Consider the following 55,215-nt stretch of genomic DNA (forward strand, 5'->3'; position numbering starts at 1 on the left):
CTATCCGATACCCGTCCGACCGCTACCCGATCATCAGATCCGCGCTTTCCGAAAGGCGTCCCAAACACGTCGGTCCAGGGGTCGCCGCCGAGCAGTCGGACGGTGCCGGCGTCGGCCCGGAGCAGGCCCAGCAGGACGCGCATGGTGGTGGACTTGCCGGCGCCGTTGGGGCCGAGGAAGCCATGCACCTCCCCCCGGGCCACCTCGAGGTCGAGACCGTCGAGGGCGCGCGTGGTGCCGAAGGTCTTGACCAGTCCTCTCGCCGAGATCACGAGGTCGTCCATGGTGGTCACTGCTCCTTCCGGGGGCCGTCAGGGGTGTCGAAGGCGTCCGCGAACCGGTCGAGTGTGCCGGGCTCGAACAGCCCCTGGGCGAACAGCTCCACGATCGGGAGCATGTACGGAGCGAGGTTCTCCGGCGGGGCATCGGTGTCGAGGAAGTCCACGCCGAGCAGTCGGTTCATGTGTTCGTGGAGCACCAGCGATCCCAGCGACCAGAGCGTCAGTACGATGACTCGTTCGCGCGAATGGGCGCTGGGCTTGATGAGACCGGCCTCGACGGCGGCCCCGGTGTAGGCCTCGGCGTCGGCGACCATCTCGTCGATGAGATGCGCGATGTGATCGCCTCCCTCAGAGAGGGTGCGGGCCAGGTAGCGCAGCAGCGGGCGACTGTCCTCGATCTGCCGCAGCGACTGGAGCGGGTCCAACTGTGCGCCCTGGCCCATCGAGGACTCCTTGCCCTGCCGCACCAGCCGCACCACGTGCTCGTCGCAGGCCTGGTGCAGTCGGTCCTTGCTCCCGAAATGGTGGAGGATCAGCGCCTGCGACACCCCCGCCTCGGCGGCGATGGCCTTGAGGCTCGTTCCCGTGACTCCGTCCGCGCCGAACCTGGAGATCGCGGCGTCCAGGATGCGGTCGGCCCCGCTGCGGTCGACTCCGCTTCGATCGCCCCTGCTTCCGGCCGGGTCGTCGTGGGGCATTAGGGCCGCCTCTCGTGGCTGACTGACTGTTCAGTCAGCATAGATTTGACTGAAGAGTCGGTCAATAGTCGCCACCCCATGTGTCGATCCAGATGCTGCGAGCGAGAGCCCCCGCACACGAATATGGTTGGCACGTGACCATGCGACTCTGCGTTCTCCTGTGGCCGTACCCCGGCAAGGAGGGCTCCCTGATCCGATACGAGGACCAGGTCCTCTCACTGGTAGCCGAGCACGGCGGAACCGTCTGTTCGCGCGATCAGGTCCTACGTGAGTCAGACACCGATCCGCTTGAAGTCCAGCGCATCAATTTCCCGGACGCCCAAGCTCTCGACGCGTTCATGACGGACCCTCGCCGTGTCCGGCTCGAGAATGAACGTGCGGACTCGATCGCACGGACTGACGTTCTGCGGCTTGAATAGCCCCGTGCACACAGCTGCGCCCGCCTAGGCGATCCATACGCCCATGCGACCCCGCAGGATCACGACTCCGACCCCGTTCTCACCCAGGTTCTCCTCGAGATTCAGGACCCACCCGATGGACCCGCTACACCCCTCGGCCGGATTCGTAGTCGCGGCGCTATCAGCCTCTCGATGTCCTCCCTAGATCGCGTGGGCCTTCTTCGGCTCACACGCTGATGGTCATTCTGACGACGGGGCAGGCCTCTACGCCCCGGTTCGTCCGGACTCCTGGGGAAGGAGATGCTTGAGGATGTCGGAGATGGTGATCACCCCGATGAACTGGCCCTGGTCCGTCACTGCGGCCAGCTGTTCGCTGCGCTCGCGCGCCTCTGCGAGCGCCTCGTACACCGGAGTGCGAGAGTCGAACACCATCACCGGGCGCGCAAAGGCACGTGCGTGCGCATCCGCGGGCTCCATCAACGTGTCACGCACATGGACCACCTCCGGAGTGGGCGAATTGCCGTCCTGGAGGAGCACCCGCGTATAGCCGGTGCGCGTCGCGGCCTGTTGGACCTGGGCCACCGTGGCTCCGGCCGGGACCGCGGTGGGTGCCGTCGAGGTGTCGACGAGCGCTCCGATATGCAACTGGTCCAAGCCGAGCGCACCCGACAACGGGGATCGGAACGAGTTGTCGAGGGAACCCGCCGTCGCCGAGTGTTCGACGAGCTGGCGGATCGTAGCCGCGTCCTGTCCACCCACGGCGGCACGCTCAACCGGCGTGACGCCACTGGCGGAGACAAGACGGTTGGCCACTGCGTTAACCCACCGCAGCAGCGGACGGAACACCCAGATGAACCCCCTCGAGGGCAGGCCCACGAACTTGGCGGCGAATTCCGGGTGCGCAATCGCCCACGACTTGGGCGCCATCTCCCCCACCACCAGATGCAGGAAGGTCACCAGGAGCAACGACAGCCCGAACGCCACGCCACCAGCGAGCTGGGCCGGTGCGCCCCACGAAGTGAAGACCGGGCCGAGCCACGAGTCCACGGCGGGCTTGGTGACCGCACCGAGTGCGAACGTGCAGACCGTGATGCCCAGCTGGGCACCGGCGAGCATGAGGGTCAGCTCGTTCATCCCGCGAAGCGCCGCGCGGGCCGAGGCACTGGTTGCCGCTTCCTTCTCGAGCCGGTGCTGTCGCGCGCCGAGGAGTGCGAACTCGATCACGACGAAGAACGCACTCAACACAATGAGCCCCGCAGTAATGGCCGTGACAACCATCGGGTTTCCCATCACCGAACCTCGCTCTTTCCAGACGCATCGTCATCGCCGGCGTCGAGGGGAACGGTGCCACCACGCTCCACGAGACGAATCCTCAGCTCACTGGGCACCAACCGCGCCACCTCGAGAACCTCGATGTCCAGCGCCACTTCTCGTGGATGGTCGGCGATCAGCTCGCGGGGATCGATTGGCAGATCGACACGCACCGTCTGCCCCACCTCGGGTAGTCGCCCGTGAGCGGCGATCACCAGACCTGCCACGGTCTCGTAGTCACCCTCGGACAGTGTGTGGCCGAGTGCCCGCTCGGCCTCGTCGATGTGGACGTCGCCATCCATCCGCCAGCACTCCTCACCCTCAAGGGAGATCACCGAATCCGCCTCGACGTCGTGCTCGTCGGTCAGTTCGCCGATCAGCTCCTCGGCGAGGTCCTCGATGGTGATCACGCCGGCGAAACCCCCGTACTCATCCACCACCGCAGCGAGCTGGGCCTCGGAGTCCGTCAGGCTGAACAGCGCATCCGGTAGGGACATCAACGAGGGGACCACCACCGCCGGGCGCATGAGCTCGGTGACCGGCGCGTCGGGCTCCAACGACCACGCGAGCACGTCCACCAACTGCACCACCCCGACCGGCTCCTGCTCAACGGTGACGACCGGATAGCGGGTGTGTCCGGTGGCCATCAGAACCCTCACCTCCCCGACCGTCGCATCGGGTGAGACGACACTGGTGTGAGACCTCGGAACCATCGCATGCTCGACCGTCCGGTCCGGAAAGTCCAGAATTCTGTCGATGAGAACAGAGAGATTCTCGGGCAGATCCCCACTTCCCCTGGCATCGGCGACGATGCGCTCGAGATCCTCCGCCGTGGCGGTGGTGTCCAGATCGTGAACAGGATTGACCCCGACTGCCCGGAGCAACAAGTTGGCAGACTTGTCGAAGACCACGATGAGCCAGCCGAACACCGTGAGGTACACAGTGGTCGAACGGGCCAGGCCACGCGCCAGGGGCTCCGGGCTGGCCAGCGCAAGGTTCTTGGGATACAACTCGCCGAAGATCATCTGCACCACCGTCGCGGCGATCAACGCCAGCACGGTACCCACCGTCACACCGACAGCCGCGGGGACGCCGACCCCACCCAACAGGGTCCCGAGCGATTGGCCGACCAGCGGTTCGGCCACGAACCCCACCAGCAGTCCGGTGACCGTGATCCCCAACTGGGCGCCCGAGAGCATGAACGAGGTCCGTTGGGTGACCTTCAGCGCACGCGCTGCCGAGACGTCCCCCGCATCCGCCCGCGCCTTGAGCCTGTTCCTGTCCACCGACATGTATGCGAACTCTTGGGCCACGAAGTAGCCGTTCGCCGCGATGATCGCGAGGATCGCGAGGATCCCCAGCAGCAGCATCAGGAGCGTCACGCCCATCAGAACGCTCGCTCACGTGATCGCGGTTCACGGTTCAGCGACCACGGGTTTCGCGGTGAAACTGGCCAGAGACAACTCGGACCCGGGTCGTCAGCCGACCCGGGCCTCTCGCAGGGGGTACCCATCAGGGGATTTCACTCGCTCCAAGTCTGAGATAGACGAACTCGTCGACGCCAAGTATTGCGCATGACCGTCTCGGCAACCACCCGGCGCACCCACCCCGCGGGAAGGCGGACCCGACCACGCCTCCCCCACCAGCGACTGACCCGGCGACACCTCGCCCGCCTGTGATTAACTGAACTGCACCAGAAGGGGAGTATCCCTCACGCGTTTCGTCGTCACTACGGTCCTCGGACCCGGCGGAGCGGGCCCGACAGGGCCGGGAGAGACCTTCGATCACCTACTGATCGAAAGGTCCCTGACTATGCACACCCCCCTCTGGCTCTGGCTTGCCGTCCTGGCGTTCATCATCGTGATGCTGGCGATCGACCTCGTCGCCCACCGCAAGGCTCACGTCATCGGCGTCCGAGAAGCCGCCACCTGGTCGGCCGTCTGGGTCACGCTCGGTGTGGGCTTCGGCGCGATCATCTGGGCCGTCTGGGGCGCCGAGTTCGGCCAGCAGTACTTCGCCGGCTACCTCATCGAGAAGTCCCTCGCGGTGGACAACGTCTTCGTGTGGGCAATCATCTTTGCCCACTTCGCCGTCCCGGCCCAGTTCCAGCACCGCGTGCTGTTCCTCGGGGTGCTGGGCGCTCTGATTTTCCGCGGGATCTTCATCGCCGGTGGCGCCGTGCTGATCGCCAACTTCTCGTGGGTGCTCTACATCTTCGCGGCGTTCCTGCTGTACACGGGTTTCCGGATGATCCGCCAGCGCGACGAGCACCTCAATCCCGACCAGTCGAAGGTGCTCCGGGCTTTCCGCCGGTTCGTGCCCATGACCGACACCTTCCACGGCCAGCGTCTGCTCGTGCGCAAGGGTGGGCTGATCATGGCCACTCCCCTGCTGGCCGTGTTGGTGCTCATCGAGACCACCGACATCGTCTTTGCCGTCGACTCCATCCCCGCCATCTTCGCCGTCACCGACGAGGTGTTCCTGGTCTTCACCGCCAACGCCTTTGCCATCCTGGGCCTGCGAGCGATGTACTTCCTGCTGGCCGACCTCATCCACCGCTTCGTCTACCTCAAGATCGGGCTGGCGCTGATCCTGATCTGGGTGGGCATCAAGATGATGCTCAAGATCGACGTGTTCTACATCCCCACCGCCATCTCCCTCGCGGTCATCACGGCAGTCCTCGCCGTCTCGGTGGTCGCCAGCCTGCGCGCCACCAGGGGCCAGGAACGTCAGGGGCTGCCCACGCCGGCCGACCCCCCCTTCAGGGTTGCCACCGCCGAGGAGGACGCCGCCCTCGACCCCCTCTGGCGGGCCCGGAGTGAAGCCTCCGCCGATGAATTCGAGAAGTCGTGACCGGCCGAGTTGTGCGGACTCGTGCTGCAGCTCGAGGCCAGCTGGCGATAGCATTCGAGACGGTCTCGGCGTGTCTGTTGCGAGAACCAGTCAGTCACCTCGAAAGTGCATGGGAGACCACATGCCCGAAGACCGTTCCACCGGAACTTCCTACCGCAACGGTGCCGGGACCACCTCGCTGGTCGCCGGCATCATTGCCGCGCTGGCCTCCCTGGTGCCCTTCATCGGCGGTGCGATCACCATCGCCGCCGCAGTGGTCGCCCTCGCCAGTGGATGGGTCGGTCTGAAACGAGTGGACCAAAGCGAGGCGTCGAACCACCGTGAGGCCGTCATAGGCATCGGTCTGGGACTGGCAGCACTGTTCGTGGCGTTCCTCGTCTTTGCCGCGACCAACAGCGCATAAGGGTCCACCTGACCAGGTCGATCACGCGCTATCCGGGAGATCCGCGTGGGGAAGTGCCACACGGGGAACGCCCTCCGGGGTGCGGTCTCGCGCCGATCGGCAGAGGTGCGTCGGAGACACGGCCGCACGTGCGGTGCACTCCCCCATCCCGCCTAGTCGTTGCCGGACCGGGCTAGACCCGGACCCGGCTCCAGCCCGCCGTCTCCTCCGCCGCGCGATGGGTTTGTTCGAGGAACCTCAGCACCACGGCGTCGGGATCCGCCGCCTGTCGCACGAGGTGGTACGGCAGCACGTACTCACCCAGCTCGGCGCTCCAGTACGCGGGGGCCTCGACCGCCGGATGGGTGTCGTACCCCTCGGGGTGGGGATAGGCGTACGCGTAGAAGATGCCCTCCTCCGCACCACCCGGCCAGTACCCCGCGCTCGACACCTCGTCGCTGTAGGCCTCGTGCATGACCCGGTCCGGGCAGTTCGGGACGCCACCGGGATGCTCGGGGGCGGAGCGTCCGGAGAACCGGGTGACGGCCAGATCGAACGCACCCCAGAAAAAGTGGACGGGCGAGGACTTCCCACGGAACCCACTGCGGAACGTCGACAGGACGCCGTGCGCGCTGACCAGCGACCTCCGGAAACGGGCCACGGCGTCAGCGTCGTACGACGCGTGCGTGGTGTCCTCGGCGAACGGGATCACCTCCGGCAGCTCGACCGGGGTCCCGACGATCGGCACGTCGAACCCGAGATCACCCAGGTGGCCGGTGTACTCGGCGTAGAAGTCGGCGACGGTCCGCGGCTCGAGCGCCATCCGGCGGGTGCTGCCGTCAGTGACGAGGAACAGCAGGTCGTGGCTGACGAAGTCGAAGCAGATCTCCAGACCGCGGTGTCCGGCGACCATCAGGGACGTGGTGAGCCCCCGCGCGTCCACGTACAGCGGGACGCCCCACCAGTGGTTGATCTCCGGCCCGAGGGCCATCCGCGTCTTGCCGACGATCTGGGTCCACAGGTGAAGTGTGTCCCTGGTGTCGATCCACGATTCCAGGGGCAGGGCCGGCCAGGGCTCGTCTCGGGTCTCCATCGACACATGATCCCCGATCTCGGGACCGGACGGCACCCCTCTGCATCATCCGAAACCCTGCGTCACCCGAAACCCTGCGTCACCCGGGTCGACGGCCGGGGGCCCGGTGCCGTTGGACGGCGTCGTGGTTGCCGCACCGGGCACTGCAGTAGCGCCGCTTACCGTTCCGGCTGGTGTCGACGAACACCTCGGGACACCCCGATCGGAGACAGGCCCCCAGACGGCCGCCCTCCGACTCGACCGCGAAGATCGCCAGACCGCCTGCGGTGATGGCCCGGACGCGCTCCACCACGTCGTCACCGTCGGCCGCGAAGTGCAGGTGGGGCTTGTGCCCGTCGTGCGTGCTCAGGGACGGCCTCGACGCGGCCGAGTCCAGCAGCTCGTTGATCGCGTCGCACGTGGAGTCCACGTCCGGCGCCGAGAAGGGTGCCCTCAACCACAATGCCCACTCCTGTAGGCGGGTCGACCTCGCGTCGTCGAGATCGGGCCTGCGGACGCCGTGGGCGCGAAGCACGCCGACGGCCATATCGGTGTCCCACTCCCGGGCGCCGAGTGAGGCAAGTTCCGCCGCGAGAGTCGGGCCGACCATATTGCCATGGTTGAACTGCACTGACCCATTGCACCACAGTCAGCGCATGACCACAGCAGCCTGTTCGCCCACCGACGTCGATCACGACCGCGACCACGACGCCCCCGTTCCGCAGCCTGCGGATCCGGACGCGCACCAGCACGAATGGCTGACCCGCTCCTCCCACCGCACCAGCGAGGGCACTGTGACTTACGAGTCCTGCCACTGCGGCGCGCATCGCGTCCTGCGCGCCGGCGTGCCCGTCGCCCGGGTGTAGGGAGAGGCGACGCTCAGGGCGAGGTCGAGATCGAGCGCTCCTTGACCTTGAACCAGATCGAGAAGTCCTCGGCGGCCCGACGTACGACGTCGTAGTTCGAGCCGCCGGTGAGATCGTTGAAACTGTCCCGCACGCCGTCGACTCCGGTCGACCGGGTCTCCTTGGGGATGCCGAAGCCCATCTTCCAGTCGGCGAAGCTGCGCTCGGCTGCAGGTTCCGTCAACAGGACCCGGACACGACTGTGCCTGTCATCGGCAGCGATGCGCGTCATCAACTCGTCGATCGCGGCCGGAGGGCCTTCGAGGAACTGAATGAAGCAGTTGTTCCTGAAGAGGAGGACACCGGTGATCCCGGCGGCACGATTGCGCTCCCGGGAGGTGAACAGAATGGACTCCAGATCACCCGGCAGCATCTTCCGCACCGGCACGCTCGTGTACACCAAATACTTCAGTTGTCCGCTCCCGGGCGACGTGGGGAACTCAGCGTCCAGCGACATTCAACTCTCCCTCGCTCGCATCGGAAAAGTACAGATCATTCAGGCTGGAGATCGCCTCGTCCAGGGATCCGGACTCGCCCTGCGGTCTCGACATCCTGTCGTAGCAGGTGAAACTGCCGTCAGAATTCTGATCGATGTACCCCACGAAGTTCCCGCGGAAACTACCGACGAAGAAGCTGTCTTCCACCTGGGACCATCGTATTTCTTCGTATCCTTCGATTGCCGAAGTCACTCCCACCCCTTTTCTTCCTTGACAAGGTGTTTCACCCACTGCCGTACACGTCGAGAAGAACGTGGCCCGAGCCACGTCACCGGGAGACGCTGCCGCCGCGCGCGGCCGAAACAGGGATGGGCACGCATCGACGTGTCACCCGATCCCACAGTGCTCTTCTTGCCTAAGAACTCACATCCTGCCGAAGCTATCCGTCATAGCGGCACACCGGGCCATCATGATGCGCGTCGGAAGACTGCGCCACCGATGGCATCGGTCGCGTCCGGAACACGGGCGAGTGCGATCCCGATGACGAGCGTGGTCAGACCTCTCCCGGCCGCGATACCGTCCGGCCCAGTCGGCGTGACACCGCGGCGCCCCACGGGGTGGTGAGCCGGGCCGCGGTGAGGAGGCCCTCGTCCTGCAGCACTCGGTGGACCGGGCCGCGGGTGAGCGCTCCGCCGGAGAGCACCACCGCGTCGTCCGCCCAGGCCCAGGCGAGGTCGACATCGTGCGTGGCCATGAGGATCGCGGCCCCCGCGGCGCGAAGCGACTCCAGCGCCGCGAGCAGGTCCTCACAGGAGAGCGGGTCGAGCCCGGCCGTCGGTTCGTCGAGAAGCAGGACGCGAGGCCGCATCGCCAGCGCACCCGCCAGGGCCACCCTCTTGCGCTGCCCGAAGGACAAGTGGTGGGGGACGCGGTCGGCGAGGTCGGTGATCGCCAGCGCCGCCAGGGCCTCGTCGACCCGGTGGGCCACCTCGGCGCGATCCAATCCGAGGTTCACGGGGCCGAAGGAGACGTCGGCCCGCACGGTCGTGGCGAAGATCTGGTCGTCGGGTTCCTGGAGCACCATCTGCACCGACTGCCGCAGGCGGGTGCGGTCGGCGCGGCGGTCCCGGACCCGCTCCCCGTCCAGCTCCAACTCCCCGGCCTCGAGGCGGTTCAGGCCCACGAGCAGCCGCATCAGGGTGGTCTTGCCGCTGCCGTTTCCACCGAGAAGCGCCATCTTCGCCCCGGCGGGGATCGTCAGGTCGGCGCCGTCGAGCACGGTGTGGGTGTGACCGCCGAGGGCATCGAGACGCCGGTAGGAGAACCGGGCACCGCGCAGCGCGAGGACGGTCACGTCATGACCCCCAGTATCGAGACGGACACGAGAACCAGACAGATGACGAGCACGCGGGTGGCCGAGACCGGGTCCGCCTCGGCGAGCACTGCGGTCTGGCCGCGCTCGGCGCGCATGGACATGGCGTCGTCGATCGCCCGTGCCCGCCTGACGGACAGGACGAATACCGAGGCGAACTGCGTCCCGACCGAGCTGATCGCGGCCCGGGCGGTGCGGTGTCCGAGCCTGAGGTCGTGGGAATGCCGCAGCGTGCGCGCGGAGTCGATGAGCAGGCCGATGAGCCGGTAGGTGGTGTCCACGACGTGAGCCAGCGGGGCGGGCAGTCCGGCCCGCCGGCCGGCGGCCAGGAGGTCGGCGACGGGCGTGGTGCACGCCAAGGTGATGGTGGCGGCCGTCGCGGCGATCGCCCTGCTCACCGTCCGCCAGGCGGTGTCGACCCCGGCCGGATCCACCACGAGGCGCCAGTCCACCAGGTCCAGCACGAGGGGACCGATTCCCAGGGCCAGGAACGCGACGGGGGCGAGCAACGCCGCGAGGTAGATCCTGGCGGGGACGCGGGCCAGCGCCAGGGCGCACACACAACAGACAGTCAGGATCGCCACGTGGCCCACCGGTGGCGGCACGAGCAGTGCCGCCACCAGCAGACCGCCGAAGAGCAGCAGCTTCTCGACTACCGGGAGGTCCGACCAACGGTTGTGGGACGCCGCGAGTTCGAGTGGGTTCACCTAGGGCTCGGCCGGTCAGTGCCCGGCCGGACCCGTGGCCGCCGCCGACGGGGTCGCCGCACCCGTCACGCTCTCCCGACGCTGCCTACTACGTGTCCGCAGGACGCCGAGTCCGTAACCCACGATCCCGCCGCCGATCCCGGCCTGGAGGGCGAACACCCCCGATTCGACCTCCCCCGGCAACTCGGGCAGAAGCGGCTCGAACCATGGCTCGTAGTCGGGAGAGACCTGGCTGATCGTCCCCTCCGCCTGCCCGTCCGCACCCTCGAACTCGCCGCCCGCACCAGCGCCATAGACCAGGGAGAACACCGCGATCGCGAACGCCACGGCGACCAGCCCCACGAGCACCCACACGCTGACGTGCTTCTTCCCGCTCATCGCACCGACTCCGTGGCCTCGACCTGATCGGTACGGTCCTCGAGATGCGCGAAGGTGCCCGCGCCGGCGAGTCGCGCCCTCCGGAAGAAGCCCACCAGGTCGAGCTCACGGGAGGCGATTCGCAGGAGCACGCTGACGATCACCACGACGATCAGAGCCTCGACGACCGCCAGCGGGATCTGGGTGATAGCGAACACGGCGAGGAACTCGGCCATCGAGAACCACAGGCCGTGCTCGGCGCTCGGGAACGCCAGCGCGAGCTGGGCGCTGGTGACGAGATACGTCACCAGGTCGGCGAGGAACGCGGCGACGAAGACCGCGCCGAGCAGCGGCACCGCGACCCGTCGACACAGGACGAACGCCCCGTAGGCGACCCACGGCCCGGCGACCCCCATGGAGAACACGTTCGCGCCGAGCGTGGTGATGCCCCCGTGCGCGAGCAGCAACGCCTGGAAGATCAGCACCACGGTGGCGACGAAGGCCATGACGGGTGGCCGGAAGATGATCGTCCCCAGCCCGGTCCCGGTGGGGTGCGAGCTGGAGCCCGTCACCGACGGGAGCTTGACGGCCGACATGACGAACGTGAACGCCCCGGCCACGCCGAGCAACACGCCCGCCTCCGGTGTCCGACGGACCGTCCTGATCACCTCGCGCGCGCCGTGGATGACGAACGGTGCCGCGACGGCCGTCCATGCCACGGCGTGCACCGAGGGGAGGAAACCCTCTGCGATATGCATATGCCTGAGACCTTTCTGCCCGTCACCTCGCGGGCACTCGTGGTGGCAGCCACGGCCGGTCTCCTGGCTCACGGGTTCCCCCGGCCCACCCCCGGAAGGGATGGACCGGATCGCCGCCGGTCCGCCTTCCCACCCACACAACGCGTGCGAGCAGTGGCACAGAGGACTGGCGACATCATCCGTTCACAGTGGCGAGGGCCGCCCCGGTCTCACACCGGGTTCCCGAGCACCGCAGCTGAGCAGATCCTAGCCCCCTCCCGGGGGCCGACTCAGTACCGCACCGATTGGGCGTCCGAGACCAGGCACATGCCCCCGACGGACTGCAGGAGGGGCCGCAGCGACCGGAGGACCTCGTCGATCCGGTCGGGGTCGACCGCCACGAGCACGAAGGTGTTGTCGAAGGTGGAGAAAGGGTCCCCACCGCGCTCACCGTGCTGTCCCCGCCCGTAGATTCCCGGGATCACGGTGCGATGGGTCAGGCCCAGCGAATCCAACGCGCCGAGGAACCTCCCGGCGACCCCGGACTCCACTACCAGTTCGATCCTTTTGACGTCTTTCATGGGATCTCCTCGCCTCAGGCGCCCAGGTACTGGGCGACGGTGTAGTAGAGCGGAATGCCGAGGACGATGTTGAACGGGAATGTCACGGCAAGGGCCATTGTGAAGTACCGGGACGGCCGCGCTTCGGGGATCGCGTAGCGCACGACGGCCGGCACCACGATGTAGGACCCGCTCGCCGCGAGCACGGCGAGCATGGTCAGGTCGCCGACCGGCAACCCGGCCAGACTGCCCAGGGCCAGCGCCATCGATGCTCCGACCAGGGGCATCACGATGCCGAACCCGATCAGGAACGGGCCCACGTCCCGGACCTCGCGGAGCTGACGGGCGACGAGCAAGCCCATCTCGAGCAGGAAGAAGGCCAGCAGCCCCTTGAACATGTCGTCGACGAACGGGGACATGGCCTCGCCGGCGTCGGCCCCCACCACGGTGCCGATCACGAGCGACCCGATCAGCAGCAGGTGCGCACCGTCGGTGAACGCCTCGTGCAGGATCGCCCGCAACGACAGGGGTGCGCCCGACACGGGAGAGGAAGCGCCGGCCCCCGCGTCACCCGCCATCTGGGCGGAACGCTGACGGGACCGTGCCCAGGTGGCCAGAAGCACCGCCATGATGATCGCGGGCGATTCCATCAGAACCAGGGCGACCGTCATGTACCCGCCGGGTTCCTCCCCACGGGCGGTCACGAACTGCGTCGCGGCGATGAAGGTCACCGCGCTGACCGACCCGTAGGTCGCGGCGATGGCGGCCGCATCGAACTCGTTCACCCTGCGCCGCAGGACCAGGAAGCCCAGCGCAGGGATCACCAGGGCCAGGAGGAGGGCGATGCCGATCACCGCCGCGGCGCGGCCGGTCAGACCGGTCTCTCGCAGAGCCTGGCCACCCTTGAACCCGATCGCCATGAGCAGGTAGAGCGACAGGAACTTGGTGACGGGGGCCGGGATCTCCAGGTTGGAGCGCACAGCGGCGACGAACAGCCCCAGGAAGAAGAACAGGATCGGCGGGTCCGTGAGGCTGCCGAGAATGCTGAGGTCCATCGAGTCTCCCCTGATCTGTCCGGAGTCCGTGCGCCGCCGAGCGGGACGAGCTGATCTCCGTCGTGGCGCGCTAGCCGCCTGTTCCGAGCGAGTAACGGGAACGACAATACATGACTTTCACGACATGTTTTGCAACAGCCTAAATCGGTGTCGCGTGTTGTGGCGCGGCGCGCGGACCGGGCCCGCGGTGGGACGGGCTCCGTGCACGCCCACATGCGTACCGTGATTCACGTAAGGCAAAATGGCACTCGGAAGTCGTCGGTGATGGGGTGGCGTAGTGGCAGAGTGGACGTTTCTCACCAATCACGCGCACGTCCTGTTGTGCATCGCGCAGGACTCCGAGACGCGACTGCGCGACATCGCCGATGCGGTCGGGATCACCGAGCGCGCCACCCAGCGGATCGTGGCCGAACTGGAAGAGGCCGGGTACCTGCAGCGCATCCGCGACGGGCGCCGTAACCGCTACAGCCTGAACCGAGACCTGCCGCTGCGCCATCCACTCGAACGGGACCACATGGTCGGGGAGATACTCAGCGTGCTGGGGGCCCCGCGAAAGGGTGCTGGCGACGGCAACGAGTGACCCGTCGGCACTGATCGTGGCGCCCCGACAGCGTGGTCGACCACTACTAGAGGCCCCCAGGGGACGATCTGTTCGGCTTCTCTCTGCAGTTGATCGAGTTCGGAGATGTCATAGGGGCTGAGCACATCCACCGTCACCACGTCCGGACGAACGGTCGCTTTCTGCACCACCGCGGATTCGGTGTTGCTCAGCCAGCGTCCCGGACCTGCGCGGCCCACACCCTCGTAAGCGAGCTCGTCGACATGGGGACCAACACCACGACGAAGAGCAACGTCACTACGGGGTACGCCCTACGCGACGTACTGTGTTGCGAAGCGGTCCGACCTTGCACTGGTCGCAATTCCGGTCACGCCAGAGTGTTCACCACACCCAGCGCGGCTCAACCCGCCAAGGAGGCATGGCATGAGCACTACCCGCGAGCTTCGCGCCGAGGTCGAGGTCGACGCCCCCGTCGAGCGCGTGTGGGAGGTCGTCACGGATACCTCCGTGCTCGTTCGGTCGTCGCCCGAACTCGTCGCGATGACACCGCTGCTGCCGGGAGGCTTCCGGAAGGGCCAGCAGTACATCGGCTGGAACCGCCGCAAACTGGTCGTCTGGCCAACCCGAAACGTTGTGATCGAGTTCGAGCCACACAAGCGTGTCGCCTGGGACACGAAGACCAGCGGCGCCCGCTGGGCCTTCGAGCTCCAGCCGACGCAGACCGGTACCAAGCTGGCCCAGCGTCGGTCCGTGCCGGGCAAGCTCAATCCGATCGGCCGGTTCTTCGCCGCGACGCTCCTCGGCGGGGGCCCGAACCACGCTGACGAGCTCGAGACTGCCCTTGGCACCACGCTGGAGAGCATCAAAGCTATCGCCGAGGCCTGACCAACCGACTCGTCCCCACGGGTGGACTTCGCCAGGGATAACTCTCTTGCGACTGGGCAGTAGCAAGAGGAGCAATGCGCGGGAACGGCTACTTCGACGACAGCCCGCCGGCAGAGTTCGGAGAGACGTCTTCCGCTACCTCACGGACCGACCACACCCTGATCTGAAGTGGACAGCCGGTATGGTGAGTCCGGGTCTACCCGCCCAGTAATCGACCGGATGAGCGTCCCGCAGGGAGACTCGAGTGTAGATGCCGCCCTCGGAAACCACGAGCACAGCCTGGCACCTCGGCCTCCGTGACTGTGGTCGAACTTTCAACTCTGAGTTCCACCTACCCCGCCCCGCCCCGCCGCTTCGCCGCCCTCTCCGGATCCGAGGCGTACAACCACGATTCGGCCTCCCCCGGCCGGACCAGCGCCCGGCCCACCAGGATCACCGCCGCCTGCCGCAGACCGGCGGACTCGACCGCGTCCGCGATGTCGGCAAGTGTGCCCCGCAGCTCGACGCGGTGCGGGCGGCTCGCATTGGCCACCACCGCCACCGGGCAGTCCGCGCCGTGCGTGGGAACCAGCCGTTCGGCGAGCTCGCGGATCCGGGTGATCGCCAGGTGCAGCACCAGCGTCGCGCCGGTGGCGGCGAAGTTCTCCAGCGATTCGGAGGACGGCATCACCGTCGATCGGGCCTGGACGCGGGTCAACACGACGGACTGCACCACCTCGGGCACGGTCAGCTCCACCCCCAGCTCGGCGGCGGCGGCAGCGTAGGCCGGGACGCCGGGCACCACGTCCCAGGGCACGCCCGCTGCATCGAGCCGGCGGGTCTGCTCGGCGAGCGCGGAGTACAGCGACGGGTCACCCGAGCAGAGCCGCACCACCTCGAGCCCCTCGGCGTGGGCGGCGACGATCTCCGCGATGATCCCGTCCAGGTCCAGGTGCTGGGTGTCCACCACCCGCGCATCGGGCCGGCAGTGGTCGAGCACGCCGTCGTCCAGATAGGTGCCCGCGTACAGGCAGACGTCCGCCGCGGCCAGGGCCGCAGCCGCGCGCAGCGTGAGCAGGTCGGCGGCGCCGGGGCCGGCCCCGACGAAGTGAACTGTCACGAGGTCTCCCCTGTCTCCCCGGAGTCCGCCGCAGCGGCGGAATCTGCCATAACAGCGAAGGGCTTAATCGCGCACCACTGCACCACGGCCCGCGCCGGGGCCCAGCCGGTGAACGAGCCGATCGAGTCGGCGTGTTCCACGTGGAACCGTACGAGCTCACCGCCGAACTCCGCGCGGGCATCGATCAGCACCCGCTCCGTCTCGATCGTCACCGCGTGAGCGACCAGCCTGCCGCCGGGACGCAGCGCCTCCCAACACTGCCGCAGCAGGCCGGGCGCGGTGCCTCCGCCACCCACGAACACCGCATCGGGCTGCGGCAGCCCCTCGAGAGCCTGCGGCGCGCGCCCGTGGACGACCTCCAGCGACGGCACCCCCAGCCGCGCGGCGTTCCGCTCCACGCGCGCGGCCCGCTCGGGATCGGCCTCTACAGACACAGTGCGGCAGGACGGGTGTGCCCGCATCCACTCGATGCCCACCGATCCGGCGCCGGCGCCTACGTCCCACAACAGTTCGCCGGCCGACGGAGCAAGCCGCGAGAGAGCCGAGGCGCGTAGGTCGCGGCGGGTGAGCTGGCCGTCGTTCTCGAAGGCGTCGTCGGGCAGTCCTGGGGCCACACCGAGCGGGCGCGAGGTGGGCCCGGCCAGGCACTCCACGGCAAGGACGTGCAGCTGGGGCACCGCGCGGCCCGGATCCCAGTCGCGCGCCACACAACTCTGACGTGCCTCGGCCGGGCTCCCCAGATCGGAGAGGACGGTCAGCACGCTGTCCCCGAAACCAGCGACGGCGAGCGCCCTGGCAACGTCCCCAGGAGTGTGCCGGTCGGCGCTCAACACCACCAGCCGCTGCCCCGGCGCCAGTACACCGGGGAGCTCGCGGTGGTCGCGCAGCACCGCCACCGTCTCGGCTGGCCACCGCATCCGGGCGCGGGCCAGCGCGACCGACGACACCGCCGGCAGCACCTCCACCGACTCCGGGCCGAGCAGGCCGATCAACGTCGTGGCCACCCCGGCCACCAGCGGGTCGCCCGAGGCCAGGGCCACGATCGACCGGCCGCTGTAGCGCGCCAGCAGATCGGGCAGTCTCGAGCGCAGCGGCCGCGGCCATGCCACGCGCTCGCCCACCACCTCGTCCGGCATCATCGCCAGGTGCCGCTCCCCGCCCAGCAGGACGTCGGCGCCCAGGACGGCGCGGCGACGGGCCTCGTCGAGGCCGGCCCAGCCGTCACCGCCGATCCCCACCACGACCACCTGTCCGTTCATGACGCGGAACCCTACCGTCGAACCCGCCCGCCGAGCCCGACCGCCCGGAACGCGAGGACGCTGGGTAGCCTCGGCCAGGAGAGACAACTACACCCCAACAGCACGAGGTGCCCCACGACCCGCCCCAGGCGGTGCGGAGGGGAGAATCAGGGAAGCCGGTGAGAATCCGGCACAGGGCCCGCTACGGTGACCCGGCCTCTGAGGCGAACGCGTCCAGCGCGAACGCCCGAGATGAGCCGGGAAGTCCGGAGACCGGCCTCGCGCTGACCAGCCTGGCAGACGAGAGCGGGAGCCCCCATGCCACTGCACTACCCCTTCAGCGCCGTCGTCGGTTCCGACGACATGGCGCTTGCCCTCCTGTTGAACGCGGTCTCGCCGTCGGCCGGCGGCGTGTTGATCCGCGGAGAGAAGGGCACCGCCAAGTCCACGATGGTGCGCGCGCTCGCCGGGATCCTGCCGCAGATCGAGGTCGTGGCCGGTGACAGGTTCTCCAGCGCCCCGTCCGACCGCGGCACCGACACCCCCGACGGTCCGATCCCCCACGACGCGCCCACCGAGCACCGGCCGGTCCGTCTGGTGGAGCTGCCGATCGGCGCGACCGAGGACCGCATCGCCGGGTCGCTGCACCTGGAGAAGGCCCTGAGCGAGGGCGTCACCGCGTTCGAGCCCGGCCTGCTGGCCCGGGCGCACCGCGGACTGCTGTACGTGGACGAGGTCAACCTGCTCCACGATCACGTGGTGGACCAGCTCCTCGACGCCGCCGCCATGGGCCGGGTGACCGTCGAGCGGGACGGGGTGTCGGTGGAGCACGCCGCCCGCTTCGTCCTGATCGGCACCATGAACCCCGAGGAGGGCGAACTCCGGCCCCAGCTTCTCGACCGCTTCGGCCTCACCGTCGAGGTGTCCGCCCCGCGCGAGGCGGCGCTGCGGGCCGAGGTGATCCGCCGCCGGGTCGCCTTCGACTCCGACCCGGAGGGCTTCTCCGCCACGTTCGCGGCGGACGAGCTGGCCCTGCGCGAGCGGATCGTCGCCGCCCGGGAGCGCGTGGGCGGCATCGAGCTCACCGACTGGGCGCTGACCACGATCGCGACCGTCTGCGCCGGCTTCGATGTCGACGGCATGCGCGCCGACATCGTCACCGCGCGCACGGCCGCCGCCCACGCCGCCTGGGAGGGCCGGACCCGCATCACCCGCGCCGACATCCGCGTGGCCGCGCGCATGGCGCTCCCCCACCGCCGTCGCCGCGCACCGTTCGACGCCCCGGGGCTCGACGAGGACCTCCTCGACCGCCTCCTGGGGGACGACGACGAGCCCGATCCGCGAGACGACGGCCCCGACACGGACGGCCCGGGAGAAGACGACACGAAGAACGACGACGACAACAACACGAGCGACTCCACGACCGGCCAGCAGGACCCGCAGTCCGGCGCATCAGCCGAGGACCCGGGCGACGCCGGAGACACCGAGGGCGCTGAGGGCACCGATCGCACCGAGTCTGATGCGGACGAGGACGGGCCGAGGTCGGAGTCGAGCAACGACACAGACGCCGGCGCTGACGCTGATACCCGCACCGAGACCGGCGACCCGCAGCAGGGGGACCGCGACGCCGGCGAGAACGGCCGACCGGGCGGCGCGGCGACCGAGCCGGGAACGGTCACGGCAGCCTCGGACCCGTATCGCACGCGGCTGCTGACCGTCGCCGGGACCGGCCACGGTGTCTCCGGCCGCCGGTCCCGCGCGACCACCACCACCGGCCGGCGCACCGGCTCGGCCGGGTTCACCGGGTCCGACGTGCACCTGCCCGCCACGATCCGCGCCGCCGCGTCCCATCAGGCGGCGCGGGGCCGCGAGGCCGGCCGCGACGGCGGGCGACTGCTCCTGTCCGCCCGCGACCTGCGTTCGGCGGTCCGCGAGGGCCGGGAGGCCAACCTGGTGTTGTTCTGCGTGGACGCCTCCGGCTCGATGGCGGCGCGCACCCGCATGGAGCAGGTCAAGACCGCCATCCTCTCCCTGCTGCTGGACGCCTACCGCCGCCGCGACAAGGTGGGGCTGGTGACCTTCCGCGGGTCCGGCGCGCAGGTCGCCCTGCCGCCCACCTCCTCGGTGGACGTGGCCGCCGCCCGCCTGGCCGAGTTGCCCGCCGGGGGCCGCACCCCACTGGCGGAGGGGCTGCTCACCGCCGCCGAGCTCCTCCGCGTCGAGAGGGTCCGCGATCCGCAGCGGCGACCCCTCGTCGTCGTCGTGACCGACGGCCGCGCCACCCACGGCCCGGACGCCCTCGCCCGGTCCCGCGCCGCGGCGGCCGGGCTGGCCTCCCTAGGCGTGGCGTCGGTGGTGGTGGACTGCGAGAGCGGCCGGTTCCGCATGGGCCTGGCCTCCGAGCTCGCCACGCACCTGGGCGCCGAGCACATCCCGCTGGGCGAGGTGACGGCCGAGGGACTGACCCGCACCGTCCGCACCCACACGGCCCCTGACCGCCGCACCACGGCGCTGACAGAGGGAGAGGTGGCCTGATGCCGCAGGGACAACCGGCCCGCGTGCCCGACGACGGGCTGAGCACCCGGCAACGCCGCAACAAGCCCCTGATCATGGTCCACACCGGGCCCGGCAAGGGGAAGTCCACGGCCGCGTTCGGCCTGGCCATGCGTGCCTGGAACCAGGGGTGGGACATCGGGGTGTTCCAGTTCGTCAAGTCCGCCAAGTGGCGCATCGGCGAGCAGACGGTGATGGAACGCCTCGCCCGCCTGCACGCCGAGACCGGTGAGGGCGGGCCCGTGGAGTGGCACAAGATGGGCTCGGGCTGGTCGTGGTCGCGCAAGGACGGCACCGAGGAGGACCACGCCGCGGACGCCGCCGAGGGCTGGGCGGAGATCAAGCGCCGGCTCGCCGACGAGCGGCACGACCTCTACCTGCTCGACGAGTTCACCTACCCGATGAAGTGGGGCTGGGTGGACGTCGAGGACGTGGTCGAGACGCTGACCTCGCGGCCCGGTCGGCAGCACGTGGTGATCACCGGCCGCGACGCCGCCCCCCGGCTGATCGAGGTCGCCGACCTCGTCACCGAGATGACCAAGGTCAAGCACCCGATGGACGCCGGCCAGAAGGGTCAGAGGGGGATCGAATGGTGACCGGATCGCGCACCGACCTGCCCCGGCTCGTGGTGGCCGCTCCGGCGTCGGGTCACGGCAAGACCACCGTCGCCACCGGGCTCATGGCGGCCCTGCGGCGCAGGGGCCTGACGGTCTCGGGCCACAAGGTCGGCCCCGACTACATCGACCCGGGCTACCACGAGCTCGCGACGGGGCGGCCGGGCCGCAACCTCGACCCGCACCTGGTCGGCGAGCACAGAATCGTGCCCCTCCTGCTACACGGCGCGCAGGCCGCGCCGCGGCCGGCCGACGTCGCGGTGATCGAGGGCGTGATGGGCCTGTACGACGGCCAGATCGGGGGCGACGGCTTCTCCTCCACCGCCCACGTCGCCGGCCTCACCGACACCCCGGTCCTGCTGGTGGTGGACATCTCCCACGCCTCGCGCAGCATCGCGGCCGTGGTGCTGGGGATGGCGACGTTCGACCCGTCCGTCCGGATCGGCGGCGTGATCCTCAACAAGGCCGGCTCCGTCCGGCACTCGGACGAGGTGCGCCGCGCCCTCGAGCCACTGGGGATCCCCGTGCTCGGGGTGCTGAGCCGGGACGACGAGGTCACCGCCCCGTCCCGCCACCTCGGCCTGGTCCCCGCGGCCGAGCGACCGGGGGCGGCCGGCAGCCTCGACCACCTCGCGGATCGCCTGGCCGCCTCCGTGGACCTGGACGCGGTGATGCGACTGGCCCACACGGCGCCGGCGCTGTCCGGTCCGGCCTGGTCCGCGGAGGAGGCACTGGTCGGGGGCCTGCCCGACTCGGGACCGCCGGCGCTGGCGCTGTCCGGGCCCCGGCGACCGGTCGTCGCCGTGGCGGGGGGCCGCGCCTTCACCTTCCGCTACGCCGAGACGGTCGAACTGCTCGACGCCGCGGGGTGCGACGTGGCCGTCTTCGACCCACTGGCCGACTCCGCCCTGCCCGAGGGCACCGCCGGCGTCTACCTCGGCGGCGGGTTCCCGGAGGTGCACGCGGCGGGACTGGCCGCCAACCGCCCGATGCTCACGGCGCTGCGGACCGCCCTCGGCGCCGGTGTGCCCACCGTGGCCGAGTGCGCGGGACTGCTCTACCTCTGCCGCACCCTCGACGGCGCCCCGATGATCGGGGCGGTGCCGGCGGACGCGGCGATGTCCCCGCGCCTCACGCTGGGCTACCGCCGCGTCACCGCGGGGTCGACGAACCTCCTCACGGTGGCGGGCACCGAGGTCACCGGCCACGAGTTCCACCGCACCACGGTCACCCCGGGCTCCGGTGCGGCCGGCGTGGGCTCCGGGGACGCCGGCGCGGGCACGTCCGGCGCAGCTGCCGCATGGACGTGGGCCGATCGCGTCGAGGGCTTCGCGACCCCGACCCTGCACGCGTCGTACCTCCACACCCACTGGGCCGGGCACCCCGCGATGGCCGCGAGGTTCGCGGCCGAGGTCGCCCGCGTCGCCCGAACTCACGATGCGCAGGGCCGCAGGGACGCGATGCGCTCCACCGGGTGACGTGCGGGGGAGCGTCCCTCAACGAGCCGGCCGCCCGTCGACAGTGGTCGACGGGCGGCCGGTATCCGCTGAGAGGATCACCTCAGGGCGGTCACATCAGGTAGCACGCCTCCGTGTACTCGAAGTCGGCCGCCGTGGGTCCCTCGTACCACTCCTCCTCCAGGACGAGGCCCGTGGGACTGCCCGGCTCGATCCGGTTGATGATGCTCGAGCGGGACGCGTTCTCGTTGACGTCTCCCGAGTAGTCCCCGGCTCCCTCCGCGAACATCCCACCGGTGTCGACCCCCGTCAGCGAGTCGACCGACTCGTAGAGACCGCTTCGGGTGAGCTCATCGTTCTCGACCGCTTGCTCCAGGAGTCCGTGGATGACCGACGAGGCACCCCAACCCAGGACGAACCAGTCATCGGGCTCGGTCCCCATGGATTCGGCGACCTCCCGCATCTCGATGTGGCCTTCCGAGTCGTGGCCCCACGGAGCCACCGCTCCGGCGTGCAGGTAGCGCGCCTCGAGTGCCGGCGCGGCCTGGCTTCCCATCAGACCGGCGCTCCACGTGGGAGTGGAACCGATGAACTGGCCCTCGAACCCCTGCGCGACGGTGGCACCCACGATGGCGCCGGTCTCGATCGCACTGGTGGAGAGGACCACGACGTCCGGTTGATCGGCCAGGATCCGCTGGATCACCGCGGTCTGCTCGTCGGTCCCGCCGGGGGCCGTGGTGTACCGGGTGAACTCGACACCGCGTTCCTCGGCGGCGATCTCCGCGCCCTTGGCGGCGTCGTCACCGTAGTCACCGGGGAAGTGCACCGCGCCGACACTCGTCGCGTCGAAGTTGTCGACGGCGTAGTCCACCATGTTCATGGCCTCGGCACAGTAGCTGGTGCCGAACTCCATGACGCCCTCCTCGAACAGCCAGTTCGACCCCAGGGATGCGGGGACCGTGACGATGTTCTGCTGCCGGGTGTCGTCGAGGATGCCGTTGGTGTGGGCGGTGCCCATCGAGTGGGCCAACATCAGGACCTGGTCCCTGATCTCCCGGTACTCCTGGGAGTGGGTGGTCTCGTTGTAGGCGTTGTCCCGGACGTGGGTCACCATGTCGACCTCGTAGTCGCCGATGCCGCCGTTCTCGTTGACGTTCTGCCAGTAGGCCTGGGAGCCCTCGATCATCGGGGCGCCGATCGGTGAGAACGGTCCCGTCAGGTCGGTGATCGCTCCCAGGTAGATGCAGCCCTTCGAGTCATCGATCGCCTGTGGGCACGGTTCCTCGGTGACGCCGGCGACCTCGGTGTCTCCGCCGTCGTCGCGGCCACAGCCCGCCAGGACCAGGGCGATCGCCGACAGGCCGGCCACCCCGCTGCGTAGTGTCTTCGACTTCATGGTGTTCTCCTCAGGTGTTCAGTGGGTGGGTTCAGTAGGTGAACGGGAAGCTCTTCCAATACATCCGCATTCGCAGCCACACGCCGTACAGACCGCGCGGTTCGAACAACAGGAACGCCACGATGAGGCCGCCGTACAGAATCGCCTCGACCTCGAAGATGTTGGGGCTGGCGTTGGGTGCAGTGGAGATGAACGGGAACAGGTGGGCGACCTCCGCCGAGATCCGGGGAAGTGACGCGATCAGCAGGGCGCCCATGATCGACCCGGAGATGGTCGCGGCCCCGCCGATGAAGACGATGGCGACGAACTGGATCGACATGATCAGTCCGAACTGCTCCGGCCCGAAGTGTCGGTTCGCGACGAACAGCAGTGACCCGCACACGCCGGCGTAGAACGACGAGACCGTGAACGCGATGAGCTTGTAGCGCGCCAGGTCGACGCCCATGACACCTGCCGCGATGTCGCGATCGCGGATCGCCCCGAAGGCGCGCCCGATCCGCGAGCGGGCGATGTTCCGGGCCGCGAGCGCCCCGATCAGGAGGAGTGCGAGGAAGAACCAGTACAGCTTCTGGTCCGAGGTGAACGCACTGTCCAGGGTGAGGTCGTTGCCGAACACGACGGGGCGCGGTGCTTCGCGACCGACTCCCGGCCCCCCGGTGACACTCGACCACTCGGTGAAGATGTAGGTGCCGAGGAACACGAGGCCCAGCGTCACCACCGCGAGATACAGACCCCGCAGCCTGGTGGCCAAGGGGGCGACGACCACCCCGCAGAGCGCCGCCATCGCACCCGCGGCGATGATCCACACCGGGACGAAGGTGATGCCCAGGCCCAGTGCGCGCCCTTCGGGATCGCCGGCCACCACCGATGCGGTGTACGCCCCGACCCCGACGAAGAACGCGTGGCCGAGGGAGATCTGACCTGCGTAGCCGGTGATCAGGTTGAGCCCGATACCGCCGATGGCCAGAACGAGTCCCAGGCCGAGGATCCGCAACAGGTCGTCGCTGACGTTGAACGGCAGGAGTACCGCGATTCCGATGAGTATCGCGGCGCCGACCGCCTTGGCGCGCGTGTTGAACAGCGCCTGTTCCTGCCGGTAACTGGAGTACAGCTCCGGCCGACCGCGGGGCCGTCCGAAGAAACCGGTCCGACCTCCGGCCCCCGACTGCGACGTCGGGGATCCCGATGCGGACCCGGCCGACCCGCGGGACCCGCTCGAGGTATCGGATGGGTCCGCTGAAGATACGAGATGGCTCATACCCGTTCCACCTCCTTGGTGCCGAACAGTCCGTGTGGCCTGACGAGAAGCACCGCCAGCATGATGATCCAGGGCATCAGCGGTCCGAGATTGGTGGTGAGTTCCGGGAACCACTGGTTGTGATAGGTCGACACGACGGCCTGGGCGATACCGATGGTCAGGCCGCCGATGATCGCGCCACCTATCGAGTCGAACCCGCCGATGACGATCGCGGGCAGTGCGATGAGTCCCACCAACCACAGGGTGTTGCCGATAGGACCGCCGGTCGCGGCGAAGATCCCCGCGATCGCGGCCAGCGCACCGGCCATCGCCCACGACAGCGCGAAGATCAGGCTGGCACTCACCCCCTGGGCCATCGCGGCCTCCTGGTCGGAGGCGACCGCCCGCATCGCCAGGCCGACCGAGGAATACCGGAAGAACAGCAGGAGGGCGATGACGATCACCGTGGCGGTGACGAACGCCGCCACGTGCCTGTGTTGGACGACGACCCCGGCGATCACCGAGACGTCGGTTCCCCACGGGTCCCCGACCGACCGCGGTTGAGAACCCAGGAACATGCCGGCGATCGTGCGGAGGACGATATCCAGTCCCACGGTGATGATCGCGATGATGAACACCGCCTTGCCGATCATCGGTCGGATCGCCGTCCGTTCGACCAGCAGAGCCACGACGCCGATGGCGACCACCCCGAGGATCGCTCCGACGTAGAAGCCCATCACCGGAGCGAGGAAGCTGACGATGATCGCACCGGACATGAGGAACGCGGGCTGCGCGAAGCTGATAACGCCGGTGGCCTTGAAGATCATGACGAAGCCGATCGCGACGAGTGCGTAGATGGCACCCGAGCCCAGACCGACGCTCAGGGCACTGAGAAACTGGGTCATCGTGCCCCCTCGTACAGCTCGTCGACGAGGTCCGCGAACATCCCCGTCACCGCCGAGCGCTTGACCTTCTGGGTCGCGGTCAGCTCGCCCTCGTCGTGATCGAGTTCCTTGGGCAGCAGTGCGAACGCCTTGACCTGCTCCACGGCGTTGAACCTCTCGTTGGCGGTGTCGACGACCCCCTGCACCAGCTCGCGGACCTCGGGTTTCTCCGTCAGGTCGCGGTAGGTGGTGTAGGCGATCCGTTTGCGGGTGGCCCAGTCGCCGACAGTGTCGAGCTCGATCCCGATGAGCGCGGTGAGGAACCTGCGGCCGTCGCCGATCACGAGGGCCTCCTTGATGTAGGGGGACACCTTGAGGGCGTTCTCGACCTCCGACGGGGACACGTTCTTGCCGCCGGCGGTGATGATGATGTCCTTCATCCGGTCGGTGATCGTGACGTGGGTCCCGTCGACCCATTCGCCCACGTCCCCGGTGTGGAGCCAGCCCTCGGCGTCGATGGTCTCGGCCGTCTTCTCCGGGTTGCGCCAGTACCCGGCGAACACCGCCGGGCTCCGGACCAGGATCTCGCCCGTGGTCTCGTCGATCTTCAGCTCGGTGCCCTCGTGGGGCTCACCCACGGTTCCGAGCTTCACCCGTCCGGGCTTGTTGGTGGTGGCGATCGCCGAGTTCTCGGTCATCCCGTAGAGCTCGTGCATCGGTACACCGATCCCCATGAAGAACTTGAGCACCTCCGGGGCGATCGGCGCAGCTCCGGAGACCGCGTAGCGCGCGTACCGCAATCCCGTCCGGACCCGCAGCGCCCGGTACATGCAGATCCACCCCAGCACGTACCACGTGCGGCTGGCCGGGGTGTGCCGGCCGCCGTTCGAGACCAGGGCATCGCCGATCCGCTCGGCCCGCGCCAGCCAGAAGCCCGACCACTTCCGCTTGAGCCAGGTGGCGTCCTCCAGACGAATCTGGGCCGAGGCCAGGAGTTTCTCCCAGATCCGCGGAACACCCATCACCAGGGTGGGCTGCACCTCCTGGAGGTTCTGGGGGACGGTGTCGATGGACTCGGCAAACGTCACCTGGAGCCGGCTCGCGCAGCTCATCCAGGTGGTGAAGAAGCGCTCGGCGACGTGCGAGAGCGGGAGGTAGGTGAGCACGTAGTCGGACGGTCCCGGCGGCGGATCGGACGTCCCCCCGCGGGTCATGACGGTGTCGATAGCGAACTCGACGTTGGACGTGGTGAGCATGGCTCCCTTGGGCGGGCCGGTCGATCCCGAGGTGTAGACGAGGGTGATCAGGTCGTCGGGCTGTGCCTGCTCCATCCGCCGGTTCACCGCCCCGTCGTCCCTCTGACGGTGCTCGCGACCGAGTGCAAGGAAGTCGTCCCAGTAGATGAGGCGCTCGTCGTCGTAGTGTCCCCGGATCCCGCGCGGCTCCAGGTACACGATGTGCGCGAGGTCCGGACACTGGTCGGAGACCGCCAGTGCCTTGTCCACCTGTTCCTGATCCTCTGCCACCAGCAGCCTGACCTGGCTGTTCTCCAGCAGGTATCCGACCTCCGCGGCCGGGTTGGTCGGGTAGACCCCCACGCTGACGCCCCGGACGGCCACTGTCGCGATGTCGCAGATCAGCCACTCGGGCCGGTTCTCGCTGTGGATGGCGACGCGGTCCTGGGTGTCGATCCCGAGCGCGATGAGCGCGTGCGCGACGTCCTGGATCTGGTCCCAGTACTGCGCCCAGGTCGTCGGTTTCCAGACACCCCGGGACTTCCTCCGCAGTGCCACGTCGCCGGGGTGGGCGGCGGCGTTGTCGCGGACCCGCGTGGCCAGAGTGGTGGTGCTCATCAGCTCCCCCCTCCGGACGCGGGCGCCGCGGCCTGGCCGCCCAGGTAGGCCTCCACCACCGCCGGGTGACTCTGGACCTCCGCGGGGGTGCCGAGGGCCAGCGGGGCGCCGAAGTCGATGGCCAGCACGCGGTCCGCGATGTCCATGACCAGACTCATGTCGTGCTCGACGAGGATCATCGGGGTCTTGAACTCCTGTCGGATCGAGAGCAGGAACCGAGCGGTGTCCTCGGTCTCCTCGAGGTTCATCCCCGCCACGGGTTCGTCGAGGAGGAGGATCTCGGGTTCCATGGCCAGCGCCCGCCCCAGCTCGATGCGTTTCTGGATGCCGTAGGGCAGCAGCCCCACCGGGAGCTTGCGCCACGCCTGGAGTTCCAGCAGGTCGATGATCTCCTCGACCGCGGCGCGGTTCAGTTCCTCCTGGCGTCTGGCCGGCCCCACCCAGGCGATCGCCGCGAGCGTGCCGTAGCGGAACTTCACGTGCCGGCCCAGCATGAGGTTGTCGACCAACGTCAGGTTGGCGAACAACTCGACGTTCTGGAACGTCCGGGCGACCCCCAGGCGGGCGATCTTGTGCGGACGCATCCCCAGGAGCTGTTGTCCCCTGAGCTTCACCGACCCCTGCTGCGGCCGGTACACGCCCGAGAGGACGTTGAAGATGCTGGTCTTCCCGGCGCCGTTGGGGCCGATGATCGCGAAGAGCTCGTCCGGGTTGACGGTGAAGTCGACGCCGTCGATCGCCTTGAGGTTCCCGAAGGCCAGGCTCACCTGCGAGAACTCGACGACCGGGGTGGAAGTGGACGGGTTCGTCATGACGCCCACCTCTTGCGCCGCCGGTACTGTTTGACGTCGCGGTAGGACGTCGTCTCGTCGGAGTCCGAGCGCGCGCCCAGGTAGAACTCGCGGATGTCGTCGTTGTCGAGCAGGTCCGCGGCGGGCCCGTCCATGACCACGCGGCCGGTCTCCACCACGTACCCGTGTCGGGCGATCGACAGCGCCATCGCCGCGTTCTGCTCGACCAGCAGCACCCCGGTCCCCTGCGAGTTGATCTCCACGATGATGTCCCGGATCTGCTCCACCATCTTGGGCGCGAGGCCCAGGCTCGGCTCGTCCAGCAGGAGGTATCGCGGTGCGGACATGAGCGCCCGGCCGATCGCCAGCATCTGCTGCTCGCCGCCGGACAGGTAGCCGGCGACTCGCGACCTGCGCTCGTGGAGGACGGGGAAGAGCCCGTAGACGCGATCGAGGCCCTCGCGGAGGTGGCGGCGCGTGACGTGCGCGCCGATGCGCAGGTTCTCCTCGACCGAGAACTCCTTGAAGATCCGTCGCCCCTCGAGGACGTGCTTGACGCCGTGTCGCGCGATCGCGGGTGCGCTCAGCGAACCGATGTCCTCCCCGTCGAGGGTGACCGACCCCTTGGTGATGGCCCCGTTGTGGACATCGAGTAGTCCGGAGAGGCTGCGCAGCAGCGTCGACTTGCCGGCTCCGTTCGCGCCCAGCAGCGCGACGATGTGGCCGTCCGGCACGTCGAAACTCGCACCTCTGATGACGAGCATCGCGTCGTCGTAGACGACCTCGAGATTACGAACTGATAACACTCGGCCTCCTGGTGTGATGGAGACCACACTATTCTCAGGTGTCCGAACATTTCTGTGTTTAGGCCGATTTCTCTGATCATGTTCTCGGCGGCGCCGGGCTGGGCGAAGTCCCTGCGGGTGGCGCCGGAGTCGTGATACGTGAGGCCGGTCCACCGTCCTCGACCTGATTGACCTGCGACGATGCAGACCCGCGCGAGATCGGGTCCGGCGAGGACGGACGCGGCCAGGCGAGGCGTCGATCGTCTCTACACGTGTGTTAACCCCGTCATCGGACCCTGTGGATCGGCCCGGAACCCGGCGTCCGGAGCCTCCTCAGGCCAGGGTCCCGACCCGGTCGACGGCGGACACCGCGTCGGCCACCACCTCTACACCCGGAGCGGCCCCCGGGCGGCGCACCACGACCACCGGCACCCCGAGTTCGGCGGCCACCGCCATCTTCGGCCAGGTGTGCACGCCTCCCGAGTCCTTGGTCACCAGCACGTCCGCCCGGTGCGCGGTGAACAGCGCCCGCTCGCCCTCGGCCGAGTAGGGACCACGGTCGAGCAGGAGCCGCCACCGGGCGGGGATCGTCCCCTCGGGCGGGTCTACCACCCTCACCAGCGCCTCGCGGGTGGCGAGCGGACCGACGAACCTCGCTAGTGACTGTCGGCCGACGGTGAGGAACGGGCGGCCCCCGAGGTCCGCGGCGGCCGCCGCCGCCTCGTCGTGCCCCGACACCCAGTGCCACCGGTCGGCGCCGGGGGCCGCCGACCAGCCCGGTCGTTCGAGCCGGAGCAGGGGCACGCCGGCCTGCGCACACGCGGCGGCGGCGTGAGCGGAGATCCCCGCGGCGAACGGGTGCGTGGCGTCCACGACCACGCGGACCCCCTGCGTGGAGAGGTGGTCGCGGAGCCCCTCGACCCCGCCGAAGCCGCCGATCCGGACCCGGCCCACGGGCAGGCGCGGACGCGCCACCCTCCCCGCCAGGGACGAGCAGAACTCGTGACCCGCGTCCTGCAGCAGTCTCGCCAGCTCCCGCGCCTCAGCGGTCCCACCCAGGACGAGGATCACCGCTCCGACCCCGGCGGCAGGGACGGCATCTCCGGCGCGCCCTCGCGGGCCAGCTCCAGCAGGGCGTCCAGGTCGAGGTGCTCCTCCGCCAGATCACCCAGCAGGTCCAGTCGCCTCTCGCGTGCGGCGGCGAAGTCCACACCGGAGGGTTCGCGGACCCGGCCGACACGGGCCGCCACCTCCGCGAGGTAGGCCTGACGGAACCCGTCGGACTCGAGGCTCCCGTGCCACATGGTGCCCGCCACACCGTCGCGCCTCGCACCCCCGAGGAACTCGGGGTCCGCGCCGAGGCCGATCCGCCCGTGGTGGATCTCGTACCCGGCCGCCGCGTGACCGAGCGCCTCCCCGGTGGGCAGCCGCAGGACCTTCTCCGGCCCGAACTCCGTCTCCACGTCCAGCAGCCCGAGCCCGTCGACCTCCGCGCCCTCGGGACCCTCCACCCCCTCCGGGTCCCGGACGAGTCGGCCGAGCATCTGGAAGCCACCGCAGATGCCGAACACCGACCCCCCGGCGTGGGCGTGGTCGATCACCGCGCGGTCCAGACCGCGGGAGCGGAGCCAGGCCAGGTCGTCGATCGTCGCGCGCGTGCCGGGCAGGACCACCAGGTCCGCGCCCCGGACGGTCCGGGGGTCGGTGACGAACTCCACGTCGACGTCCGGCTCCAGCCCCAGCGCGTCGACATCGGTGACGTTGCTGATCCGGGGCAGCCGGATCACGGCGACCCGCAACGCCCGGCCGGCGTCGGCGCGGCGACCGCCGATGTCCAGCGCGTCCTCGGAGTCGAGCCACACGTCGGGGCTCCAGGGCAGCACTCCGTGGACCCGCCGTCCGGTGAGCGCCTCGAGGTGGTCCAGCCCCGGTCCGAGGAGCGAGGGGTCACCGCGGAACTTGTTGACGACGAAGCCTGCGACGAGCCGCTGGTCAGCCGGCTCCAGGAGTGCCACCGTGCCGTACATCGCGGCGAAGACCCCGCCGCGGTCGATGTCGCCCACCACGACCACCGGCATGTCGGCGTGACGGGCCAGGCCCATGTTGACGTAGTCACCGGCACGGAGGTTGATCTCGGCAGGACTGCCCGCGCCCTCGCACAGCACCAGGTCGACCCGGTCGGCCAGGTCGTCGTATGCGGCATGGGCGGCGGTGGCAAGATGCACGCGACCGTCGACGAAGTCCCTGGACGAGACCGTCCCGGCGGGGCGGCCCATCACCACCACGTGGCTGCGCCGGTCGCCGCCCGGCTTGAGCAGCACCGGGTTCATCGCCACCTCGGGCTCGGCGCGTGCCGCGAGGGCCTGGATCCACTGCGCGCGCCCGATCTCCCCGAAGCCCGCCGGCCCCCGGACGACCATCGAGTTGTTGGACATGTTCTGCGCCTTGAACGGCGCGACCCTGACGCCCCGCCGGGCGAACGCCCGGCACAGCGCCGTCACCACCACGCTCTTGCCGGCATCCGACGTGGTGCCGGCGACGAGGAGGGAGGCTGCCATGGGGATCGATCCTAGCCGCGCCCTCCCCCACCCCCGCCGAGGTGCTCCGCCGAGGGTCCGACAGGCCGCGACGGTGAGGGGAACCCCGCGTTCCTGCTGGTGACACGCCCGCCAAATGCCCAGCTCAGAACGTATTTGAGATCACTGCGGACAAATGCGCTCCGGCGGTTCGCAATATGGCACGCTCGGCCTCGTGCAGTTGTCCAGGTTCTCCGATCTCGCGCTCCGCGCCCTCATGCGTCTCGCCGTGGCCGACGGGCGCGGGGACCGGATGACCGCCGGGGGCATCGCCGAGTCGGTGAACGCGTCGACGAGCCACGTGGCCAAGACCGTCTCCCGGCTCGTGGAGCTCGGCCTCGTCGAGTCCCGGCGGGGCCGGGGCGGTGGTCTCGCGATCACCGAGGCCGGTCGTCAGGCGTCCGTCGGGCAGCTGCTGCGTGAGCTCGAGGGACCGGGCGAGGTCGTGCAGTGCGAGGGCCCGGCGCCCTGCCCGCTGGCCGGCAACTGCAGCCTCCGTCGAGCCCTGGCCGAGGCCCGCGAGGCGTTCTTCGCCGCCCTCGATCCACTCACCGTCGCGGGCATCGTCCACACCCCGACCCGGCAGGTCCTGCTCAGCCTGGGCCCCGCCCCCTGACCGGTCGGCGACCACCGACCCACACCCCATCGCAGCCCGGCCCCTCAGGATGCCCGGGCGACCCCGTCGCGCCCACTGGAGGAGATCCGCATGACCACGTCACTCACCTCGCTCGAGACGATCCTCGCCCACCCGCGGGAGCTCTCGCCGCACAACGTCCCGATCATCCGCGAGACGCTCCCGGTCATCGGGGCGCACATCGACGAGATCACCCCGGTGTTCTACCGCACGATGTTCGGCAACCACCCCGAACTGCTTCGCGACACCTTCAACCGCGGCAACCAGAAGCTGGGCGCCCAGCAGCGCGCACTCGCCGCCTCCATCGCCACCTTCGCGACACTGCTGGTGGACGGGAGGAGCCCGGTCGACATGCTCGCCCGGATCGGCCACAAGCACGCGAGCCTCGGGATCACCGCCGACCAGTACCAGGTGGTCCACGACAACCTCTTCGCCGCGATCGTGGAGGTGCTGGGCGAGGCGATCACCCCGGAGATCGCGGCCGCGTGGGACGAGGTGTACTGGATCATGGCCGGCGTCCTGGTGGACTTCGAGAACGCCCTCTACGCCGAGGCCCGGGTCGAGCCGGGAGACGTCTTCCGGACCGCCGTCGTCCTGGGCCGGGAGGACGTCACCGACTCCGTCACCGTGCTGACCCTCGGCGGTCCCGACGGTGGCGACCTGCCGGACTTCCGACCCGGCCAGTACACCTCCGTCGGCGTGGTGCTGCCCGACGGCGCGCGTCAGTTGCGTCAGTACTCGCTGTCGGCGGCGCCGGGGTCGGGCACGTGGCGGATCGGCATCCGCCGGGTCGACGCGGTCTCCGGTGGCGCGGGTCCGTGCCCCGCCGGTGAGGTCTCCGGGTGGCTGCACGCCCACGCCCGGGTCGGCACCACGCTCCAGGTCACGCTGCCGTTCGGTGACCTGGTCCTGGACGCCGCGGGAACCGGGTCGGGCCCGGACGCGGCACCGGTCGTCCTGTGCTCGGCCGGGATCGGCATCACCCCGATGCTCGGCATGATCGCTCACCTGTCGGCGACCGACGATCCCCGGCGCGTGCTGATCCTGCACGCGGACCGCTCGCCCGACCAGCACGTTCTGGCCGATGAGGTGGCCGGCGAGTCCTCGCTGCTCGCCGACGCCGAGGTGCACACCTGGTACGAGCACGGCGCGGACACGACCGCCGGACCGGGCGCGGTCCACCACGGCGTCATGGACCTCTCCTCCGTCGAGCTCCCGGCGGGCGCACACGTCTTCCTGTGTGGGCCCACCGGCTTCCTCCAGTCGGTGCGCGCGACGTTCATCGAGGCCGGCGTGCCCGAACAGCGGATTCACGCCGAGCTCTTCGCCCCCAACGACTGGCTGGTCTAGTCCCGCGGGTGTGCCCGACGACCGCCGCGCTCACGATCAGCCCCACGCGAGGGAGCACCCGCGGTCACAATGGGACCCGATGACCCCCTCTCACGACCACCAGCACGCCGAGTCATGCGTCGCGGCGGTGCCGCTCTTCGCCCGGCTCTCACCCCGGCAGCAGGCCGAGGTGGCCTCGATGGCGCGTCCGCTCCGCGTCGAGCGCGGCGAGTGGATCGTGCGCGCGGGGCAGTCGTCGCCGCGATTGCTCGTGGTGCACGAGGGGCTGGTCAAGGTGGGCCGCACGGCGGAGGACGGCCGCGAGGCCACGCTGCGCCTCCTCGGCCCCGGCGACGTCGAGGGCGAGAGCGGCTTCCTCACCGGGACACGTCCGGAGAACGACTGCGTCGCGCTCGACCCCACGACGATGTGCGTCTTCGAGCACGGTTCGCTGGCCGGGCTCCTGAACCGATACCCGGACATCGGCGCATCCATGCTGCGCTCGCTCGCCATCCGCCTGGAGTCCACCGAGCGGATGCTCGCGGCCCGCACGCTGGCCGACGTCGGCGCACGTCTCGCCTCATATCTGCTCGACCTGCCCGCCGTCCGAGGCGTCGACGGGGTGGTGACGGTGCGACTGCCGATGTCCAAGAAGGACGTGGCCACCTACCTCGGCACCATCCCCGAGACCCTGAGCCGCCGACTCGCCGCGCTCGGGCGCGAGGGTCTTGTCGAGGTGCGCGGAGCCGAGGTCGACCTGCTCGATCCGGAGGGACTGGAGGAGCGGGCGGGCGGGGCTTGACCTAGGTCATGGGAACCCTCCCGTTCGGGCGCTACCGTCTGAGACGTACCAGTTCAGACCAGGGAAAGGACCCCGTCATGAACGTCACCTCGATCTTCGGCACGCTGCTCGGACTCGTCGTCCGTGAGGCCTCCGCCCACTGCGACACCGAGGACGGCCCGGCCGTCACCGACGGCCGCCGTGCCCTCGACAGCGGCAACGTCAATGTCGCCCTCAAGTGGGTCCACCCCGGGGGCGAGGACGAGGTCCGCGCCGTCTTCGACAAGGTCCGGCGCGTCCGGGTCGCGGGCGGCGAGACCAGGGAGGTCGCCGACAGGTGGTTTCTCGAGACCTTGGTCCGCGTGCACCGCGCGGGCGAGGGCGCCGGCTTCAGCGGACTCGCGCCCGCCGGTGCCGGCGTCGACCCTCGGGTGGTGGCCGCCGACGAGGCGCTGGAGCTCGGCAGCATCGAGCCCCTCAGGGGCCTGGTCGACGAGGACCGGTGGGACGAGCTCGAGCGTCGTTTCGACCACGCCATCGCGCTCAGGGGCTTCGACCCCGACGACCTCGTCGCCGCCCGCGAGTACATGGACGCCTACGTGCGATTCTTCAAGTACGCCGAGGGGCACGACCACGACCACCACGGTCACGACCACCACGAGCACGCGCCCTGATGTGGTGGCTCACCCGCGTCCGATCCGACTCAATGGAACCGACCCTGCGTGCCGGGCGGCTCGTTCTCACCAGGTCGCTCCGCCGGTCCACACCGATCCGCCGGGGCGACCTGGTCGTGGTGGATCACGCCGAGGTGGTCGGCCGCGTGCTCAAGAGGGTGGTCGGCCTGCCCGGCGAGCGCATCGAGATCGACGGCGGCGCGGTCCGCGTGGACGGCGTACCCCTCGAGGAGTTGTACGCCTCGTCGTCGTACTACCGCGGTGACTTCCACGTCCCGGCCGGGCACTATCTCCTCCTGGGTGACAACCGCGACTCCTCCTCCGACGGCCGCACCTGGCGTCAGCCCTACGTCGAGAGGTCGGCCATCACGGGTCGGCTCAGCGGGCGATGCCTCACCGCGTGACGTCGAGAACCCGGGTTTCAGTACCCCGGGTCACTCCGGCAGCGCGTCCAGTCCGGCACCCTCGAAGGTCCGGCGGCCGCGTTCGGAGGTCACGAGCTCGCGGAAACGGTCGGCCGCCACCCGTTCGGCCTCGCCCCCGGGCCCGCTCTCCCCGCTGGGGACGCGGGCCAGGACGTACCGGGTCGTTCCCGCCGACCGCATCAGGTCCCGCTCGCGACCCTCGGGACTGACGGGCGCCACCCACCCGTGCGAGCTCGCGACGTCAGTGCGGTAGACGATCCCGACGTCCATCTCGTTGTCCGCGAGCCGGGCACTGAGCGCGCGGGACCCCTCTTCCCATGTGACGTTCGTCGGCTCTACCGCCGAGACGGAGAGCACCTTCTCGGTCGCCCTGCCGCACGGGGTGTCCGGCGCACACAGGCCCACGCGCAGGTCCGGGCGGGACAGGTCGCCCAGTCCGCGCACGCCTTGGGGGTTTCCGGACGGTACCGCCACGACCACGTGGTTCCGGGCGAAGATCTGCGGTTCCGCGGCGGCTCCCTGTGCCACGGCGAGGTCCATCACCTCCTCGCTCGCGGAGGCGAAGACGTTGAGGTCCGTGCGGTCGGACAGCCCCTCGGCGATCTCGTCCGACCGCCCCAGTTCGAGGTGGACCCGGACCCCGGGATTCTCCTCCTCGAAGATCTGGATGAGGTCGGTGAACGCGACGGACAACGACGGCGCGGCGGCCACGCCGAGCGAGACGGTCGCGGTGGCCTCCGGTTTCTCGGTCGCACACGCGAGCCCGGAGCACACCAGGGCCACGCCCACCACCGCGATCCCCTGACGCCGACCCACCGGTCAACCCCCGGCGAAGGGGGGCAGGATGTCGATCACGGAGACCCCGTCGATCGAGGCGAGGGGGTCGCGCGTGGTCTCCTCGCCGATGAGGAAGGACGACACCGTGACGATGCTGGCCAACGGCTCACCGTGCCTCTCGCAGACCTCCCGGGCCAGTTCACCGATGGTCGTCGCGTCCGTGTGGAGGCGCTCGCGGGCGGTGCCGGCCGCGTCCTCGGCCGCCGCGTAGTACCCCACGGTGATCATTCTCGATGTCCTGCTCACGGTGTCGACTCTAGCCCGTGCCCCCGACGCGCCGCCGCCGCTTTCGGTGACACGTCATCCGCCTATGGCGCCCATCGACCGGCGCGGCCGGTGGAACGCCGTCCCACCGATGCCGTGTCCGGCCTGCTTACCCCACATCGCCCCGCGCCACACCCGGGCGATCTCCGCGTCCTGCGCCCCGGAGCGCAACACACCCAACACGTCGGTCTCGTCATCACTGAACAAGCAGGATCTCACGGTCCCCTCGGCGGTCAGCCGCGTCCGGTCACAGGCCGCGCAGAAGTTGCGGGTGACGGTGGCGATCACCCCGACGTGGGCCGGGGACCCCGCGACCGAGCGTCCGGCCACCTCCCACAGTTCGGCCGGGGCGGACGGGTCCTCGCGACCGGCGGGCACCAGGTCGAAGCGCGCACCCAACACGTCGAGCAGCTCCTGCGCCGTGACCATCTCGACCCTGGACCAGGTGTTGTCGGCGTCGAGCGGCATCTCCTCGATGAACCGCAGCTGCACGCCCTCCTCGAGAGCCCATTCCAGCAGGTCGGGAGCCCCCGGCAGGGTGGCCCTCATCGGCACGGCGTTGACCTTGACCGGGGCGAGTCCCGCCTCGACCGCGGCACGGACCCCGCGGAGCACCGACGGCAGCCGGTCGCGACGGGTGAGCTCGGCGAACTCGAGGCGGTCGACCGTGTCCAGGGAGATGTTGATCCGGTCGAGCCCGGCCTCGACCAGTGCGCCCACCCGGTGCTCGAGGCCCACGCCGTTGGTGGTGAGGGCGACCGGAAGGTCAGGGCACGCCTCCCGGGTCCCGGCGACGATCCTCTCGAGGTCCTGCCGCATCAGGGGTTCGCCGCCGGTGAAGCGCACCTCGCGGACCCCGAGGTCGTGATGCGCCAGCGTGACCAGCCGGATCACCTCGTCGGTGGTCATGCGTGCGGCCTCCGGGATGGGCGGCAGCCCCTCCTCCGGCATGCAGTACGTGCAGCGCAGGGAGCACTTCTCCGTCAGCGACACGCGCAGGTCCCGCCCGGTGCGACCGAAGGTGTCGATGAGCAACGGGGTGGCCGGCCGCGCGCCGTCGGGGCGCGGCCGAGGGCTCGGGATGTCGGTCGCGGTCACGCGCACCTCCGATCTGCCGGGCGTTCTGGTCGAGTGTAGGCGCGTGAGCGCCACCCCGCCGTCTACCTCTCCGGCACCTCCACCTCCGGGTTCGGCCCGAGGAGGGTGAGCTCGTGGATCTCGTCGCGCTCGGCCTGCGCTCTCAACTGCGGCGCGATCAGCCGGGCGAGGTGGTACCCCAGCACCACCACGAGGGTGCCGAGCGCGATCCCGCCGAGCTGGAAGTCGTCCGTCACGGTCAGGGTCGTATCGCCCACGGCGATCACCACGCCCGCCGCCACCGGGACCAGGTTGAGCGGGTTGCCGAAGTCGACCCGGTTCTCCTTCCAGATCTTCGCCCCGAGCAGGCCGATCATCCCGTAGAGCACCACGGTGATCCCGCCCAGCACGCCGCCGGGCGTCGCCGAGATCACCGCGCCCAGCTTGGGCGAGCAGCCCAGGAGGATCGCGGTCAGCGCCGCCACCACGTACGCGGCCGTGGAGTAGACCTTGGTCGCGGCCATCACCCCGATGTTCTCGGCGTACGTCGTCGTCGCCGATCCGCCGAACGAGGTGGCCAGGACGGTGCCCGCACCGTCGGCGGCCAGGGCGCGGCCCATCAGGCCGTCGGTCTCGGTGCGCGTGATCTCGCCGATCGCCTTGACGTGACCCGCGTTCTCGGCGATCAGGGCGATGATCCCGGGGACGATCAGCAGCACGAACGCCAGGGAGAAGTCGGGCGCGTGGATGCCCACCACGCCCGCGGCCTCGTCGGTCATGGGCGGCAACCCGAGCCACGGCGCGTCCCCGACGCCCGACCAGTCCACCCGCAGGTGCTCGGTCACCTCGCCGGCGGTGGCGCTGAACGAGGTGATCGGACCGGTCACCAGGTCGAGCACCCAGGACAGGACGTAGCCGAAGATCAGCGCGAGGAAGATCGCGATCCGGCCGGCGAAGCCCTTCAGACCCACCGTCATCAGGATCAGCGCGACCATCACCGTCAGCGCCACCCACTGGTCCTGCGGCCAGTAGGTCTCGGCCACCACGGGTGCCAGGTTGAAGCCCAGCAGCATCACCACGGCGCCGGTGACGACCGGGGGCAGCACGGCGGTGACCACGCGCCCGCCCACCACGTGCACGATGACGCCGACCACGGCGAGGGTCGCACCCGCCACCAGCATCGCGCCGGTGACCTCCGCGCTCGTACCGCCCTGCGCGCGGATCGCCGCGACCGCCCCGACGAACGCCACCGAGGTGCCCAGGTAGCTGGGGACCTGCCCCTTGACGATCGCCAGGAACAGCAGCGTGCACACGCCGGAGAAGAGGATCGCGAGCTGCGGGTTGAGCCCCATGATGATGGGGAAGACGAACGTGGCACCGAACATCGAGACCACGTGCTGGGCGCCGATGCCGATCGTCCGGGGCCAGCTCAGGCGCTCCATCGGGGCCACGACCTCGCCGGGCCTGATGTTCTTGCCGTCGCCGTGGACAGACCACAGCTTCCTCGAACCCCGCGCGCCGTCCGCCACCGTCTCCCCTTTATTTCCCCGCCTGCGCCCCGCGCGCGGACCGTAGGCACAGTACAACGCGATTACCGTGGGGGCATGGCCTCCCACCCCGACCGCCCGACCCACCCCGTATCCCGGCCGTCTCCCGCCGGGTACCGAGAGCTCCTGCGCACGCATCTCGCGCCGGTGCTGGAGCGGGCCGCCCAGAGCACGCGGTTGCCGGTCGTGGCGTGCGCGGACTCGGTGCTCGCACGGGACCTGCTCGCGTCGGTGGACCTCCCCCTGTTCGTGAACTCGCAGATGGACGGCTACGCGGTGCGGTCGGCCGACATCGCCGGGGCCGGTCCGGACTCGCCGGTGCGGCTCCGGGTGGTGGGGACGACCCACGCCGGTGACGGACCGGGGCCACGGGTCGACGACGACGAGGCCTGCAAGGTGATGACCGGTGCGCCGGTCCCCGAGGGTGCCGATTGTGTGGTCCCCGTGGAGGACACCTCCATCGGGGATCCCGCCGATCCCTCGGGCGGCCGACCGGCGACGGTCCTGGTCCACGCGCCGCGGGCCGCCGGGGAGTTCATCCGGCGGCCCGGAGACGACGTCCGCGCGGGCGACCTCGTGATCCCCGCCGGGACCCGGCTCGAGGCCCGGCACCTCGCGGCGGCGGCCTCGCTCGGGGAGTCCGGCCTCGACGTGCGTCCGCGACCGCGGGTCGGCGTGGTGGCCACGGGCGCCGAGCTCGTCGCGCCCGGGCGGCCCCTGGAGCCGGGCCAGATCTGGGAGTCCAATTCGATCACGCTCGCCGCGGCGCTCAAGGCCTGCGGGTGCGAGGTCACCGCGACCGTGATCAGCAGTGACGACCGGGACGACTTCACCGCGGCGCTCGACCATGCCGCCGGGGACGCCGACCTCGTGGTGACCGTCGGGGCGGTGTCCATGGGCGACGCCGAGGTGGTGCGTCAGGTCCTGGCGGACCGCGAGGGGGCCCGCTTCGCCCCGGTCGCCATGCAGCCCGGCGGTCCGCAGGGGCTCTCGTCGTGGCGGGATGTTCCTGTGGTCTGCCTGCCGGGCAATCCGGTGAGCGCTCTCGTGTCGTTCGTGGTGCTGCTGCGTCCGGTCATCCTCGAGGCAGTCGGTCGCGTGCCCGTGCCGACCACCCGGGCCCGGCTCTCCCGCGCGGTCGGCTCCCCCGCCGGGAAGACGCAGTACTTGCGTGGTGCCCTGGCCGCCGAGCCCTCCGGCGGGGACCTGCCCGGCATCCCCACGGTCGACCCGGTCTCCGGCCCGGGCTCGCATCTCGTCGCGTCCATGGCCCGGGCCGATGTACTCATCGAGGTCCCCGCCGACGAGACCTCACTGGCGGCGGGGGACGAGGTGGCCGTCATTCCGCTCTGAGCGGCCACCACCTCTCCACCGCCACCAACGACAAGAGCGTTCCGCACACCCGCCTCTCGGGCGATGTGTGCGGAACGCTCTTGTCGACGGGCCTGGACCCGGGGTCAGAACCAGTGTTTACGTCCACCGACCGCCCGGCCGGCTGCGCCGAGGATGAAGAGGATCACGCCGATCGCCACGAGTACGAGGCCGATCGTCCAGAGGATGGGGATGTCCAAGAGGAATCCGAGGATCAAGAGAATTGCGCCAAGAATGATCATTGGTTCGTCCTTTCACTTTAGTCGGATCAGGATGAACCGAGCGTATATGGGTCGAGCCCGAACCACGACCGATCAGAGCTTCGCAGGCAGGCGAGCACGCTCGTCCGGGCATACGTGGCGGCCTCGGCGTCGGCAAGACCCGCCCGATCCGCACTGCGCAGCTGAATGAGGCGCTATTCTCAGAAAACCTTCACCACAGCGGGCGGTAAGCGCACCCAGCATTCGCGGGATCGCCGCGATCCGAAGCATCCGGCACCACCCCGGTCGACCCCCGGGACCGCCCTCCCAGATCGCCCGCGCGGTCCCCGGGTTGGCTCGGCCGGGTCATCCAGGGGTCCACCATGTCGCAGTCGCCCACCTCGTCGTCGTCCCATTCCACGTCTCCCGCTCCCCCCGGCGCGTCGATCCCCCGCCGCACCTTCCTCGGCGGCACCGGCCTCCTCCTCGCCGCGGGTGCCGCGGGCGCCGCGTTCGGCTCCTCGGCGATCCCGGGCACCACGCCCGCCGCCGGCGCCGCGGTCGGCGAGGGCCGGATCCGCCGGCGACCCAACATCGTCATCATCATGACCGATCAGGAACGGCGGCCGATGTTCTGGCCTGAGGGGTGGGCCGCGCAGAACCTGCCGCAGCGCCAGCGGTTGATCGACACCGGCCTGTCCTTCAATCTCAACGCCTGCAACTCCACGATGTGCTCGCCCAGCCGCAGCACCATGTTCACCGGTGTCTACCCCGCCCAGCACGGCGTCTACCGCACCCTCACCTCGGGCGGGAGCCTGTCGGATGCGGAGCCGCAACTGTCGCCGACCACGCCCAACATGGCCGGGTTGCTCGCCTCGGCCGGGTACGACGTGCACTACCGGGGCAAGTGGCACATGAGCAAGGGAGCGGACGGCCTGGACCCGACTCCCGCCGACGTCGAGTCCTTCGGCTTCCACGGTTGGAGCCCGCCGGAGGCGGGTCAGGACATCAAGCCGGAGAACTTCGGTGGCGGAACCGCGAACAACGACCAGCGCTACGCCGACGAGGCCGTGGGGTTCCTGAACTCGGTGCCGAACGACCCGGATCGGCCGTTCGCACTGGTCGCCAGTTTTGCGAACCCGCACGACATCCTCGCCTATCCGCAGACCTGGGACCTGACGATGCCGGACGGTGGTACCAACTACCTCGATGCGGCACCGGGCTGCTTCCAGATGGGCATCGACCTGCCGCCGACGTTCACCGAGGTGCTGGCGCTCAACCACAAGCCCCGCGCCCAGACCCAGATCAACCTCGCCTCCCAGGTCGGGCTCGGCGCCCTGGTGGGCGAGGAGAAGGCCCGCAACTACGCCAATCTCTACGCGTACATGCAGCAGGTCGTGGACCAGCACATCGGTGCCGTCATCGACGCGGTGGAGAGCAACGACCTGCGGCGGGACACGATCATCATCCAGGTCTCCGACCACGGCGAGATGGCCATGTCCCACGGCGGGATGCGCCAGAAGGTGTTCAACGCCTACGAGGAGACGATGCTGGTGCCGCTCGTGATCAGCAACCCCGGGCTGTTCCCGACCGGGGTGACGACCGATGCCCTGTCGAGTCTCGTGGACCTCATGCCCACCCTCGCGACGATCGCCGAGGTGGCGCCCGAGGTGCGAGCCGGTTTCGGCTTCCGCGGGACCGACCTGTCGCCGATCATCTCCGACGCCGTCGAGAACCCGGGGGCGCCGACCCGAGAGGTGCAGGACGTCGTCCACTACGTCTTCGACGACGACAACATCGGTCAACCCGACGGGCAGACCTCGGTCACCCAGCCGAACCACCTGCGCACGGTCCGGGACCGCACCCGCAAGTTCACGATGTACTTCGATCCGCAGTGGGTCGAGCCCCCGGTGTTCGAGATGTACGACCTCGCGGCGGACCCCCTGGAACTGCGGAACCTCGCGAACCCGTTCGCCCCGCTGCAGTTCCGTGCCGACATGTTCGCCGAGATGCTGCCGGTCCTGCTGGCGCAGATGGCGGAGAAGGGGACCACTCCCGCCGGGATGCCGGCGGACCTGCCGCTTCCGACGGGGCCGATGGGATCGCTCGGCTCGGTGGGGTCCTGAGTGGCGGAGCCACCTTCCGATCTCCGCTGGTCAGCGGCCGACTGTGCTGTCCAGCGCCTGCTGCCAGAAGTCGGCCTCCAGCCTGGTGGCCGTGCGGAACACCTCGGTGAGCTCGTCGAGACGGCGGTCGGTCAGCCCTCCCCCGGACAGCACGTCGAGCTGTGCGATCGCGGCGCGGGACGCGGCGGTGAACTCCGCGCCCGAGTACTCGGCGATCCACTCGCCGTACGGGTGCCCGGCCCGGCCGCGCTCTCCCGTGCCGGGCTCTTCCGTGCTGCCGCGCTCGGTGAGCCGGGGCTGCAGGTGTGCGCCGATCTCGGCGTAACCGATCGTGCACGGCGCCAGTGCCACGTGCAGGTCGAGCAGGTCGCCGACCATGCCGCAGTCGAGTACGTAGCGGGTGTAGGCGACGGTGGCCTGCTTCTCGGCGGCGGCCTCGAGGGTGGCGCGCGGGATTCCCCAGCGTTCGGTCAGCCGCAGATGCAGCTCGGTCTCGGCCAGAATCGCCCCCGTGGCCTGGTGCGCGGCGGTGATGTCGGCCAGCGTGCGGCTCTTGAACGCGGCCAACGCGTTGGCGCGCGCGAACTGCACCAGGAAGTGGAAGTCCTGGATCAGATAGTCGCGGAACACCTCGAGGGGCAACGTCCCGCTCCCGAGCTCCTCGACGAACTCGTGCCGGGTGTAGGCCTCCCACTCGGGGCGGCAGCGATCCTTGAGGGTCTCGAACAGGTTCAACTCAGGTCTCCTGGGGTCGTGGTCGGAAGGCGGCCGATGTCCCCGGAACGGTGCCCGATCCGCATGGCCCGGTCTCCACGACCCTAGTCAACGCTGGTCTCCGCTGAACGCCGTACTCGACTGGGCGGGACGCCCTCCCACCTGGTGAACGTCCGGGTGAAGGTGGCGGTCTCGGAGTACCCGAGCTCGCGTGCCACCTCCGCCACGGGTACACGCAGCGCCAGTAGATCCAGGGCCCGATGATGCCTCACCTCGTCGAGCACCCGCCGGAACGAGGTCCCCTCCGCGGCCAGGCGGCGACGCAGGGTGCGGACATCGACGTGCAGCTCACCGGCCACCTCCGCCATCGACGGCCAACTCAAGCGCTCGTGCTGCAGCCGACTGCGGACCTGCCCCGCCACGCCCACCCGCGCCACCCGGTCGTCGAGCAGGTCGCGGCACTGCCTCTCGAACAGCTTCGCCGTGTTCTCGTCGCCCTGCGGCAGCCGCGCGTCCAGCCGCTCACGGGTGATCACCAGACGGTTCCGCTCCGCGTGTGGCCGGACCTCGTCGGCGGTCAGTCCCCACGCCTCACCGAGGATCACGGCGCTCTCCGGGCCGAGGGTCGTCTCGAGGCCGGTGGTGCCGACGTCGATCTGGGCTCCACGCAGGGCCGCCGCCAACCCCGCCAGGTCGCGTTCCACCACGAAGGCGCGTACATCCGCGGGGATCTCGTCGTCCGCGGCGACCAGGAAGGCCTCCTCCGGGTCGGTCCCGGCGGCGGCATCCTCGTCGAGCGAGAACCGCAGGTGCGTGGGCGAGAGCGCGAGGTACGGGATGGCCCGATCGAGCGCGGCCCGCACGGTGGGACCCGCGAGCATCATGAAGCCGATGACGCCGGTCCGCCCGAGGGTCGAATGCGCGCCGATTCCGGCCCCCAGACCCGGTCGGTCCCCGAGCCGGCCCAGGAGATTGCGGATCACCACGAACTCCTGATGCGCCCAGATCTGCGCGGTCTCGTCGTCGAGATCCAGGGGGTCGAGCCCGGTCCCGGCCAGGCACTCCCTCGTCGTCATCCCGCGTGCGACGCCGCCGTCCACCATGATGCGGATCCCCTCGGTGCCGCGGGGCACCGCCCACACGGGGGACGCGGAGTCCGACGGCGAGGTCATCGCCCGACCGTAGCAACGCACACCGCCGGGTGACCGAAAATGCCAAATGTGCGACCGCCGACGCCCTATCCCCGGCCCTCGTCGGTGGCTACCGTCACATCCATGACTCTCGCCAGCGACAACCGCACGGGTACCGAATCGGCAGGACCGACCGGGCTGGCCGAGGCGATCGGGGAGCTCTACGCGCGGGCCAAGGCCGAGGTGGGCAAGGAGGACCTGGACCACATCCGCCACGTCACCGCCTACGGGCAGGCGATCGACGCCCGCCGCCGCGAGCTGTTGCGCGAGGGGGGTCCGCGCGCGATCCGCCGGGCCACCGCGCTGGAGATGATGTACCGGCTCATGCAGTTCTCCGAGCTGGGCCACAACATCGTCCACGGCAGCTACGACCACCTGCCGGACAACGGCGAGTACCACTCGGACCGCTACGACTGGGACTTCAACGTGGACACCGGCCACTGGAAGACGATGCACCACGCGGGCCACCACCCCAACACCAACATCGTCGGCAAGGACCACGACCTCGGCTACAGCGTCTTCCGCGGCAGCGCGGGCCAGGACTGGTACGGCCACCACCTCGGGCAGGTGGCGTTCATCTCCGCGCTCGCCGCCATGGCCCCGGTCGCGGCACCGTTCTTCCTGGCCAACATCGCGCGCAAGGTCGACCGCCACCCGTTCTTCAGCGCCTACACCCTGCGATCGCCGGCCAGGATCGCCCGCCGGGACGCGCGCCGCCGATTCGTGGACGAGCCCTTCCGCTCCGGATGGAAGCCGCTCCCGACCCTGGTGGCCAACTATTTCGGCGGAGTCGCGGGCTACATGTCCGTGCTGTTCCTGGTGCTCATCGAACACCACGCGGGCGAGCTGGAACTGTTCACCGATCCCGGCCCCGACGAGACCCCCGACCAGTACTACGAGCGGCAGATCCGGGCGACCCGCAACTTCCTGCCGAGCCCGCAGATGGACGAGGCGCTGACCCGCATCCTGGAGGAGGAGGTGCCGTTCGAGAACCGTCCCGACCTGCGGATCTTCTATGGCGGCCTGGACACGCACGTCGAGCACCACCTGTTCCCCGACCTGCCGCCGTCCATGCAGCGCAGGATCGCGCCGGAGGTGCGCGCCATCGCCGCCCGGTACGGGCTGCCGTATCACGAGACCCCGCTGCTGGAGACGGTGCCGCTCATCGCCAAGACGCTCACGGGCCTGTCCGTGCCGTTCGGCGAGCGGGAGTTCGGGCGGCCGGCCGAGTTGCTGCGTGACCCCCTCGCGCTCGGGCGCCGCGTGATCTCGGGCTTCACCTACCGACCCCTGCCCGAGTCCCCGTACCTGGACAAGCCGCGCTTCCACAATGTCCCGGCGAGGGTCCTGTCCGCGACGCCGGTCGCCGGGGGTGACGCGCTCTCCGTGCGCCTGGCCAGGCCGCGTGGGTGGGAGGACGTGGAGTGGGACGCCGGGGCGTACGTGTCGGTACGGGTGGAGGTCGACGACGACGACCACGGCACCGGCACCGGCACCGCCACCGGCCGCGTCGAGTTGGTCCGTCAGTACAGCCTCGTCCGCGACAGCACCGATTCGCGGCTCGACGGATCGGACGCCCTGGAGATCTGCGTCAAGCGGGTCGCAGGGGGTCGGGTCTCCGCCCGCGTGAACGACACGCTGAAGGCGGGGCGCTACCTCACGCTGGTCGGCGTGCCGCAGTCGTCGGGAGACTTCGCGATGGACTCCCCGGCCACCCCGTCACTGCTCATCGCCGGTGGGGTGGGCATCACGCCGATCATCAGCCTGCTGCGCCGCATCGCCCGCGAAGCCGGGGCCGGGGCCGACGCGACCCTGCTCTACTTCAACCGAGACGAGCGCTCGCTGATCTACGAGGCCGAGCTCCGCCGACTGGCCCGCGACTCGGGCATCACGCTGCACCTGTTCACCGACGCCCCGTCCGAGCGCGACGGCCTGACCACCGGACGCTTGGGCCCCGAGCTGCTGCGGAGTCTGGTCCCGGACGCCGCCGAGCGCGAGACCTACGTGTGCGCGCCGGCCGCCATGATCGATCTGGCCCGCGGGTGGCTGCGGGACCTCGGGCAACCGGCCGAGCGCTTCCACGCCGAGTCGTTCACCGCCCCCGAACTCGAGCGACCGGCGGACGACGGCAGCCGCTACACCGTGCGCTTCCGTCGCAGCGGGACCTCGGTCGAGATCGACGGGGCCACGACCCTCCTCGAGGCGGCGGGCCGGGCGGGCATCTCCGTCCCGACCGGATGCGAACGCGGACTGTGCAAGGCGTGCGTGACCGGCAAGCTCAGCGGAACCACGCGCGCGGAGTCCCGGGCGGCCGCGGGTGCGACCGACGCCGTCGTGCAGGAGCGGATCACCGTGTGCACGTCCATGGCCAGCTCGGACATCGAGCTGGACCTCTAGCTCCCGCCCCGGCGGGCCCGTCGCGTTCCCCGGTGGATCCATCGCGTTCCCCGGTGGATCCATCGAGAAGGACGTTCCGCGCATTTCTACTCGGCGGATGTGCGCGGAACGCTCTTCCGGATTCTGGCGTCTGGACTCTGGCGTCTGGATTCTGGCGTCTAGGCTCCGGGGCTCACCATTTGCCGCGCGTGTACTGCGGCGGGTACGGCGCATCGCGCCAGTTCACACCGAGCTCGGCGGCCGCGCGCTGGGGCCAGGCGGGCTCGCGCAGTCCGGCGCGGCCCAGGAATACGACGTCCGCGCGCCCGTCGACCAGCACCTGCTCGGCGAACTCCGGGTCGCTGATGAGGCCGACCGCGCCGGCCAGCACCGCGCCGGACGCCCGGACCTCCTCGGCCAACGGCACCTGGTACCCCTGCTCGAGCGGCACCGGCGGGACCGCGGGGGTGTTGGCGGCCGACGAGACGTCCACCAGGTCGACGCCGTGCTCGGCGAGGTGGCCCGCCAGCCAGCGCGAATCCTCCGGAGCCCAGCCGCCGGGCACCCAGTCCGTCGCCGAGATGCGGACGAACAGCGGCTTGCCCGCGGGCCAGACCTGACGGACCGCATCGCAGACCTCCACCAGGAGTCGCGCGCGGTTCTCGCGGGAGCCGCCGTACTCGTCCGTCCGCTCGTTGGACAGGGGTGAGAGGAACTCGTGGACGAGGTAGCCGTGCGCCGCGTGGATCTCGACCACGTCGAACCCGGCCTGATCCGCGCGTCGCGCGGCATCGGCGAAGGCGTCCACCACGCCGCGGATCCCCTCGAGGTCAAGCGCGACGGGAGTGGCCATGTCGCCGAACGGGATCGCCGAGGGGGCGACCGTGGTCCACCCGCCCTCCTCTACCGGCAGCGAGCCGGTGGGCTCTCCCGGGAAGGCCCTGTAGGTCGACGCCTTGCGCCCGGCGTGGGCCAGTTGGATCCCGATCGCCGCGCCCTGCGAGTGCACGAAGTCCACGATCGGCGCCCACGCGTCCCGCTGCGCGTCGTTCCACAGCCCGGCGTCGTGGGCGCTGATGCGACCCTCCGGGACCACCGCGGAGGCCTCCGCGAGGATCAGCCCGAACCCGCCCTGCGCCCGCGCGCCGAGGTGCACGAGATGCCACGGGGTGGGGACGCCGTCGCGGGCGTCGCACGAGTACTGGCACATCGGTGAGAGCCACGCGCGGTTCCGGATCTCGAGATCGCGGATTCGGATGGGGTCGAAGAGCAGCGGCATGCCACCGATTAAACCCGCGCCGGCCGGGTCAGGGTCGCCGGGGACCACCCCCGGACGGGCGCTCACGCACCCCTTCGCCGCCGACTAGCGTGGGCGCCATGACTGACGCCCAGACCGGACCGGGTTCCTCCTCGGAGCCCACGCTGACCCCACAGCCGCAGCTGACCCACCCCGGACTCACCCACCTCGACGCCGAGGGCAGGGTCCGGATGGTCGACGTGGGCGACAAGGCCGTCACCACCCGCACCGCCACCGCCGAGGGGGTCTTCCGCACCCGGCCGGAGGTGGTGACCATGGTCGCGGGCGACGATCTGGGCAAGGCCGACGTCCTGGCCACCGCCAGATTGGCCGGGATCGGCGCCGCCAAGAAGACCTCCGAGCTGATCCCCCTGTGTCACCAGATCCCCCTGAACTCGGTCAAGGTGCGCTTCGATCTCGACGCGCCGGCCGGCGAGATCCGGGTGTCGGCCACCGCCAGGACGACCGGCCGCACGGGCGTGGAGATGGAGGCGCTCACCGCCGTGTCGGTGGCCGGTCTGACGCTGCACGACATGATCAAGGCCGTCGACCCCCTGGCCACGATGGACGGGGTCAGGCTGGCCACCAAGACCGGCGGCAAGCGGGGCGACTGGACCAGGGAGTCCGACGACGAGTCGGCTCGCGCGGCCTCCGGGCGGACCGCGGTGGAGTCGGGTCGGAGCGCCGTCGTCGTCGTCTCCTCCACCGCCGCCGCGCACGGGCGACGGGAGGACACCACCGGCCCCGCCATCGAGGGCTGGCTCCTCGAGCGCGGTTTCTCCCCGGTCGAGGTCCACGTGGTCCCGGACGCCGAGATCGCCGCGGTGGTGACCGAACAGGTCCGCCGCTCGCCGGCCGTCCTGCTGACCACCGGCGGCACCGGGGTCGCCCCTGATGACCGCACCCCCGAGGCCACCGCGCCCCACCTGGAACTCGAGCTCCCCGGCGTCGCCGAGGCGATGCGCGCCCGCGGGCTGGCCTCGACCCCCACCGCCGCGATGAGCCGCGGCCTGGCGGGCTTCTCCGGACGTACCCTGGTGGCGAACCTCCCGGGCTCTTCGGGCGGGGTGCGCGACGGACTGGCGGTACTCGACGAGTTGTTGGACCACCTGCTCGCCGTCCACGCCCACGGTGGCGGGCACTGACCGTCCCCGCCCGCAGCCGCCCGGGACCGAACCGCGAGGAGGAACCGACCATGACCGTCCGCAGTCCACTCGTGCAGATCACCGAGACCGCGATCGACCCCCGTGAGGTCGAGAAGGCCGTCTGGAGCACCGCCGACGGCGCCATGGTCACGTTCTCCGGGGTGGTGCGCGACCACGACCACGGTCGCGACGTGCTCGACATCGAGTACTCGGCCCACCCCACGGCGCAGGACGTCCTCGAACGGCTCTGCGACGAGGTGGCGACCGAACACACCTCGCCCGACCTCGAGAAGGGCGGACCGCTCGACCCGCGGCGCTCCGTCCGCATCGGCGCGGTGCACCGAGTGGGGGTGCTGCCGGTGGGCGAGGTCGCCGTGGTGGTGGTGGCCGTGGCGCCGCACCGGGCCGAGGCCTTTGCCGCCTGCTCGGAGCTCATCGAACGACTCAAGCGCGGGGTGCCCATCTGGAAGCGGCAGCGCTTCACCGACGGCGTCTCGGAGTGGGTGGGCGTCGGCGACTGCTGAGTCGATCAGGCTGGCCGTCTGCGGGATCCGGGCCAGTGGTGACCCGGCGGGTTGACGAGTGTGCCGTCGTCGGCGATGGTGCGATCCGCGTAGGCGTTCCACTCGCGTTCCCGGATGGCGTCACGAGCACGGGCCAGGGGGCCCTTGGGTCTGGTGCGGTGTTCGTGCCCGGTGTCGGTGATGATGACGAGATCACCCAACGGCCCGGACCGGTAGGCGTTGGTCCCGAATGTCTTCTCCCGGTGGTGTTTCCGACACAGGCAGACGAGGTTCCACTCGGTGGTCGGCCCGCCGAGTTCAGGGTCCTTCTTGTTGAACGCGAGCACATGGTCCACGTCGCAGTCCTTGGCGGGAACCGAGCACCCCGGGTGCCGGCAGGTGCCGTCGCGCAACCGGATGCGCTCGGCCATCGCCGGGGTGATCACGTAGCGCAGGGCGTGTTCCGGGGAGTCGAGCACGCCCGGGGCAGGGTCGATGAGCTCGAACCGCACGCTCGCGTCGTCCCCCTCGAGCAGTTCCGTGCAGAGCCACTCGAAGCTGCTGTACGCGCCGTGGACGAACTCGACACGGTTGGGCAGGCCCCGGGCCGCGGAGGCGATCACGCTGATGCGGATCGGCTGACCGGCCCGCGCGGCGTTGCCCAGTGTGGGCCGGGGCAGGTCCGCGCCGACCCTGACGTCGCCGAGTTCGATGCCGTCGTGCTCGATACCGTCGTGCTCGGACGCGCGGGCAGCGGCGGAGGCGGTATCGGCCGCGGACCGGCCCGCATCAGACGGGTGGACGGCGAGCGCGGCGAGGGCGTCGGCGCGGAGCTGGTCCATGGGACGATCCAACCCGTCCGCCGAGGCGGCCGACGCGTCGGTGTCGATGCGACGCCGAAGGAGTTCGGCATCGGCAGCGGTGAGCCTGGCCCACATCGTGGCCATGCCGTTCCGTGCCCCGCGGAATCGGACCGAGCGGGTAGCGGCCGCCGCGGCGGCTGCATCCTCCGCGGCAGCCGGGTCGTGTCTCCCCACGGCATCATCGATCACGGAGTCCACCGCGGTGCGGCTCGGCCGGTCGCCACCGTCGAGGTCGTCCATGACACGCGCGACCACCTCGTCCTCCACGACCGACACGATCGCGTCGGGCACCTCGGCCAGGCGGCACGCGATATCGATCGCCAACTGCTCGGGCATCAACCCGCGGTCGATCGTGGACCGCAGACGGGGCAGTCGCCGATGGATCTGCGTCCCGGCCGTCACCAACCGCGCAGCGTGCCAACACGTGAGCTGACACGCCGCCACGAGGTGATCGCGGGCCCGCGCCTGCGGATCCAACCGGGCGTACGCGGGCCGGCGCGAACCGGCGCCCTCCTCGTCGTCCCGAGCCTGTTCGGACCGAGCGAACTGGTCGACCAGGACATGCGCCGCTGCCAGCCGCGTGGCCCCGGCATGGTTCTGCGCCAGCGTCGCGGCACGGGCCGCCTCGCTGACGGCCTCCGCGTCGACCATGCCGAGGGGTTCGGGTACGGCGAACAGCTCACTCGTCGTCATCACGATCCCACCCCCCGTCATCGAACTTACATTCGATACTACCTAACGGGGCCGAATAGTACAAGTGTTCGATCGATCAACCCAGCCGGGTACCCACCCACTCGGCCAGCACGCGCGCGCAGGCGTCCACGCTCTCGACCCATGTGGCCCCCGCGGACTCGTCGGCCGGGTCGGATACGTACTTGACCAGACGTGTGGGCACGCCCAACATCGCCCCGGCCGCGGCGACGGCGTACCCCTCCATGTCCACCAGGTCCGCGTTCGCCGCGAGGTGATCGCGCAGTGGTCCGCCGGCCACGAAGCGGTCACCGGACGCGAGCACCGGCGCGGCGCTCCCGCCGGGAGCGGACGGAAGCGCGTGGGCTGGCTCCGGAGTCACCGCGAGCTCGGCCGAGAGGGCCAGGGGAGGCCCGTCGTGGCGGCCGGTGACCGCGTGGAGCGCGAGATTGTCGAAGTCGTGCTGGAACACCGTCGCGATCTCGTGCGTGCCCTCCATCCCGAGGTGCAATCCGCCGGCGGTACCCACGTTGACGAGCTCGCGCGGCCGGATCCCCCCACCGAGCGCGTGCGCGACCGCCACGGCGGCCCGCACCTTGCCGACGCCCGTGACCAGGACGGGGAAGTGCGTGACGAAGTGCCGGGCCTCCTGTTCCAGGGCGACGACGACGAGAGGGTGTGCCGGATCGATGGTTCCGAGGAGTTCCACGGCGTCCACGGTAGTCATCGAGGATCGGTTCACGGCATCCGCTCCCGCGCCTGCACCGCCGCCGCGCGCACGGGGGGCGATCGGGCTCTTCCGGTGCGTTGCCCGTGCATTCCATCGGCCGCGCCTACGGTGGAGCAGAGCGCCAACCCGTCGAGCCCAGAGGTGAACCGCGATGCCAGTCGATACTCCCCGGATCCCAGCAATCTGCCGCGCACTGCTCCTCCCGGCGGTGGTGCTGCTCGCGGCCGCCGGCTGCGCGAACGACCCGGACGACGCTCAGGCCCCCGCCGAGCCGACGGTCACCGCCACCGTGACCGCGCCCGTGGAGACCTCCGAGCTGCCCGCCGAGCGACCCGCGGCGGACGCGTTCGACCGCGGGAACTGCGCGACCGAGCTCTCGGGCCAGGACATCTCGGGCGACGTCCAGGTCCGCGACGGGCAGACATGCGTGCTGTCCGATCTGACCGTCACCGGCGACATCGACGTCTACGGTGGCGGCCGACTCGAGGCCCGCAACGTCCGGGTCACCGAGGACATCGAGGCCGAGGGGCACGCGTTCGTCCTGGTCACCGGGGGCGAGGTGACGGGGTCGATCGAGCTGGACGGGGGCGGCGAGGCGACGGTCGAGAACGTCCGGATCGGCGGCGATCTGGAATCGGAGCAGAACTCGGGCCCCCAGCGCTTCGAGGGCAACACCATCGGCGGCGATCTGGAGTGCGAGGGCAACGCCGAGGCCCCGACCGGTGGCGGCAACCAGGTCAGCGGCGAGCGAGAGGGGCAGTGCGCGGGCCTGTGACCGGGGTGTCCATGCGACGCCTCTCATGCCGGCGCGTTCATCCCGGGGACGGCGCCCACCAGCGCCGCTCCGCCTCCCCCAGAGGTAGCCGGTCCACCACCTCGTGCCGGGCACGTCCGCGAGGGCCCTCGCCGAGGAAGGAGTCGACCAACGCGATCTCGGACACGGTCCAGGTGCTGCTGGTGAACGTGTCGAGCACCCGCAGCCACGCCGTGGCGTCATCGCGACCACCGAGCCGGGCGAGCGTGAGGTGGGGGCGGAACCGCGCCCCGTCGGGGACGCAACCGGCCGCGTTGGCGGCGGACCGGGCCCCCGCGGCCAGCGCGTCGAGCGGACGCTCGCGACGGTCATGCCCCGTCGGAGGAGGCGGTGACTGGTCGACCCCCGCCCACAGCACCTTGGCCCGCTCGACCGAGGGGAACGCCCCCGCCCCGGCCAGCCGCAGTCGGAACGGCTCGTGCCTGCGGGCGACCGCGCCGAGCCTGTCGGAGAGGTCGTCGATCCGCCACTCGTCGACATCCGGGCAGAAGGTCAGCGTGAGGTGCCACTGCGAGGGGGCGGTCCACGCCGGTCCCGGGCGTGGCTCGAGGAACCGCTCGAGCTCCTCGCGGACCTCGTCCGGCGGCAGGACCGCGACGAACATCCGATGACCCATACGCGCCCGACTCCCCTCTGCACCTCTCACACCACGGTGGTCCACCACGCGCCCAGCCACAAGCCCAGCAGGGCGGCGGCGACCGCGACGAGCATCGTGCCCACCGCGTAGGTCACCGCCATCAGGCGGCGACCCTCCCTGGCGAGGCGGACCGCGTCGAAGCTCGCCGTGGAGAACGTGGTGTACCCGCCGAGCACCCCGGTCCCCACGAGCGTCGCGGCGACGCCCGGACCTGCTGCCGAGGAGTGGCCGACCGTCGAGTTCACCGCCAGCAGCCCGAGCACCAGACCGAGGAGCAGCGAACCGGACACGTTGATGAGGAACGTGGCCAGGGGGAAGGCGCCCCGCCACCGCCGGGTCACGGCCACGTCCACGGAGTACCGCAGCGCCGAACCGACCGCGCCGCCCAGCGCCGCCCAGCCGATCACCGCCGCGCTCATCGCGTCGACCCCCGCTCGCCGTCGACGGCGGAGTCGGCCTCTGAGCCGGCGTCCCGATCATCCGCGCGCGCGGTCAGGAGCGCCGCCGTGCCGACCCCCGCCAGGGTGGCCAGCGCGCCGAGCAGCAGGGTCACCAGGACATAGGCCGCGGCGACCGTCGCGTCACCGTCCCAGAGCAGCTCGGCGGCGTGTTCGGTCACGGCGGAATAGGTCGTGAAGCCCCCGCACACCCCGGTGCCCAGGAGGAGTCGGACCCCGGCTCGTCGTCGTTCCCCCAGGCGCTCACCGGAGGCGGCCAACCACTCCAGCACCAACCCCAGCAGGAAGGCGCCGAGCACGTTCACGGCGAGCGTCGCGCCGAGGGGGGTGCCGGGGAGCATCACGGCCACGGTCGCACGCAGCGCGGAACCCACGGCCCCGCCCAGCGCCACCAGCCCCACTGCGACCGGAAGACTCACGACGGGCGGCCTCACACCGAGAGTCCGGCCTCCAGTGCGGCCTCGAGGCCCGCGCGGTCGCCGGAGATCTCCAGCCCCGCGTCGTCGGCGCCGACCCGGCCCCACAGCAGGAGCGCGAGCGACTCGGGCGAACCCGACACCTCGACCTCCCCGGCCCCCTCGGCACCGGGCAGATCCCACTCGAGGGCGCCCGGGGCCGTCGCACCCACCGGTTCGGCGCCCGTCGCCAGACCCTCGGGCGCGTGGAGCACCGCGCGCAACCGGATCGTCACGGGCAGGGGGCCGCGGGAGCCCTTGTGCGGGTACATCACGGCGCAGAACTCGTCGATCGTGTCCACGGCCACGTCCTCCGGAAGCGGCGTCGTGGCCGAGGGCCCGCCCAGCGCGTTCTCCAGGTCCCACCGGTGCAGCGCGGTCTCGTGGAGCTGACGCCGGAGCCAGAACGTCGCGGGCCCCGGGCCACCGAAGGTCCACGTGGGGGCGTCGACGTCGGTCTCCGTGAAGGTCTCGAGCATCCCCGAGGCCTGGGACGCATACCAGTCGGCGAGCGCGGCAGCGCCCGCCGACGCCGGCGGGGCGGACTTCATCGCGTCGCCCAGGCCCCGCGAGCGCTCGTGCGGGTTCCCGTCGCGCACCGTGACGCCGCCCCACCGGTTGACGGCGCCGAGGTGGGTGACGAGGTCGTGCACCGTCCACTCCGGGCACGACGGCACAGGGGCGGTCGGGTCGACGGCTGCCGAGTCGCCGCCGCCGGCGAGCGCGAACCGCACCAGACCGACCTGGGCCTCGATCGCGTCGAGCATCCGCTCCCGCGTCAACCTCGCGCTCATACGCGCGTCGCCGCCTCGTTCGATCCGATCGATCCGCTGTCCTCGGTGCCCGCTCGGCGCCGGGTGAAGTCGATCTGCCGTCCCGCGTTGGACACGGCCACCACGGTGCCGGTGCCGAACACGCCGTCGCGGTCGAACAGCGAGGCGCTGCCCACCGCCACCCCGGAGTCGCTGAGGTGCTCGTCGGCCTCGATGCCGATGTCGCCCGACCGGGGCAGGCGGGCCAGCGCCA

The 55,215-nt window shown here is 70.3% G+C and carries 59 protein-coding genes and 2 riboswitches (1 of these 61 only partly in view); of the genes, 20 read left to right on the plus strand and 39 right to left on the minus strand.

Annotated elements, in window-relative coordinates:
• Both ABD250_RS09915 and ABD250_RS09920 read right to left on the minus strand, forming a co-directional pair.
• On the minus strand, positions 1–284 hold a 284-nt coding region (locus ABD250_RS09915; protein ID WP_344392154.1), incomplete at its 3' end, for an ATP-binding cassette domain-containing protein.
• Positions 285–289: 5 nt separating this feature from the next.
• A complete protein-coding gene (locus tag ABD250_RS09920) occupies positions 290–979 on the minus strand; it encodes a TetR/AcrR family transcriptional regulator (RefSeq protein WP_182659273.1) in 690 nt (229 codons plus the stop codon).
• Positions 980–1,119: 140 nt separating this feature from the next.
• Here ABD250_RS09920 and ABD250_RS09925 point away from each other — a divergent pair, with 140 nt between their 5' ends.
• On the plus strand, positions 1,120–1,398 hold the full coding sequence (locus ABD250_RS09925) for a DUF1330 domain-containing protein (RefSeq protein ID WP_241730779.1): 279 nt from the start codon (positions 1,120–1,122) through the stop codon (positions 1,396–1,398).
• A gap of 243 nt (positions 1,399–1,641) precedes the next feature.
• On the opposite strand, the gene ABD250_RS09930 is transcribed toward ABD250_RS09925, so the two are convergent.
• Positions 1,642–2,667 carry a CNNM domain-containing protein gene (locus tag ABD250_RS09930; protein ID WP_179524156.1) on the minus strand — a complete coding sequence of 342 codons (1,026 nt, stop codon included), beginning with the start codon at positions 2,665–2,667 and terminating at the stop codon, positions 1,642–1,644.
• The gene (locus tag ABD250_RS09935; protein ID WP_182615795.1) at positions 2,667–4,076 is read right to left on the minus strand and encodes a hemolysin family protein; all 1,410 of its coding nucleotides are present in this window, start codon (positions 4,074–4,076) and stop codon (positions 2,667–2,669) included. Before ABD250_RS09935 ends, ABD250_RS09930 begins: the two co-directional genes overlap by 1 nt.
• A gap of 424 nt (positions 4,077–4,500) precedes the next feature.
• On the opposite strand from ABD250_RS09935, the gene ABD250_RS09940 reads away from it, so the two are divergent.
• Both ABD250_RS09940 and ABD250_RS09945 read left to right on the plus strand, forming a co-directional pair.
• Entirely contained in the window at positions 4,501–5,541 is a 1,041-nt protein-coding gene (locus ABD250_RS09940; protein ID WP_182659275.1) for a TerC family protein, read from the plus strand.
• A gap of 121 nt (positions 5,542–5,662) precedes the next feature.
• A complete protein-coding gene (locus tag ABD250_RS09945; protein ID WP_179524153.1) occupies positions 5,663–5,944 on the plus strand; it encodes a hypothetical protein in 282 nt (93 codons plus the stop codon).
• A gap of 172 nt (positions 5,945–6,116) precedes the next feature.
• Here the strand turns inward: ABD250_RS09945 and ABD250_RS09950 are convergent, their stop codons facing one another.
• Positions 6,117–7,016 (minus strand): DUF5996 family protein, encoded by a 900-nt coding sequence (locus ABD250_RS09950; protein ID WP_182659276.1) that lies wholly within the window; start codon positions 7,014–7,016, stop codon positions 6,117–6,119.
• 79 nt (positions 7,017–7,095) lie between these two features.
• A complete protein-coding gene (locus ABD250_RS09955; RefSeq protein WP_187700400.1) occupies positions 7,096–7,605 on the minus strand; it encodes a CGNR zinc finger domain-containing protein in 510 nt (169 codons plus the stop codon).
• A 46-nt stretch (positions 7,606–7,651) separates the two neighbouring features.
• On the opposite strand from ABD250_RS09955, the gene ABD250_RS09960 reads away from it, so the two are divergent.
• Entirely contained in the window at positions 7,652–7,861 is a 210-nt protein-coding gene (locus tag ABD250_RS09960; protein WP_179523156.1) for a hypothetical protein, read from the plus strand.
• 13 nt (positions 7,862–7,874) lie between these two features.
• Here the strand turns inward: ABD250_RS09960 and ABD250_RS09965 are convergent, their stop codons facing one another.
• The 8 genes from ABD250_RS09965 to ABD250_RS10000 form a co-directional block, all read right to left on the minus strand.
• Positions 7,875–8,300, minus strand: coding sequence for a BLUF domain-containing protein (locus tag ABD250_RS09965; RefSeq protein WP_344392037.1), 426 nt, complete (start codon positions 8,298–8,300; stop codon positions 7,875–7,877).
• A 40-nt stretch (positions 8,301–8,340) separates the two neighbouring features.
• Positions 8,341–8,544, minus strand: coding sequence for a hypothetical protein (locus ABD250_RS09970; protein WP_187700401.1), 204 nt, complete (start codon positions 8,542–8,544; stop codon positions 8,341–8,343).
• 346 nt (positions 8,545–8,890) lie between these two features.
• On the minus strand, positions 8,891–9,691 hold the full coding sequence (locus ABD250_RS09975) for an energy-coupling factor ABC transporter ATP-binding protein (RefSeq protein ID WP_179524148.1): 801 nt from the start codon (positions 9,689–9,691) through the stop codon (positions 8,891–8,893).
• Positions 9,688–10,416 carry a cobalt ECF transporter T component CbiQ gene (gene cbiQ / locus ABD250_RS09980; RefSeq protein ID WP_179524147.1) on the minus strand — a complete coding sequence of 243 codons (729 nt, stop codon included), beginning with the start codon at positions 10,414–10,416 and terminating at the stop codon, positions 9,688–9,690. The genes ABD250_RS09975 and cbiQ overlap by 4 nt, the downstream gene beginning before the upstream one ends.
• A 15-nt stretch (positions 10,417–10,431) precedes the next feature.
• Entirely contained in the window at positions 10,432–10,794 is a 363-nt protein-coding gene (locus ABD250_RS09985) for an energy-coupling factor ABC transporter substrate-binding protein (RefSeq protein ID WP_179524146.1), read from the minus strand.
• Positions 10,791–11,531 (minus strand): energy-coupling factor ABC transporter permease, encoded by a 741-nt coding sequence (locus ABD250_RS09990; protein ID WP_179524145.1) that lies wholly within the window; start codon positions 11,529–11,531, stop codon positions 10,791–10,793. The genes ABD250_RS09985 and ABD250_RS09990 overlap by 4 nt, the downstream gene beginning before the upstream one ends.
• Before the next feature lie 36 nt (positions 11,532–11,567).
• A riboswitch (cobalamin riboswitch) is annotated at positions 11,568–11,780 on the minus strand.
• A 20-nt stretch (positions 11,781–11,800) separates the two neighbouring features.
• Positions 11,801–12,091, minus strand: coding sequence for a P-II family nitrogen regulator (locus ABD250_RS09995; protein ID WP_179524144.1), 291 nt, complete (start codon positions 12,089–12,091; stop codon positions 11,801–11,803).
• 14 nt (positions 12,092–12,105) lie between these two features.
• On the minus strand, positions 12,106–13,125 hold the full coding sequence (locus tag ABD250_RS10000) for a sodium-dependent bicarbonate transport family permease (RefSeq protein WP_179524143.1): 1,020 nt from the start codon (positions 13,123–13,125) through the stop codon (positions 12,106–12,108).
• Positions 13,126–13,402: 277 nt separating this feature from the next.
• On the opposite strand from ABD250_RS10000, the gene ABD250_RS10005 reads away from it, so the two are divergent.
• Both ABD250_RS10005 and ABD250_RS10010 read left to right on the plus strand, forming a co-directional pair.
• The gene (locus ABD250_RS10005; protein ID WP_042329960.1) at positions 13,403–13,705 is read left to right on the plus strand and encodes a helix-turn-helix transcriptional regulator; all 303 of its coding nucleotides are present in this window, start codon (positions 13,403–13,405) and stop codon (positions 13,703–13,705) included.
• Between the two features lie 402 nt (positions 13,706–14,107).
• Entirely contained in the window at positions 14,108–14,569 is a 462-nt protein-coding gene (locus ABD250_RS10010; RefSeq protein WP_182610827.1) for an SRPBCC family protein, read from the plus strand.
• 331 nt (positions 14,570–14,900) lie between these two features.
• On the opposite strand, the gene ABD250_RS10015 is transcribed toward ABD250_RS10010, so the two are convergent.
• Positions 14,901–15,668, minus strand: a complete 768-nt coding sequence (locus ABD250_RS10015) for a cobalt-precorrin-4/precorrin-4 C(11)-methyltransferase (RefSeq protein WP_182659277.1) — start codon at positions 15,666–15,668, stop codon at positions 14,901–14,903.
• Positions 15,665–16,927 (minus strand): precorrin-6Y C5,15-methyltransferase (decarboxylating) subunit CbiT, encoded by a 1,263-nt coding sequence (gene cbiT, locus ABD250_RS10020; protein WP_344392050.1) that lies wholly within the window; start codon positions 16,925–16,927, stop codon positions 15,665–15,667. Before cbiT ends, ABD250_RS10015 begins: the two co-directional genes overlap by 4 nt.
• Before the next feature lie 88 nt (positions 16,928–17,015).
• Positions 17,016–17,202: riboswitch (cobalamin riboswitch) on the plus strand.
• A 22-nt stretch (positions 17,203–17,224) separates the two neighbouring features.
• On the opposite strand from cbiT, the gene ABD250_RS10025 reads away from it, so the two are divergent.
• From ABD250_RS10025 to ABD250_RS10035, 3 genes are read left to right on the plus strand one after another with little or no spacing between them, the layout of a single operon-like run.
• Positions 17,225–19,441 (plus strand): VWA domain-containing protein, encoded by a 2,217-nt coding sequence (locus ABD250_RS10025; protein ID WP_344392052.1) that lies wholly within the window; start codon positions 17,225–17,227, stop codon positions 19,439–19,441.
• A complete protein-coding gene (cobO, locus tag ABD250_RS10030) occupies positions 19,441–20,055 on the plus strand; it encodes a cob(I)yrinic acid a,c-diamide adenosyltransferase (RefSeq protein WP_182639643.1) in 615 nt (204 codons plus the stop codon). Before ABD250_RS10025 ends, cobO begins: the two co-directional genes overlap by 1 nt.
• Positions 20,049–21,551, plus strand: coding sequence for a cobyrinic acid a,c-diamide synthase CobB (locus ABD250_RS10035; protein WP_344392056.1), 1,503 nt, complete (start codon positions 20,049–20,051; stop codon positions 21,549–21,551). Before cobO ends, ABD250_RS10035 begins: the two co-directional genes overlap by 7 nt.
• 91 nt (positions 21,552–21,642) lie before the next feature.
• Here ABD250_RS10035 and ABD250_RS10040 read toward each other — a convergent pair whose 3' ends face one another.
• From ABD250_RS10040 to ABD250_RS10075, 8 genes are all read right to left on the minus strand, one after another.
• Positions 21,643–22,926: an ABC transporter substrate-binding protein gene (locus tag ABD250_RS10040; protein ID WP_179524136.1), complete on the minus strand. Its 1,284-nt coding sequence runs from the start codon at positions 22,924–22,926 to the stop codon at positions 21,643–21,645.
• A gap of 31 nt (positions 22,927–22,957) precedes the next feature.
• The gene (locus tag ABD250_RS10045; RefSeq protein ID WP_179524135.1) at positions 22,958–24,184 is read right to left on the minus strand and encodes a branched-chain amino acid ABC transporter permease; all 1,227 of its coding nucleotides are present in this window, start codon (positions 24,182–24,184) and stop codon (positions 22,958–22,960) included.
• Positions 24,181–25,068, minus strand: coding sequence for a branched-chain amino acid ABC transporter permease (locus ABD250_RS10050; RefSeq protein ID WP_179524134.1), 888 nt, complete (start codon positions 25,066–25,068; stop codon positions 24,181–24,183). Before ABD250_RS10050 ends, ABD250_RS10045 begins: the two co-directional genes overlap by 4 nt.
• Positions 25,065–26,900, minus strand: a complete 1,836-nt coding sequence (locus tag ABD250_RS10055) for an AMP-dependent synthetase/ligase (protein WP_182658919.1) — start codon at positions 26,898–26,900, stop codon at positions 25,065–25,067. The genes ABD250_RS10050 and ABD250_RS10055 overlap by 4 nt, the downstream gene beginning before the upstream one ends.
• Positions 26,900–27,712, minus strand: coding sequence for an ABC transporter ATP-binding protein (locus tag ABD250_RS10060; RefSeq protein ID WP_182638973.1), 813 nt, complete (start codon positions 27,710–27,712; stop codon positions 26,900–26,902). Before ABD250_RS10060 ends, ABD250_RS10055 begins: the two co-directional genes overlap by 1 nt.
• Complete coding sequence (locus ABD250_RS10065; protein WP_182658920.1) at positions 27,709–28,497, minus strand: ATP-binding cassette domain-containing protein; 789 nt, start codon at positions 28,495–28,497, stop codon at positions 27,709–27,711. The genes ABD250_RS10060 and ABD250_RS10065 overlap by 4 nt, the downstream gene beginning before the upstream one ends.
• A 312-nt stretch (positions 28,498–28,809) precedes the next feature.
• Positions 28,810–29,547, minus strand: a complete 738-nt coding sequence (locus ABD250_RS10070) for a cobalt-precorrin-6A reductase (protein ID WP_344392064.1) — start codon at positions 29,545–29,547, stop codon at positions 28,810–28,812.
• Complete coding sequence (locus ABD250_RS10075; protein WP_182658211.1) at positions 29,544–31,034, minus strand: cobyric acid synthase; 1,491 nt, start codon at positions 31,032–31,034, stop codon at positions 29,544–29,546. The genes ABD250_RS10070 and ABD250_RS10075 overlap by 4 nt, the downstream gene beginning before the upstream one ends.
• A gap of 193 nt (positions 31,035–31,227) precedes the next feature.
• Here ABD250_RS10075 and ABD250_RS10080 point away from each other — a divergent pair, with 193 nt between their 5' ends.
• The 5 genes from ABD250_RS10080 (at position 31,228) to lepB (ending at position 34,874) form a co-directional block, all read left to right on the plus strand.
• Positions 31,228–31,668, plus strand: a complete 441-nt coding sequence (locus ABD250_RS10080; RefSeq protein ID WP_182658210.1) for an Rrf2 family transcriptional regulator — start codon at positions 31,228–31,230, stop codon at positions 31,666–31,668.
• Positions 31,669–31,758: 90 nt separating this feature from the next.
• Positions 31,759–33,036: a globin domain-containing protein gene (locus ABD250_RS10085; RefSeq protein WP_182658209.1), complete on the plus strand. Its 1,278-nt coding sequence runs from the start codon at positions 31,759–31,761 to the stop codon at positions 33,034–33,036.
• A 79-nt stretch (positions 33,037–33,115) separates the two neighbouring features.
• Positions 33,116–33,817 (plus strand): Crp/Fnr family transcriptional regulator, encoded by a 702-nt coding sequence (locus ABD250_RS10090; RefSeq protein WP_182658208.1) that lies wholly within the window; start codon positions 33,116–33,118, stop codon positions 33,815–33,817.
• Positions 33,818–33,894: 77 nt separating this feature from the next.
• Complete coding sequence (locus tag ABD250_RS10095; protein WP_182610283.1) at positions 33,895–34,470, plus strand: DUF6448 family protein; 576 nt, start codon at positions 33,895–33,897, stop codon at positions 34,468–34,470.
• Positions 34,470–34,874, plus strand: coding sequence for a signal peptidase I (gene lepB / locus ABD250_RS10100; protein ID WP_277817570.1), 405 nt, complete (start codon positions 34,470–34,472; stop codon positions 34,872–34,874). The genes ABD250_RS10095 and lepB overlap by 1 nt, the downstream gene beginning before the upstream one ends.
• Positions 34,875–34,904: 30 nt before the next feature.
• On the opposite strand, the gene ABD250_RS10105 is transcribed toward lepB, so the two are convergent.
• From ABD250_RS10105 to ABD250_RS10120, 4 genes are all read right to left on the minus strand, one after another.
• Entirely contained in the window at positions 34,905–35,711 is an 807-nt protein-coding gene (locus ABD250_RS10105; RefSeq protein ID WP_182658206.1) for a substrate-binding domain-containing protein, read from the minus strand.
• Between the two features lie 3 nt (positions 35,712–35,714).
• Positions 35,715–35,978, minus strand: coding sequence for a ubiquitin family protein (locus ABD250_RS10110; protein ID WP_259847878.1), 264 nt, complete (start codon positions 35,976–35,978; stop codon positions 35,715–35,717).
• Between the two features lie 54 nt (positions 35,979–36,032).
• Positions 36,033–37,094: a GTP 3',8-cyclase MoaA gene (gene moaA / locus ABD250_RS10115; RefSeq protein ID WP_338404149.1), complete on the minus strand. Its 1,062-nt coding sequence runs from the start codon at positions 37,092–37,094 to the stop codon at positions 36,033–36,035.
• 62 nt (positions 37,095–37,156) lie between these two features.
• A complete protein-coding gene (locus ABD250_RS10120; RefSeq protein ID WP_241737168.1) occupies positions 37,157–38,515 on the minus strand; it encodes a uracil-xanthine permease family protein in 1,359 nt (452 codons plus the stop codon).
• Between the two features lie 162 nt (positions 38,516–38,677).
• Between ABD250_RS10120 and ABD250_RS10125 the strand changes: the two genes are divergently transcribed.
• Entirely contained in the window at positions 38,678–39,973 is a 1,296-nt protein-coding gene (locus ABD250_RS10125) for a molybdopterin molybdotransferase MoeA (RefSeq protein WP_344392073.1), read from the plus strand.
• Between the two features lie 104 nt (positions 39,974–40,077).
• Here ABD250_RS10125 and ABD250_RS10130 read toward each other — a convergent pair whose 3' ends face one another.
• A complete protein-coding gene (locus tag ABD250_RS10130; protein WP_179524124.1) occupies positions 40,078–40,233 on the minus strand; it encodes a DUF6131 family protein in 156 nt (51 codons plus the stop codon).
• Positions 40,234–40,574: 341 nt separating this feature from the next.
• Here ABD250_RS10130 and ABD250_RS10135 point away from each other — a divergent pair, with 341 nt between their 5' ends.
• Positions 40,575–42,317 (plus strand): sulfatase family protein, encoded by a 1,743-nt coding sequence (locus ABD250_RS10135; protein ID WP_182657891.1) that lies wholly within the window; start codon positions 40,575–40,577, stop codon positions 42,315–42,317.
• Between the two features lie 30 nt (positions 42,318–42,347).
• Here ABD250_RS10135 and ABD250_RS10140 read toward each other — a convergent pair whose 3' ends face one another.
• The gene (locus ABD250_RS10140) at positions 42,348–43,052 is read right to left on the minus strand and encodes a TenA family protein (RefSeq protein WP_182657892.1); all 705 of its coding nucleotides are present in this window, start codon (positions 43,050–43,052) and stop codon (positions 42,348–42,350) included.
• 83 nt (positions 43,053–43,135) lie between these two features.
• Positions 43,136–44,203, minus strand: coding sequence for an AraC family transcriptional regulator (locus tag ABD250_RS10145; protein WP_182657893.1), 1,068 nt, complete (start codon positions 44,201–44,203; stop codon positions 43,136–43,138).
• A gap of 102 nt (positions 44,204–44,305) precedes the next feature.
• Between ABD250_RS10145 and ABD250_RS10150 the strand changes: the two genes are divergently transcribed.
• A complete protein-coding gene (locus tag ABD250_RS10150) occupies positions 44,306–46,618 on the plus strand; it encodes a fatty acid desaturase (RefSeq protein ID WP_182657894.1) in 2,313 nt (770 codons plus the stop codon).
• A 172-nt stretch (positions 46,619–46,790) separates the two neighbouring features.
• Here the strand turns inward: ABD250_RS10150 and ABD250_RS10155 are convergent, their stop codons facing one another.
• A complete protein-coding gene (locus ABD250_RS10155; RefSeq protein WP_344392158.1) occupies positions 46,791–47,876 on the minus strand; it encodes an NADH:flavin oxidoreductase/NADH oxidase in 1,086 nt (361 codons plus the stop codon).
• 161 nt (positions 47,877–48,037) lie between these two features.
• On the opposite strand from ABD250_RS10155, the gene moaCB reads away from it, so the two are divergent.
• Complete coding sequence (gene moaCB / locus ABD250_RS10160) at positions 48,038–49,039, plus strand: bifunctional molybdenum cofactor biosynthesis protein MoaC/MoaB (RefSeq protein WP_344392160.1); 1,002 nt, start codon at positions 48,038–48,040, stop codon at positions 49,037–49,039.
• 50 nt (positions 49,040–49,089) lie between these two features.
• On the plus strand, positions 49,090–49,563 hold the full coding sequence (locus tag ABD250_RS10165; protein WP_182639505.1) for a molybdenum cofactor biosynthesis protein MoaE: 474 nt from the start codon (positions 49,090–49,092) through the stop codon (positions 49,561–49,563).
• 5 nt (positions 49,564–49,568) lie between these two features.
• Here the strand turns inward: ABD250_RS10165 and ABD250_RS10170 are convergent, their stop codons facing one another.
• Together ABD250_RS10170 and ABD250_RS10175 are read right to left on the minus strand one after the other, a co-directional pair.
• Positions 49,569–51,098 (minus strand): HNH endonuclease signature motif containing protein, encoded by a 1,530-nt coding sequence (locus ABD250_RS10170; RefSeq protein WP_344392079.1) that lies wholly within the window; start codon positions 51,096–51,098, stop codon positions 49,569–49,571.
• Positions 51,099–51,174: 76 nt separating this feature from the next.
• Positions 51,175–51,804 (minus strand): nucleosidase, encoded by a 630-nt coding sequence (locus ABD250_RS10175; protein ID WP_344392081.1) that lies wholly within the window; start codon positions 51,802–51,804, stop codon positions 51,175–51,177.
• Positions 51,805–51,976: 172 nt separating this feature from the next.
• Between ABD250_RS10175 and ABD250_RS10180 the strand changes: the two genes are divergently transcribed.
• Positions 51,977–52,600, plus strand: coding sequence for a hypothetical protein (locus tag ABD250_RS10180; RefSeq protein ID WP_344392083.1), 624 nt, complete (start codon positions 51,977–51,979; stop codon positions 52,598–52,600).
• Positions 52,601–52,637: 37 nt separating this feature from the next.
• On the opposite strand, the gene thpR is transcribed toward ABD250_RS10180, so the two are convergent.
• The 5 genes in view from thpR to ABD250_RS10205 are tightly spaced (at most 26 nt apart) and all read right to left on the minus strand, a layout consistent with a single transcriptional unit that may run on beyond the window.
• Positions 52,638–53,255, minus strand: coding sequence for an RNA 2',3'-cyclic phosphodiesterase (gene thpR / locus ABD250_RS10185; protein ID WP_179524113.1), 618 nt, complete (start codon positions 53,253–53,255; stop codon positions 52,638–52,640).
• Positions 53,256–53,281: 26 nt separating this feature from the next.
• On the minus strand, positions 53,282–53,695 hold the full coding sequence (locus ABD250_RS10190) for a fluoride efflux transporter FluC (protein ID WP_182658040.1): 414 nt from the start codon (positions 53,693–53,695) through the stop codon (positions 53,282–53,284).
• Positions 53,692–54,153, minus strand: a complete 462-nt coding sequence (locus tag ABD250_RS10195) for a CrcB family protein (RefSeq protein WP_182658039.1) — start codon at positions 54,151–54,153, stop codon at positions 53,692–53,694. Before ABD250_RS10195 ends, ABD250_RS10190 begins: the two co-directional genes overlap by 4 nt.
• A gap of 11 nt (positions 54,154–54,164) precedes the next feature.
• The gene (locus ABD250_RS10200; RefSeq protein ID WP_182658038.1) at positions 54,165–54,983 is read right to left on the minus strand and encodes a maleylpyruvate isomerase family mycothiol-dependent enzyme; all 819 of its coding nucleotides are present in this window, start codon (positions 54,981–54,983) and stop codon (positions 54,165–54,167) included.
• Positions 54,980–55,215: the final stretch of an acyl-CoA thioesterase domain-containing protein gene (locus ABD250_RS10205; protein ID WP_182658037.1), read on the minus strand. 631 nt of this gene lie beyond the right edge of the window; 236 of the gene's 867 nt are visible here — the last part of the coding sequence; its start codon lies beyond the right edge, outside the window; it ends in the stop codon at positions 54,980–54,982. Before ABD250_RS10205 ends, ABD250_RS10200 begins: the two co-directional genes overlap by 4 nt.

Source organism: Dietzia cercidiphylli (assembly GCF_039531545.1).
Classification (GTDB): domain Bacteria; phylum Actinomycetota; class Actinomycetes; order Mycobacteriales; family Mycobacteriaceae; genus Dietzia; species Dietzia natronolimnaea.

What these genes read in the sequence shown, in the direction of transcription:
- ABD250_RS09955 (WP_187700400.1), bottom strand. Translation starts at nt 7,605, where the DNA reads ATGGTCGGCCCGACTCTCGCGGCGGAACTTGCCTCACTCGGCGCCCGG.
- ABD250_RS10035 (WP_344392056.1), top strand. Translation starts at nt 20,049, where the DNA reads ATGGTGACCGGATCGCGCACCGACCTGCCCCGGCTCGTGGTGGCCGCT.
- ABD250_RS10120 (WP_241737168.1), bottom strand. Translation starts at nt 38,515, where the DNA reads ATGGAGCGCCTGAGCTGGCCCCGGACGATCGGCATCGGCGCCCAGCAC.
- ABD250_RS10090 (WP_182658208.1), top strand. Translation starts at nt 33,116, where the DNA reads ATGACCCCCTCTCACGACCACCAGCACGCCGAGTCATGCGTCGCGGCG.
- ABD250_RS10055 (WP_182658919.1), bottom strand. Translation starts at nt 26,900, where the DNA reads ATGAGCACCACCACTCTGGCCACGCGGGTCCGCGACAACGCCGCCGCC.
- ABD250_RS10000 (WP_179524143.1), bottom strand. Translation starts at nt 13,125, where the DNA reads ATGGACCTCAGCATTCTCGGCAGCCTCACGGACCCGCCGATCCTGTTC.
- ABD250_RS09935 (WP_182615795.1), bottom strand. Translation starts at nt 4,076, where the DNA reads ATGGGCGTGACGCTCCTGATGCTGCTGCTGGGGATCCTCGCGATCCTC.
- ABD250_RS10180 (WP_344392083.1), top strand. Translation starts at nt 51,977, where the DNA reads ATGCCAGTCGATACTCCCCGGATCCCAGCAATCTGCCGCGCACTGCTC.
- ABD250_RS10125 (WP_344392073.1), top strand. Translation starts at nt 38,678, where the DNA reads ATGGCCTCCCACCCCGACCGCCCGACCCACCCCGTATCCCGGCCGTCT.
- ABD250_RS09940 (WP_182659275.1), top strand. Translation starts at nt 4,501, where the DNA reads ATGCACACCCCCCTCTGGCTCTGGCTTGCCGTCCTGGCGTTCATCATC.
- ABD250_RS09930 (WP_179524156.1), bottom strand. Translation starts at nt 2,667, where the DNA reads ATGGGAAACCCGATGGTTGTCACGGCCATTACTGCGGGGCTCATTGTG.
- ABD250_RS10060 (WP_182638973.1), bottom strand. Translation starts at nt 27,712, where the DNA reads ATGACGAACCCGTCCACTTCCACCCCGGTCGTCGAGTTCTCGCAGGTG.
- ABD250_RS09920 (WP_182659273.1), bottom strand. Translation starts at nt 979, where the DNA reads ATGCCCCACGACGACCCGGCCGGAAGCAGGGGCGATCGAAGCGGAGTC.
- ABD250_RS10145 (WP_182657893.1), bottom strand. Translation starts at nt 44,203, where the DNA reads ATGACCTCGCCGTCGGACTCCGCGTCCCCCGTGTGGGCGGTGCCCCGC.
- ABD250_RS09925 (WP_241730779.1), top strand. Translation starts at nt 1,120, where the DNA reads ATGCGACTCTGCGTTCTCCTGTGGCCGTACCCCGGCAAGGAGGGCTCC.
- ABD250_RS09985 (WP_179524146.1), bottom strand. Translation starts at nt 10,794, where the DNA reads ATGAGCGGGAAGAAGCACGTCAGCGTGTGGGTGCTCGTGGGGCTGGTC.
- ABD250_RS09960 (WP_179523156.1), top strand. Translation starts at nt 7,652, where the DNA reads ATGACCACAGCAGCCTGTTCGCCCACCGACGTCGATCACGACCGCGAC.
- thpR (WP_179524113.1), bottom strand. Translation starts at nt 53,255, where the DNA reads ATGGGTCATCGGATGTTCGTCGCGGTCCTGCCGCCGGACGAGGTCCGC.
- ABD250_RS10155 (WP_344392158.1), bottom strand. Translation starts at nt 47,876, where the DNA reads ATGCCGCTGCTCTTCGACCCCATCCGAATCCGCGATCTCGAGATCCGG.
- ABD250_RS09950 (WP_182659276.1), bottom strand. Translation starts at nt 7,016, where the DNA reads ATGGAGACCCGAGACGAGCCCTGGCCGGCCCTGCCCCTGGAATCGTGG.
- ABD250_RS10190 (WP_182658040.1), bottom strand. Translation starts at nt 53,695, where the DNA reads ATGAGCGCGGCGGTGATCGGCTGGGCGGCGCTGGGCGGCGCGGTCGGT.
- ABD250_RS10150 (WP_182657894.1), top strand. Translation starts at nt 44,306, where the DNA reads ATGACTCTCGCCAGCGACAACCGCACGGGTACCGAATCGGCAGGACCG.
- ABD250_RS10040 (WP_179524136.1), bottom strand. Translation starts at nt 22,926, where the DNA reads ATGAAGTCGAAGACACTACGCAGCGGGGTGGCCGGCCTGTCGGCGATC.
- ABD250_RS10130 (WP_179524124.1), bottom strand. Translation starts at nt 40,233, where the DNA reads ATGATCATTCTTGGCGCAATTCTCTTGATCCTCGGATTCCTCTTGGAC.
- ABD250_RS10085 (WP_182658209.1), top strand. Translation starts at nt 31,759, where the DNA reads ATGACCACGTCACTCACCTCGCTCGAGACGATCCTCGCCCACCCGCGG.
- cbiT (WP_344392050.1), bottom strand. Translation starts at nt 16,927, where the DNA reads ATGAACGGACAGGTGGTCGTGGTGGGGATCGGCGGTGACGGCTGGGCC.
- ABD250_RS10200 (WP_182658038.1), bottom strand. Translation starts at nt 54,983, where the DNA reads ATGAGCGCGAGGTTGACGCGGGAGCGGATGCTCGACGCGATCGAGGCC.
- lepB (WP_277817570.1), top strand. Translation starts at nt 34,470, where the DNA reads ATGTGGTGGCTCACCCGCGTCCGATCCGACTCAATGGAACCGACCCTG.
- ABD250_RS10165 (WP_182639505.1), top strand. Translation starts at nt 49,090, where the DNA reads ATGACCGTCCGCAGTCCACTCGTGCAGATCACCGAGACCGCGATCGAC.
- cobO (WP_182639643.1), top strand. Translation starts at nt 19,441, where the DNA reads ATGCCGCAGGGACAACCGGCCCGCGTGCCCGACGACGGGCTGAGCACC.
- ABD250_RS10050 (WP_179524134.1), bottom strand. Translation starts at nt 25,068, where the DNA reads ATGACCCAGTTTCTCAGTGCCCTGAGCGTCGGTCTGGGCTCGGGTGCC.
- ABD250_RS10135 (WP_182657891.1), top strand. Translation starts at nt 40,575, where the DNA reads ATGTCGCAGTCGCCCACCTCGTCGTCGTCCCATTCCACGTCTCCCGCT.
- ABD250_RS10025 (WP_344392052.1), top strand. Translation starts at nt 17,225, where the DNA reads ATGCCACTGCACTACCCCTTCAGCGCCGTCGTCGGTTCCGACGACATG.
- ABD250_RS09995 (WP_179524144.1), bottom strand. Translation starts at nt 12,091, where the DNA reads ATGAAAGACGTCAAAAGGATCGAACTGGTAGTGGAGTCCGGGGTCGCC.
- ABD250_RS10010 (WP_182610827.1), top strand. Translation starts at nt 14,108, where the DNA reads ATGAGCACTACCCGCGAGCTTCGCGCCGAGGTCGAGGTCGACGCCCCC.
- ABD250_RS10075 (WP_182658211.1), bottom strand. Translation starts at nt 31,034, where the DNA reads ATGGCAGCCTCCCTCCTCGTCGCCGGCACCACGTCGGATGCCGGCAAG.
- ABD250_RS10170 (WP_344392079.1), bottom strand. Translation starts at nt 51,098, where the DNA reads ATGACGACGAGTGAGCTGTTCGCCGTACCCGAACCCCTCGGCATGGTC.
- ABD250_RS09945 (WP_179524153.1), top strand. Translation starts at nt 5,663, where the DNA reads ATGCCCGAAGACCGTTCCACCGGAACTTCCTACCGCAACGGTGCCGGG.
- ABD250_RS10095 (WP_182610283.1), top strand. Translation starts at nt 33,895, where the DNA reads ATGAACGTCACCTCGATCTTCGGCACGCTGCTCGGACTCGTCGTCCGT.
- ABD250_RS10045 (WP_179524135.1), bottom strand. Translation starts at nt 24,184, where the DNA reads ATGAGCCATCTCGTATCTTCAGCGGACCCATCCGATACCTCGAGCGGG.
- ABD250_RS09990 (WP_179524145.1), bottom strand. Translation starts at nt 11,531, where the DNA reads ATGCATATCGCAGAGGGTTTCCTCCCCTCGGTGCACGCCGTGGCATGG.